Origin of the sequence: Carboxydothermus pertinax, from assembly GCF_001950255.1 — a bacterium.
GTDB lineage: Bacteria > Bacillota > Z-2901 > Carboxydothermales > Carboxydothermaceae > Carboxydothermus > Carboxydothermus pertinax.
In genome coordinates this window covers 1-44,931 of record NZ_BDJK01000017.1, presented here as the reverse complement: position 1 = coordinate 44,931, position 44,931 = coordinate 1, and the positions used below count along the sequence as shown (strand labels likewise).

Genomic DNA, 44,931 nt, shown 5'->3' with positions numbered 1-44,931 from the left:
AACCGGTAAGACCGTATCTCCCAGCTTATATATAGCGGTAGGGATATCGGGAGCCATTCAGCACTTAGCCGGGATGGGCAGCTCCAAGGTCATAGTAGCCATCAACAAAGACCCGGAAGCCAATATCTTTAAAGTTGCCGACTACGGCATTGTCGGGGATTTATTTGAAATAGTTCCCCTTTTAACCGAAGAATTTAAAAAGCTTTTAAAATCCTAAAGGAAGGCATTAAGCCTTCCTTCTCTAATAAATTTTATTAGAAGAATTTTCAAACAATGGGGAGGGATTAGGGTGAACGGAGTTCCACAACGGGAGCTTTACTGGAATATCAACCATACCGCTAAATTTCTAATGTATCCGTTGTTTTTAATAGCTCTAGCAATTTTTGCCTATGGAATGTATCAGCGTTATCAATACTGGAAAATAGGGCAAAAAACCAGTGTTAAGTGGGACTTTGCTAGATTTTTAAAAGAGACCTTTTTGCAGAGAAGAATCTTAAACGAACTGTATCCCGGATTAATGCATTTTGGCATCTTCTGGGGATTTACCGTTTTGTTTATAACTACCTTAATTGTAGCAGTACAAGCGGACTTTGGGATTAAAGTATTTACCGGCAACGTTTATTTACTTTTTAGCTTTTTAGCCGATGTCGGAGGAGTAGCAGCAATCATTGGTATTTTAATGGCAATTATTCGCCGCTATATTATAAAGCCAGATCGTCTCGATAACAAAACTGATGACCTGGTTTCTTTACTTTTAATTTTAACGATTTTGGTTACCGGTTATTTTATTGAAGGAATTCGGATAGCCGTTGCCGGGGACAACTGGGCGGCCTACTCACCTTTTGGAAATCTTTTAGCCCAACTGTTAGCCGGAGCCAATGAGGGAACTTTAAGGCTTTGGCATGCTATTTTATGGTGGGGGCACATGCTTTTAGCCTTTGGCTTTATAGCTTATATACCTTATTCCAAACTAATTCACCTCTTTACCGCTCCCATCAACCAGGCTTTGGCGGATCCCCAGAGTGCCAAAACCTTCCCCTTAATTGATTTGGAAGCTGAAGATATAGAATCTTTTGGCGTTGCAACGGTAGAAGAGTTTACCCAAAAACAGCTTTTGGATTTGGATAGCTGCACCCGCTGCGGGCGGTGTCAGGACAACTGTCCCGCTTACCTTACGAAAAAACCCTTATCGCCCAAGAAAATGACCCAGGACTTAAAGGAAGCCTTAAACGAAAAAGCACCGGTAATAATTGCCAAAGCCAAAGCCGAACTTGCCCGGAAAGGACTGGGGGAAGAAGCAGCAGCCAGTGAAGTGGAAGGGGCGGTAACCCGGGCGTTAATTGGGGAAATAATTGCAGAAGACACCATCTGGTCGTGTACCACCTGCCGGGCGTGTCAGGAAGTATGTCCGGTATATGTAGAACACATACCTAAAACAATAGAGCTAAGAAGAAATTTAGTCTTAATGGAAAGCTCCTTCCCGCAGGAAGTACAGCTTACCTTTAGGAATATGGAGAATAACGGCAACCCCTGGGGAGTTGGCTGGGCCAATAGAGCGGACTGGGCGGAAGGTTTAGATGTGCCAATCCTGGGAGAGATGGAAAACCCCGAAGAAATAGAATATCTCTACTGGGTTGGCTGTGCCGGTTCCTTTGATGAAAGAAACAAAAAAGTATCCCGGGCTTTAGTTAAAATTTTAAAGGCTGCGGGAGTAAAGTTTGCAATATTAGGAACCGAAGAAAAATGCTGTGGGGATTCGGCCCGCCGGATAGGTAACGAATATTTATACCAAATGCTTGCTCAGGAAAACATTGAAACGATGAATAACTACAAAGTAAAGAAAATTATCACTGCTTGTCCACACTGTTTTAACACACTGAAAAATGATTACCCGCAATTAGGGGGTAATTATGAAGTTATCCATCACAGTGAATTAATAGCTAAATTATTGGCAGAAAATAAGATAAAGCTAAATAGCAAGGATAACCGTCGTTTCACCTATCACGACTCCTGCTATCTAGGTCGCTATAACCGGGTATTTAATGAGCCCAGGGAAGTATTAAGAAATGTAGGAATCCAATTAACGGAAATGCATAGGAATAAAGAAACCAGTTTTTGCTGCGGCGCCGGTGGGGGGCGGATGTGGATGGAAGAAACCTTAGGAGAACGGATTAATGTGGAACGTACCCGCCAGGCATTAGCCACCAATCCGGAAGGGATTGCGGTTAACTGCCCCTATTGCCTTACCATGCTTGAAGATGGGATAAAGGCATTTGATAAGACCGAGGAAGTTAAAGTTTACGATATTGCAGAGTTAGTGGCTGAGAAGCTTTAAAGAGGTGAAAGTAATGGCCCGGATTTCAACATTAACTTTACCAACACCGTATCTGGTTGGGGACGTTAACATTTATTTAGTGGAAGATAAAAAACTTACATTAATTGATACTGGGGCGCCAACAGAAGAGTCTCTCGCGGCTTTAGAAGCAGGTTTAAAGAAATACGGGTATGAAATCCGGGACGTGTCGGAAATTATTGTTACTCATTTTCACCCGGACCACTTTGGTTTAGCTCAGTACCTTGCTCACAAAGCTAATATTCCCATTCGCATACACCCTTTAGAGTTATATTCTTTAAATGAAGAACAAGAGAATGTAATGAGTATCGTTTCTAAATGGGGATTACCGAAAGAACTATTCGATGCAGTTGTCAAGCATAATTATACAATAGCGAAAAAGTTTTCTAAACAAGAAGTCCGGTTTATACCGCTCCATACCAAGGAAATTATCAAAACCGGGGATTTTGAATTTAAAGTTATTCATACCCCGGGACATTCCTTAGGGCATGTTGCTCTCTATGAGTTAAAAAATAAGTATTTTATTAGCGGAGATTTTATCTTAAAAAATATTTTTCCTAATCCCCTTATAGCTCAAGTGGAGGGGCAGAGAATTCCTACTTTGCCCCTATTCTTAAAAAGTTTAAATAATGTGTTTGAGCTTGCGGTGGAAATGGTTTTTCCGGCACACCAGGATAAGTTTTCCGAGTTATCAGAGGTAATTATCTCAATAAAAAACCATTATTTTCAAAAAACCCTTGAAGTTTACGAAGCAGTAAAAAAGCTAAAAAAAGCAAACTTATATGAAATTTCCCAGAATATCTATCCCGAGGAAATAAAAGAGCAAACGTTTTTGGTTTTAAGTAAAGTTTTAGGATGCCTGGATTTGTTGCAATCGGTTGAACTTGTTCGTGAAAATCATGGATTATACGAGATTGCGGCTAAGGACCTGTCTGGTGGGAAAAAACTATTAAATGAAAGGTACTTTCATCTTTACAAACCGGGTGAAGAAATTTAAAATAAGGAGTAGGAAATGGAGGTGTGGCCAATGAATATTACCAAGGAAATGACTATCACCGAGGTAGTAACCAAGTACCCGAAAACAATACCGGTTTTTTACAAGCATGGGATGGGATGCCTTGGGTGTGCAGCTGCCCAATTTGAAAATATTGAGCAAGGAGCCCGGGCTCATGGTATTAATATTGACGAATTAATTGCTGATCTAAATAAAGTGGCTTCAGAACAAGCATAAAAAATCGCTCGTGTGAGCGATTTTTTTTTAAATTAATCTCCATTTTTTTTATGCCAGCGGTAAAAGAAATAGGCAATTAAGGTGATTATACCTGCTAGAAGAATTTGTGACTTTAAATCGTTCAAGTGACCCAGACCATGACCCAGGACGGAATAGATAACAATTTCCGGAAGTTTACCTAAGGTTGTTGCAACGAAATAGGGAATAAATCGCATATTGCTAAGTCCTGCTAGGTAACTTACTATGCTTGATGGTAAAACTGGAATTAGACGGGCAAAAAATACTACCTTTGGGCCTTCCTTATGGCTAAAAGAATGCACTTTGTCAAGATGCTCTGGTTTCAAATAGCGACTTATGAAATTTCTTCCTAAAAGTCTGGCTAATAGAAAGGCAATAGTAGCTCCTAAAACGCTTCCAGCCAATGAAAGGAAAATTCCGCGAATGACTCCAAAAATAAAGCCGTTGGCGACAACCAAAATAAAGAGTGGGACAGGGGTAAATAAGGTTTGAATTACAAGAAGAAAAAGGCTTATTACTGTTGTTAATACACCAAAGGATCGTAAATACCGAGCAAGTTCGGCAGGAGAGGAAAAACGGTTAAAAAAATGGCTAAAATTTAACATGAAGAAGACAAAAATGAACAATACAACTGCTAAAACAACTGTCACTTTAAGTAGTGAATTTCTTTGCATAGATATCTTCCCCATTAAAAAATTTCAAATAAAATTTTATCAAAGAGTTGTTTAAAAGAAAAGATTAAGGAGGGATTGGGGTGAAACATACCCTATCAGTGCTGGTATTAAATAAGCCGGGAGTTTTAGCAAGGATTTCAGGGTTATTAAGTCGGCGGATGTTTAACATTGAAAGTATTACCGCCGGTTATTCCGAAGAACCTAATATTACCAGGATTACAATTGTTGTTCAGGGGGATGACCTTGTTTTAGAACAGGTAATCAATCAGTTGTCAAAATTAATTGATGTAATAAAAATTAAAGAATTACCAATGGAAGAAACCATTGCCCGGGAGTTAGCTTTAATTAAAGTACGAGCCCTCCCGGAAAAGCGGGCAGACATTGTTAATATTGTCAGTATTTTTCGAGCTAACATTGTTGATGTTAACCGGGAAACTATGGTAATTGAACTTACCGGCGATGAAGATAAAATAAATGCCTTATGTGAAGTTTTAACTGACCATGGGATTGTCGAAATTGTCAGAACTGGTAAAGTTGCTTTAAATCGTGGTCCACGGTCTGCTAAAGAGTTATAAAGCTTAATTTTGCATATAACCTCCGGAAGTGGTTAAGCTATTTTCGGAGGTGATTTTATGAAAAAAGCTCTTTATATTTTAATGCTTTTTATCTTAATATTTACAGTTATTGCCTGTACAGCTGCAAGAAAACCTGTACCTAAAACTGTTCCCCCAGGTGGTACCCCTACTACTCTCCCTACTAATCCTACGGAACTCAGAAAGATAGCAGATAAAATAGCACGGGAGGCCGCTAAAACCGAAAAGGTTACCAAAGCCACAGCGGTTATTTCTGGTAGTACTGCATATGTAGGACTGGACCTGAAGGCTGGGGTAGAAAAAAAGGAAACGGATAAGATTAAGGAAGAGGCAGCCAATCGAGTTAAATCTGCTGAGCCGAGGCTGAAAACGGTTTTTGTAACGACTGATGCAGATACTGTAACACGAATACGTCATGTAGCCGAAGGGGTAGCTAAAGGTAGGCCACTGTCATCCTTTATCCGGGAGCTGGATGAAATTCGCCGGCGAATGACTCCTAAAACCAAGTAATCCGGGTTGCTGCCCGGATTTTTCTTTTATTTTCCAGGGAATTTATGATAAAATCGAAAAAGGTGGGCTATGAAAGGGGGGAAAGAACGTTACATGTATCTGGAAATTATAAAAGTGGCATTACCGGCAGTACTTGAAATGGTTCTTCATATGGCTGTTGGTATTGTAGATACGGCAATGGTAGGAAGGCTTGGGGCAGTTGCGGTTTCAGGAGTTGGGCTTGGCTCACAAATTATTTTCAGCATTTATTTTATTTTTGCTGCTATTGGTACCGGCGGTGGAGCTTTAGCAGCCCAGGCCTTAGGGGCGAAGAAAGAGGAAGAAGTAAAAAGATACTTTACCTATTCTTTGCTTTTAGCTTTTTTAGCAGGACTATTATTAATATTTTTACCTTTAATGGTGCAATTGTTTTTACCCTTATTAAAAATTGAACCGGAAGTTTCTGAATTAATGGTTAGCTATTTAAATACTATTGGTAAATTTGCTGTGCTTTCTCTTTTGCTTTTTGTAGGCAATGGGTTGTTAAGAGCTCTGGGTCAGACTAATATTCCCCTCTTAACGGCAGTGGTTATCAACAGCCTGAATATCTTTTTAGATTACGTCTTGATTTTCGGTAAGCTTGGCTTTCCGCGACTGGGGGTAGTAGGTGCCGCATTAGCGTCGGGGATTTCTATTTCCCTGGGGTCAATTGTGACCCTTTTTTATATTGCTTTTTTTGAAAAGAAAATAAGTTTTAGAAAACTCGGAATGGGCTCTCTTTATATCAAAAAAATTATCAAGATAAGTTTACCTGCTGCTTTGGAAGAAGGGAGTTTTTCGCTGGGAAGGGTTATGATAAGTTTTATCTTGGTAAAACTTGGGGCAATAAGTTTTGCAGCCAACGAAATTGCTATTAATATTGAGTCATTGGCCTTTATGCCCGGATATGGTTTAGCCATTGCTGCCTATTCCTTTGCAGGTAGGTTTTACGGTGAAGGTGACTATAAAAAAGCAAAAAATTACATAGGGAAAACCTTAAATTTGACCGTTTTTGGGATGGGGATAATGGGAATAATTTTCTTTCTTATTCCCACTAAGCTAGGTTTAATTTTTACCAAAGACCTGCAAGTTTTAGAAAAAATAAATGGGTGTTTAAAAATTGGGGCCTTAGAACAAATTCCTACTGGGGTTGAAATGGTTTTAGGGTCGGTATACCGGGGAGTCGGGAATACAAAAATTCCGTTTTATTTAACAACAGCGGGGATGTGGCTATTTAGGCTGCCGCTTTATTGGTATTTATTTATTTTAAATAAGTACGATGTGTATTATGCCTGGATTGTGAGTACAATGCAATGGAGCTTTTTAATGATGATTTACCTTTATCTTTATAAAATGGGTCACTGGTGGCCTGCTACTGAATGGCAGCGGGACCCAGAGTAAGAAGTTTTGAGACTGTAGTAAAGGTATAACCCTGGCGTTTTAATTCTTTGATGATTTTTGGCAGTACTTGACCCGTTTGCTTGCAGGTATCGCTGGCATGCATTAATATTATGGCCCCTGGGTGAATTCTAGCTAAGACTCGGTTATAGATGGTTTCTTTTCCGGGATTTTTCCAATCCAGAGAATCAACGCTCCATTGAATAGCGGTATAGCCTATTTCTCTTAAAGTTTTTATTACTTTTTTGTCGTAATCGCCGTTGGGTAAACGTATCAGTGACGTCGTAACGTTGCTTACAGCTTTTATTGAATTTTCTGCTAAATTGACTTCCTTTTTAATTTCCTCGGGGGAAAGACTGGTATAATTTATATGGCGATGACCGTGGCTTCCAATTTCATGGCCGTCCTTAACAATTTCCTGGACTATCTCGGGATGTTGTTTAGCCCAGGGGCCAGAGAGGAAAAAAGTAGCTTTTATATCTTCTTCTTTTAAAGTTTTAAGAATAGGTTTATAGGTATTCGTACCCCAGCTTAAATCAAAGGTTAATGCTACTACTTTTTTATTAGTTTCAACTTTATAAACCGGGTAAAAGTCAATAATTTGAGGTTTTACTACCGGTTCAGTTAAGTAGTGATAAAAAACTAAGCCAATTAATGCTGCTAAAAAAAGTATTAAGATATATTGCCAAAGTTTTTTGTAATTAAAAAATAAAACTTTCATAGTAGCTCTCCTTTCATTGAGTTTGATATAACTTATGTTTTAAAAGTTGAAAATATGATTAAATTTCCTACTTGACTTTAGAATGAAAATCAGTAATAATATAAGAGCAGGCGGGCGGGTAGTTCAGTGGGAGAACGTCTGCTTGACGCGCAGAAGGTCACAGGTTCGATCCCTGTCCCGCCCACCAGAGAAATCAAGGCCTCCGGGGTTTTCTCCGGAGGCTTAAATGTTATTTTGGTACCCAATTGGTGCCCAAAGTTTAAAACTTGGTCTAATTTTTCTACTGCACGTTTTTTTAATCGTTCTGTAACATGAGTCTAAATATCTGCTGTTATACCAATACGCGCATGACCAAGTAACTCTTGAACTACTTTTAAATCTTCACCGAGTTCTAATAAGCGAGTAGCAAAAGTATGACGGAGCGCATGAAGGTTAATATCAATTCCTGCTTCTTTGCGCAGTTTCCTGAACGTTCGCTCGAAGTTGTCAGGATACATATAGGTGCCATTTTTACTTGGGAAAACGGGTCCGTCAGGCCTGTAAAGCCCTTCTGCTTTTAATCTTTCCTGGTGCCCTTCCAGCATCTTTAAAACTAATTTTGGGATTGGTATTGTACGATTGCCTTTTTCCGTTTTAGGCGGTTGAACCACTATCCCATGTCCACGAACATAAACTACATTTCTTTTTACATGCAAAATTCCTTCTTCTAAATCAATATCCTCCCAGTGAAGTCCCAGGAGTTCACCTCGTCGCAGTCCGGTCCCTAAAGCCAGTATAAAAGCTGTGCCTAACTGGTGCCCTGCTAATGCCCGGAGAAAGGCGTCTTGTTCTTCTAAAGTGAGTGCCCGGACCTCTTTTTTTTTTCTGCATCCGCGGGAGTTCTGTCGCTTCAGCAACATTATCTTGAATAAGACGGCTTTTTTTAGCTTGTTTAAGAGCTCCATATAAAAGCTGATGGACCAGGTGAACTAACCTTGTAGATTTATTATTACCGCGAATAGAGTTATATAAACGCTGGAGATGGTGTGGCTGGAGTTTTTGCAGTGAAATATGGCCAATGGCAGGGATGATATATGCGTTTGTGGCCCAGGTGTAAAGGTCGTATCCTTTATAAAATTTTTCATGAGTAAAATCATAATCGTTTTTATTAACTATTAAGGTCCTAAAAAACATTATATTTTTTGAATTATATTCGAAATTTAAGTCAACTAATTTTTCGTATGCTTTGAAGTACTTACTATTTGCTGATGGGGGGACTTTAGTCCATTTCATGTGCCCCATAGGATTTTTTAAACCTAAAACATTTTGGCAAAACTTTTCGAAATCGTTTACAAAATTCCATCCTTTTTCTTTTAATATCCATATTCCACCAACTAATATATATTCAGAATTAGTTTGTCTACTTTCGTTGCAATAAATTTTGTAAATCGTAGCTTATCGCTCCTTCTTTTATATTCTTTTGGTTTTTATTTGAAGTAAAGAGTAAGTTGATTAAAATGCTCCACGTCTACTAATAAGGCATAATTATTAATTATTTCTTCTATCCATAGAAAGCTTTACTAACTTATCCCTATCTATTAGCTCAACATTATTAGCCTTTGCAAGATTTATCGCATTTTCAGTGAAGTAATTATTGGTGCAAACTGCAGCTTTGTGGCAACCATAAAATTTTACTGCTGAAATAGCCTCCTGAACGGCTTTTATTCCTACTTTGTTTTTATGTCTTTTAGCTTGGACCGCAATTTTTATATTCTCCTTTTCAATAATTAGGTCTGCTCCGTAATCAGCGGTTTTACGTGTTCGTTCGACCTTATAGCCATATTCTTTAAATAATAGTTCAAGCCAGTGTTCAAACTGCTCGCCAGTCATTTTATCAACATCTTTTATTCCAGATTTTTTATAAATACTATCTATAACGCCACTTATAAAAAACTTTACAGTAAAGAAAAATACTGTGGCTATTGCTTCTACAATTAGAACAGTAATAATATCAAACCCATAATTTGCTTTTGGAAAAGGTAAATAGATAATAAAAGTTAGAAAAAACATTCCAAGAAAAAAGCCACATAAGCCCCCTACAATATTTTCAATATATTCCATTAAGCTTAACGTGGACATTTATTACCTCCTACTTAGCATATTTATTTCTGCAATTCATCTATTTTTTTCTTTAATTTTTCTTGTTGCATATTAAGGCCAACTAAATAGGAGTAAAAGAAAATAGATGCAAATCCATCTTCCAACCCCCAACCCAAGCCAGCCGCATAGTTTATTTTGGCGGATTACAAACACTACACTCATAATTGGCTCTTAATATTATGCGGACATTTTTTTCTATATTTGGTATCGGGGGTAAGAGAATAATCGAGTCAGCTGTTACACCTGGTTCTATTTCGGAAGGAGCAAGTGGATAGCTTTTATATTCATCATAGTATTTGTCTATGTAATCGGAGATAAAAGAGAAATCATTTTCATATTGTCTGCCATTACTAATTACTTTCACTAAGGATTCAGCGGGGCTAATTCTTTCAGGACTATTATTTGTATAAGTTACATATATTTTTAAAGCCTTACTATCTTGCTCAACTTTTGTAATTGTTACTTTTACATCTTTAATAACCCATTCACTTCCGGCTCTAATTGGGCAAATCTAACTCTAATATCATAAGCGGCTAAAATATCCTGAAAAAGGTCGGGATTATTCATTAAAAGGTGGAACAATTCGCTTTCGTTGAGTTTAGGAGATTCTTTCATGTTTGCCCCCTGAAATGTCAGTTATTTGGGGATTTTGTCGAAAGGTCTCTAAAACACAAAGACCCGCTATCTTTTGTCGAGATAGCAGGTCTTTTGCTTTATTTATGGTTTAACACGCTTGAGGTTGAATATATCGGCATCGTGAGTGGCAATTTTAAATAAGACGTAATCCAACTTTTCTGTGTGTTCTTTCAAGGTTTGCTTTACTTCTTTCATATCGCTTTTTAGTTCGTCTACATCTTTTCTAAGCCCTTCCACTGCGGCGTTGGGGTTACCAACTATGCGGATTAATTCGGTGAGCATATTTGTAATTTGGTCTAAGCGGGCTTCAATCTTGGCGTTGTCCATATAATCACCCCCTACCAATCGTTGCTTTCCTCTTCCTCAATGGCCTTAATAACGCGGATAACTCTCCGGATGGCCCGAGGAGATAAGTCCTTGGTGGAGCGGAAGAGCAGCTTTAAATCTTCCCGCTCTTTCATTTCCTGCCAGAAGGCGAGGAGTTCTTCGTCTTCGGAATCGTCCCGGAGTGCCGCTTCTATTTGGTGGTGTTCTTTCTGGAAGGGGATAGGGTCCGGTATATTTGTCCTTCCGAGTAGGTAGTCAACGTTTACCTCGAAGAAATTGGCAAGTTTCAGGAGAGTTTCGTAGTCGGGTTCACGTTTGCCTGTTTCGTAGAGTGATAGTGCTGAACGGGATATATTCAAAAAGTCAGCGAGCTCTTTTTGAGTTAATCCGCGACTTTGTCTAAGTTCTACTAACCGTTCTGCCAATGTCATATATATCACCTACCAGAATACTACTCTACAATATGTAACATTTCAATAAATGCAACAAAATGTAGCAAAAAATTTAAAAGGTATTTTACTCTTCTCAATGTAGTATTTATAATAAAATCAAACGAGCTTCAAATCGAAGCAAAGGGGATGGTTATATGAGAGATAGATTAGCAGAGGCCAGAAAAAACAAAGGGTTTACTCAAAAACAAGTAAGCGAATTGGTAAGTATTTCGAGAAGCCTTTACAGCTTTATTGAAAAAGGTATACGATATCCAACTTTTGGCTTGACTAAAAAGATTGCGGAAGTTTTAGATGAGAATGTAGAAGAACTTTTTTACCTACTAAAGCTTCAAAGTGAAGCCAAACACCCCTCAGACCAAAGCGGGGTAAGGAGGTGAGTGGTGATTAAGCTAAAAGTGTTAATTTTTAGCTTAACTCGTTTTCTGCCTCGTTTTTTGCAAGACATAATAAATTCTCGGAATTATTGTATTGTTTGCGGTGAGAAGGGAGCAATACTGCTGTTGGACGATAGAACTTGGATTTGCGAAGATTGTGCACAATACATGAGCGAGTTGGGGAACGTGTGAGCGGTAGCTGCCTTGGAAGAACAGAGGAATTAAGAAAACTGCATGAAATCAAAAGTAGCTTTTTCAAAGCCATTTTTAAAATCCATTTAGGCCTCTTTGTGGCCCGCCTCTACCAAAAATGAATATGGTGACGTTGCTGCTTTCGACATAAAGAAGGAAAAACCTGCAAAAACAGGGTTAAGGAATTAGGTCACACCACTGGCGGGAATCGGGGCGGGACCGGGAAGTAAGGTGAATAGGAGATGGAACCCCAGCGATTGGCTTATACCGTCGAAGAGGTTGCGAAGATGTTAGACGTTTCGCTTTCTATAGTTTACCGGGCAGTTGAAAACGGAACGCTACCTTATAAAAGATTGGCCGGGGGCTATGGCAAAGGACGAATCATAATCCCAGCAGAAGCCCTGGAAAAGTGGCTGAAACGGCCGGATATGCCCAGGGCAGAAAAAGTAAGGCGATAGATCGAAAAAGCTGTAGCGTTAGTCAAAAGCAGATTATGAAGCTGGGCGAACAATCCACCGGATGACATAGTATGCAATAAGGTTGACGCGCAGAAGGTCACAGGTTCGATCCCTGTCCCGCCCACCAGATTATAAAGTTTGAAGACCGGCAATAGCCGGTTTTTTTGTTTTTTTCTGGTAAATTCGCCACCATTTCTAGTGTATACACTAGTTTGCGTACTCATATAATACCATTAGAAGAGGTGATTGATATGTCCGAAATTATTGTTGGAACCAGTCGTTATGGACGAGAAATTGAAACTTTGTTTAATTTGCAGTTGGCCGAGGAAATAGAAAACGGTCTGCTGGTAATGGACAAATTTCAAGCCGGGAATTTTCAATTCCTGGCTTTAAATATTATTAAGATAAATTCATTATCTTTTACAAAGGAAAGTTTCTTAAAAAAAGTAAGTAAGGTTTTAACTAAAGTTTATGTGGATTTTTGGGAAAAAGATATTTTGGTTGAGGTATTAAGGTATGAATACCCCTACTTTGACAGTAATGAGATAGAAAATATAAAAAACAAAGCATTAAAGTTTTTGAATATTGATAGAGAAAAGGAAATAAGGCAAAAAGTTGATGATTTTTTACATGAAAGTCAGGTCATAAATCTTGATGGTTTTATATTGTTTCGTTTACAAAGAGAGGTTAACGAAATTTACGACAGTATTGACCGGGCTGTGGAGGAACAAATTTTAGAAAAAGAATATCAGGAATTTATTAAAATAGTAAAATATTTCCTTGAGCTCCAGCCGGTCAAAAGGAAAATTGTTCAAGTTTTTTGGTTAAATGAATACTTGGTAATTCTTGACGACCAACTAAAAAAAGTAGAAGATGAATTTGTGGAATATTTATTAACCCAGCGTAATAAAATTTTTCCAGAGGATTTATTAATAAGCGCATTAATATCTTTAGCTCCAGAAAAGATTATTATACACTGGCATGACGTATCGTTAAATTTTAATCTTAAGCCAATTAAGGATATTTTTGCCGAAAGGTTAGAGATCTGTGAAAGATGTGAAGCTTTTAGATGCTAAAGGGGTAAGAAAAATATTGACTTAAATTAACAGGTAGGGTAAACTTTTAACCAATAAAATATTTTAAAAAATATTTTAAAGACGAGATGAGTTGAGAGAGAAGAGCTGAGCTGAGGGCAGGTTAGAGGAGATTTAGGTGATAAACCAGCACTCAGTTTAGTGCTGGTTTTTTGTTTACTCAGGTATTTTTAAGTGTGAAATGGGTTTTAAGGAGGGGTCAGGTTGAATATATGGGATGACCTGATTAGAAGTAACAGGTTTTTAGTTTTTGCCGGGCCTTGTGCGGTGGAAAATTTAGAGCAAATAATGCTGGCAGCAAAGGTTGCTAAAGCCCTGGGGGCTGTTGGCTTAAGGGGAGGAGCTTTTAAGCCAAGAACCCGTCCGGAAAGTTTCCAGGGGCTTGGGGAAGAAGCCTTAAAGTATCTTGCTTTAGCCAAAGCCGAAACAGGGCTTTTAGTGGTAACGGAAGTTCTTGATGAGGATTCCCTTAATAAGGCTTTACCGGTGGCTGATATCTTACAGGTAGGTAGCCGCAATATGCAAAACTTTGCTTTATTAAAACTTTTAGCAAAAGTTGATAAACCGGTACTTCTAAAAAGAGGATTGGCTGCAACCATTGAAGAATGGCTGGGGGCGGTTGCTTATCTGGAAGCAGGTGGGAACAGACAGATAATTCTTTGCGAACGGGGTATAAGAACTTTTGAAACGATGACGCGAAATACACTCGATATCAGTGCTATCCCACTTTTAAAGAAGCTTACCCCATATCCGGTAATAGCAGATCCCAGCCATGCTGTCGGCCGTCGCGATATTATCCCATCTTTAGCTAAAGCGGCTGTTGCAGCAGGAGCGGATGGACTCCTTATAGAGATTCATCCTAGGCCTGAGACGGCATTAAGTGATGGAAAGCAGTCTTTAAATTTTGAAGAATTTGAGCAATTGATGCTGGAATTAAAACCTTGGGTACAAGTAACCGGGAAAAAACTGTAGGAGTAATGGTAGTAGGATAGTCGAGGAAAAGAGAGGAGGAAAGACGAGGTGAGCAAAGTTTTTTCTGAGTTAGCTTTTACCCCTAATTGGGAAGAGTATTGCGCTTATGCCAAACAATATCAAGTAGTGCCGGTAATGGTAGAGCTTTTAGCCGATACCTTTACTCCAATTACCTTATATCAACATTTAGCTTTAGATAGGGGGATTTCCTTTTTGCTTGAAAGCGCTGCTGGAAATGGAAAAATGGCCCGTTTTTCGTTTATTGGCTTTGAACCGTTAAAAGTGGTAGCCGGTCGGGAGTTGGAGGTTATCTCAATGCTGCTCTCAGAATTAAAAGGTCCACCAGTTTTAGATTTACCTTTTTACGGTGGGGCAGTGGGTTATTTTAATTATGATTTGATATATAAGTTGGAGAATCTACGAAGTCGCCGTCATGCTCGAAAGGACGATGTGCTTTTTCGCTTAATGGTTCCCGAAAAAGTTTTGATTTTTGACCATCGATATCACACCCTAAAAGTGGTGATAAACACTCTTCCCCAAAAAGTAGGTGAAAAAACAGCTTATGCGCGAGCAAAGGATTTAATAAAAGAGATTATCAGTAAGCTAAACCAATTAAAAACTTCTGAAACGTTGAATATGGCAGTTAAACCGGAAAAAAGCGTTTGTGAGGCGACTATAAGCAAGAGGGATTTTTGCTCTATGGTGGAAAGGGCCAAGGAGTATATTAAAACCGGGGATATTTTTCAGGTAGTTCTTTCCCAGCGCTTTTCTTTTCCCTGTCGGGAGAAACCTTTTAATATTTACCGGCGTTTGAGGCGGGTTAACCCTTCTCCTTACATGTTCTATTTAGATTTTGAGGAGCTAAAACTTATCGGGGCTTCACCGGAAATGCTGGTACGCCTGCAGGGGGGGAAGGTAGAGACCAGGCCAATTGCTGGGACCAGACCCAGGACAGGTCGGCCGGAGGAGGATTTACGTCTTTCCCGGGAGCTTTTGGCTGATGAGAAAGAACGGGCGGAACATTTAATGCTGGTGGATTTAGGACGAAATGACCTGGGGAGAGTGTGTCGACCTGGAAGCGTAAAGGTAACTGAGTTTTTTAAGGTGGAGGATTTTTCCCATGTGATGCACATTGTTTCTACCGTGCAAGGGGAGGTGGAAGCAAAGTTCAGTCCTATTGACGTCTTAAAAGCGGTTTTTCCCGCCGGTACCGTTTCTGGGGCGCCCAAAATAAGGGCTATGGAGATTATCGATGAGTTGGAACCAGAACCCCGCGGGCCATATGCGGGGGCGGTGGGGTATATAAGCTGTACCGGGGAAATGGACACTTGCATTACCATCCGTACCCTTTGGGTGAAAGATGAAATGGTTTATTTTCAAGCTGGTGCGGGAATTGTTTGGGATTCGGATCCGGCCAGGGAATACCAGGAAACAATAAATAAGATTCGAGCCATGGTCCAGGCAGTAACAGGAGAGGCAGAATTTGTCAGCAACCGAGGAGGGGAGAAGGATGATTTTGCTGATTGATAATTATGATTCTTTTACGTACAACCTTGTCCAGTATTTGGGTGAGCTGGGGCGCCAAGTGGAAGTCCGGCGTAATGATAGCCTAACCCTCTCGGAGATTAGGGAAATGAATCCTACCCATATAATTATTTCCCCTGGCCCTTGTACTCCCAACGAAGCGGGAATTTCTTTAGAGGTGGTAGGCCTATTTGCCGGGAAAAAACCTATTTTAGGGGTTTGTTTGGGGCACCAGGTGATAGGTCAGGCGTTTGGTGGAGAGGTGGTGCGGGGCAAAATTCCAGTGCACGGTAAGACCTCCCTAATATACCATGACGGCCAGGGAGTATATAAGGGACTACCCAGTCCTTTTCGGGCTACCCGTTATCACTCGTTAGTAGTAAAAAAAGATAGTTTACCCAAAGAACTTTTAATTACTGCTACTACTGAGGATGGAACAATTATGGGTATCCGCCACCGTTATTGGCCGGTGGAAGGAGTACAGTTTCACCCGGAATCGATAATGACCGAGTATGGTAAAGAGCTTTTGCGTAATTTCCTGGCGTATTAAGCCAAGGTAAGAAAAGAGGAGGCGAGTTTAGATGAGGGAAGTTTTGGAAAAAGTGACCATGGGGGAGAACTTAAATTTTGCTGAAGCGCGTGAGGCTATGGAAGCTATCATGGAAGGAAAGTGGACTGAGTCTCAGATAGGAGCTTTTTTGGTGGCTTTAAAAATGAAAGGGGAAACGGAGGAGGAGATTGCCGCTTTTGCACTTGCGATGCGAGAAAAAGCAAGCCGCGTACTTACTCGTACCGAAGGGCTAGTGGATACCTGCGGAACCGGTGGAGATGGCCAGCACACTTTTAATATTTCTACCGCTGCAGCTTTTGTCATTGCTGGCGCCGGAATTCCTGTAGCAAAACATGGAAATCGGAGTGTTTCTAGCCGTAGTGGTAGTGCCGATGTCTTAGAAGCTCTTGGGGTGAACATTGATTTGGATGCTAAAGGTGCGGCGCGCTGTGTGGATGAAGTAGGAATTGGATTTCTCTTTGCTCCAAACTTGCATCCAGCTATGCGTCATGTGGCTAAACCCCGGCGGGAGATAGGTATTCGTACGGTCTTTAATATTTTGGGACCTCTGGCAAACCCAGCTTATGCTCGTGGCCAGGTATTGGGGGTTTTTAGTCCCGAGCTCCAGGAAATTTTAGCAAGGGTTTTAAATCGATTGGGCGTGGAACGGGCTTTTGTGGTTTACGGTTCCGGAGGATTGGATGAGGTATCTCTTACCGGCCCGACAAGGGTTTTCGAGTTAAATCGGGGCGAAATAAAAAGTTACACTTTTGACCCGCTATCTTATGGCTTTTCTTACTGTAGCCTAAGGGATTTGCAAGGGGGAGATGCTTTCGAAAATGCCCGGTTATTGCAGGAGGTTTTAAGGGGGAAACCTGGACCATTACGGGAGGTAGTTCTCTTAAATGCTGCTTTTGGTATTATGGCCGGGGGTGTAAACGATTTTCGGGAAGCACTTTTAATGGCCCGGGAAAGTATTGATCAAGGGTTGGCAGCAGAGAAGTTGGAAAAATTGCGCCGTCTAAGTCATGAAATCAAGGAGGCAGGGTGATGTTCCTCGAAAAAATTGTCAATGTCCGTCGGGAAAAGGTTATAAAAGCCCAAAAGAAAATTCCTTTTGGGGAAATGCGGAAGATGGCGGAAGAACAGGTTAGCCACCGTTTACCCCTTTCCCTTAGTCAAGCTTTACTTACAGAAAAAGCAAAAAGGAAGGTGGGGATTATTGCGGAGATAAAAAAAGCGTCTCCTTCTAAAGGTTTGCTCCGCGAACAGTTTGATCCGGTGGCGATAGCCCGAGGATATGCAAAAAGCGGGGCGGTGGCTATTTCGGTTTTAACGGAGGAGGATTATTTTTTGGGCTCACCGGATCATCTTCGAGCGGTAAGGACGGTGGTCTCCCTCCCGCTTCTTCGCAAAGATTTTATAATAGACCCTTATCAAATTTATGAAGCTAAGGTATTGGGAGCAGATGCTGTTCTTCTGATAGCTGCTCTTTTGGAAAAAGAGGAAATAAAAGAAATGATAAATATAACCGAGAGCCTAGGACTGGAGGCGCTGGTTGAAGCCCATAATTTGACGGAGGCCGAGAAAGCTTTAGCGGCAGGGGCACGGCTTATTGGAATAAATAACCGTGACTTACGCACCTTTGTTACTGATATTAATGTATCGTTAGAACTTGCTTCCTTTTTAAAAGAGGCGGGGGTGGTGATGGTGAGTGAAAGTGGCATTAAAAACAAGGAGGAAATAAAAGCTTTAATGGTAGCTGGTTATCACGGGGTATTAATTGGCGAGACCTTAGTAAAGGCTTCCGATCCCGGGCAAGCATTAGAGGTGTTGCTGGCATGAGGGTACGGGTGAAGATTTGTGGGATTAGGGATAAAAAAACAGCTCTTGAAGTTTCCCGGGCTGGAGCGGATGCTGTAGGTTTTGTCTTTGCTCATAGCAAGCGTCAGGTTGAGCCCGATGTGGCCAGGGAAATAAAAGCTGTTCTTCCCCCTTTTGTCTCGGCAGTGGGAGTAGTGGCCGATATGGATGTCGAAGAGGTAGCCCAAATCGCAGCGTACTGCAATTTAGATGTAATCCAGCTTCACGGAGCGGAAAGTCCTGAATATTGTGCTAAACTTGCGCAAAAAATCCCCGCCAAGATTATAAAAAGTATACCTGTACCGGTGGATGGTGATGCGGTAGAACTGCAAGATAGGATAGCAACTTACGAGGCGTATGTTCAGGCTTTTCTTTTTGATACGGCTTTTGGTGGTGTGTTTGGCGGAAGCGGCCGGACCTTTAACTGGCGGCTACTGAAAGAGCTCAAAATAAAAAAGCCTTGGCTTTTAGCCGGTGGTCTTAATCCGGATAATGTTGGAGAAGCTTTGCGGATTGTTAAGCCTTACGGTGTGGATGTTTCCAGCGGTGTGGAAACGGCGCCGGGAATCAAAGATTACGCCCGGATTGAAGCATTTATCCAGTCAGTCAGGAGGTGGGAGAATGAAGTTAATTAGTTATAAGCTGCCAGATCCCAGGGGGTATTTTGGACCCTACGGTGGACAATTTGTCCCTGAAACGTTAATGATAGCGTTAGAAGAACTAACAGCTTTCTACGGGGAAGCTAAAAAAGACCCCTCTTTCCATGCGGAATTGAATTATTACCTGCAACAGTATGCCGGCCGCCCTACACCCCTCTATTATGCGGAGGGTTTGACCCGTTATGCCGGTGGGGCTAAAATTTATCTGAAACGGGAGGATCTAACCCATACCGGGGCCCACAAGATTAACAATACTATCGGTCAGGTCCTTCTTGCCAGGCGCATGGGCAAAAGAAAGGTGGTGGCGGAAACAGGTGCCGGGCAGCATGGGGTGGCCACGGCTACGGCGGCGGCTAGATTTGGGATGGAGTGTACTGTTTTTATGGGGGAAGAAGATGTCCGCCGGCAGGAATTAAATGTGTACCGCATGCGCCTTCTAGGTGCACAAGTGGAAAGTGTAACTTCGGGTAGCCGTACTCTTAAAGATGCTATGAATGAGGCCATTCGCTACTGGGTTACTCATGTCCGGGATACTTACTATGTCCTTGGTTCTGTAGGTGGTCCCCATCCCTATCCGACCATTGTTCGGGATTTTCAAAAGGTGATCGGGGAGGAAACCAAAGCACAAATCTTAGCTCAGGAAGGAAAACTCCCTGACTTAATTGTAGCGTGTGTTGGTGGGGGAAGTAATGCCATAGGAATGTTTTATCCTTTTCTCGAAGATGATGTGCGGTTAATCGGGGTAGAGGCAGCAGGATTAGGGCTGGAAAGCGGTCGGCATGCTGCTACTTTAAGCCGGGGAAAGGTGGGAGTTTTACACGGAGCTAAGTCTTATGTTTTACAGGATGATCGAGGCCAGATTGTAGAGGCTCACTCCATTTCGGCAGGTTTGGACTACCCCGGGGTAGGACCGGAACATGCTTATCTTAAAGATATTGGCAGGGTGGAATATACAGCAGTAACTGACGAAGAAGCTTTAGATGCTTTTAAGCTTTTGGCGTATACGGAAGGTATCCTGCCAGCTCTAGAAAGCGCCCATGCTGTGGCCAAAGGAGTAAAGCTAGCCCGGGAGATGCGGCCGGATGAAATCGTAGTCATTAACCTTTCCGGCCGGGGCGACAAAGATGTCTACACCGTTGCCCGGGAATTGGGGGTGACGCTGGGTGAGTAGGATTGGTCCAATGTTTTCAGAAAAGCGCATTCGGGGAGAGAAGGCACTTATTACTTATACTATGGGAGGAGATCCAGACCTTTCTCTTTCTCTTGAAATTATCAAAACCCTGGCGGCGTCCGGAGCTGACCTTATTGAAGTTGGTTTACCCTTTTCGGATCCTTTAGCCGATGGGCCGGTGATTCAAAAGGCCGGGCAACGGGCTCTGGCCGCCGATAGCGGTCCGGAGGAAGTACTGGCACTGATAGCTGCTGCCCGCAAGGATCTATCTTTGCCGCTGGTCATTATGTCCTACCTCAATCCAATTTTCCAAATAGGGATAGACGAGTTTTTGCGGCGGGCAGCAGGGGCTGGAGCTGACGGCCTTATAATTCCCGACCTTCCGGCAGAAGAAGGGGAAGAAATAAGGGCGGCGGCTGCGGGATACGGCCTTGACTTAATTCCTTTGGTGGCTCCCACCACCGGGCAAAAGCGGCTTGAAAAGATTGTGAGTCAAGCTTCAGGATTTATTTATTGTGTGTCCGTAACAGGGGTTACTGGGGCCCGGGATAACCTTCCGGTAGAGGTTATTCCTCTTCTTGAGCGGGTGCAAGCGGCAACCAAGTTGCCGGTGTGTTTGGGGTTCGGCATCTCGACACCGGAGCAGGCAATGCTGGCGGCTCCCCATTGTGACGGGATTATAGTGGGTAGTGCCTTAGTTGCTTTAGTGGAAGAATACACCCGGAACAAAATAAACAAACAGGAGATGTTAAAGTTGATGGCGGAAAGGGTTGCAGCTTTGAAGCTGGCCTTAAGAGAAAGTTAAATCAGAAGTAAACAAAAAGAAACAAAAAATAAGTTATTAAAGACCAAACGGCATCAAAAGCTAATAAGTAAAGGAAAGTTAAGCCATAAAGGTAGTACTGCAAAAGCAGTATCCTTAATGGCTTTTTATTTTTAATTCCAAGGACCTTTTGTCCGGAATGAGAAGGGATGCTGCCATAGGGATAAAAAAAAGTGCCTTACTGCCAAAAGGGCAAAGAGAATATTAAAATGGGGGTTTGAAGGCCACGAAGGTCTTTTGTCTTGCTGGAGCAAGGAAGAGATTATCGTCCTCACACCCTTTTTTATTGCTTTTACAAGAATAATTTGCTATATTTTAAATAATTGAGGAGGTATAAGAGAATTATCGTGAAATTATCGGAGATCATCCTTCCACCTTTAATCGGCGGTTTTATTGGTTGGCTTACAAATTACTTAGCTATTGTAATGCTTTTTCGACCATATCAGCCAGTTAAAATAGGTTTACTGACTTTTCAAGGAGTAATCCCCAAACGCCACCGGGAAATTGCTAAGGCATTGGGTGAATTGGTAGAAAAGCAACTGTTGTCCCAAAAAGATGTTATAAGCCTTTTAACTTCTGAAGAAAATAAACAATTATTTGCCGAAAAAATTTTATTGGCGATAAAAGAAAAGTTAAGCACCCTTTTTCCTGTATTGCCGGATTATCTACGGCAAATTGTAATTAAAACGCTTTTAAACTACTTAAAAAATGAACTGCCTTCGGTAGTAAATAAAATAACTTTATCTTTAGAAACGGATTTGCAAAATAAGGTTAAAATTGGGAAACTAGTGGAAGAAAAAGTTTTGCAGTTTGATTTAAAGACCTTAGAAAAAATATTAACTTCTTTAATGAAAACGGAACTTTCGTATATCGAAATTTTTGGTGGCGTTATCGGAGTGGTTATTGGAGTCATGCAGGTAATGTTGAATATTTTTGTTAATAGATAGGAGGAAAAAGGTATGTTAGAATTACGTTTTCCCAATAATGAGGTTAGAGAGTTTCCTTTCGGTACTACGGCCCTTGAAGTTGCAAAAGCTCTAAGTCCAAGACTTGCTAAAGAAGCTCTTTGTGCATCAATAAACGGAAAGTTAATAGATTTAAACCAAAAGGTAACTGAAAACGGGGATTTTCGTCTATATACTTTTGAAGATGAAGAAGGAAAAGATGTTTTCCGCCATAGTTCCGCTCACCTTATGGCGCAAGCGGTGAAAAGGCTTTTTCCTAATACCAAACTTGCGATTGGTCCTGCTATTAAGGATGGATTTTATTACGATTTTGACCCGGAGGAAAGCTTTTCTACGGAAGATTTAGTAAAAATTGAAGCTGAAATGGAAAAGATCGTAAAAGAAGACTTGCCCATAGAGCGCTTTGTTCTATCCCGGGATGAAGCCCTAAAGTATTTTGAAGAGAAAGGCGAAATTTATAAAGTTGAGTTAATTAAAGATTTACCGGAAAGCGTGGAAATATCTTTTTATCGGCAGGGGGAGTTTGTTGACCTCTGTGCCGGGCCGCATGTGCCTTCAACCGGATATCTTAAAGCCTTTAAGCTTTTAAGCATAGCCGGAGCTTACTGGCGGGGTAATGAAAAAAATAAAATGCTGCAGCGGATCTACGGTGTTTCGTTCCCAAAAAAAAGCATGCTTACTGACTACTTAAACTTCTTAGAAGAGGCGAAAAGACGGGATCACCGGAAAATTGGGCAAGAATTAGATCTGTTTAGCCTTCAGGAAGAAGGCCCTGGCTTTCCCTTTTTCCACCCCAAGGGGATGGTTATCCGAAACGAACTGGAAAATTTCTGGCGGGAAAAACATCGCCTTGCCGGTTACCAGGAAATAAAAACTCCAATAATCTTAAACCGGGAATTGTGGGAAAGAAGTGGTCACTGGGCTCATTATAAAGAAAACATGTATTTTACTAAAATAGATGATCAGGATTATGCTATAAAGCCCATGAACTGTCCGGGAAGTATTTTAGTATATAAGACTAAGCTTCATAGTTACCGGGAATTTCCCATTCGCCTTGCAGAACTGGGATTGGTTCATCGGCATGAGTTGTCGGGAGTTCTTCATGGCTTAATGCGGGTTCGCTGCTTTACCCAGGATGATGCTCACATCTTTATGCTGCCCGAGCAAGTAAAAGATGAGATTATCGGGGTTATTAACTTAATAGATGAGTTTTACCGTCTGTTTGGGTTTGAGTATCACGTAGAACTCAGCACCCGTCCGGAAAATTCCATGGGTAGCGACGAATTATGGGAATTAGCTACTAATTCATTAAAAGAGGCTTTAGAAGTCAAAGGGTTACCCTATAAAATCAATGAAGGGGACGGAGCGTTTTACGGTCCGAAAATAGATTTTCACTTAAAAGACTGTATTGGACGCACTTGGCAGTGCGGAACTATCCAGCTTGATTTCCAGATGCCAGAAAAGTTCGACTTGACCTATATTGGAGAAGATGGACAGAAGCATCGTCCGGTAATGATTCACCGGGTGGTGTTTGGTAGTATTGAAAGATTTATCGGTATCTTAATTGAACATTATGCCGGTGCCTTTCCTACCTGGTTGGCACCGGTACAGGTGAGAGTAATCACTGTTGCTGAACGGCATCAGGCTTATGCCCGGGATATATACCAAAAACTTTTTGCCCAAGGGGTAAGGGTTGAGTTAGATGACAGAAATGAAACTATTGGTTATAAAATTCGGGAAGGGCAAATGCACAAAATACCGTATCTTTTAATTGTGGGTGATAAAGAAATCGAGCAAGGATTAGTGGCGGTCAGGAAAAGAGGTGTTGGCGATCTTGGCCAAAAGCCCTTTGCTGAATTTGTTGAGGAGCTTCTGGAGGAGATCAGGATAAAAAGATAGTTGACAGTAAAAATTAACCGTGTTATCATTTCAGAGGAAAGAAAACAAAGTAGAAGCCACCTGCTTCTCACCTGAAAGCCGTTTAAGGCTTTGGGTTAATAATGAAAAGCAAGGCTTTTGGTGCTTTTCAAATTATTTTATGGAATAAAGCGGGTGGAAACCCGCTTTTTATTTTGAAAATATATTTGGAGGTGGACAGTTATTACCAAAGATTTACGGATTAACGAAGAAATCAGGGCCAAAGAAGTGCGGGTAGTAAAGGAAGATGGCACTCAACTTGGTATAATGCCGTTAAAAGAAGCCCTGAAACTTGCCGAAGAAATGGAGCTTGACTTAGTGGAAATTGCACCTACTGCAAAGCCGCCGGTTTGCAAAATTATGGATTACGGCAAGTATCGCTATCAACAAAGTAAAAAAGAAAAGGAAGCAAAAAAGAAACAAAAAATTATTAACGTAAAAGAAATTAAGATACGCCCGTCAATTGAAGAGCATGATTTTAAAGTAAAATTAAAAAACGTTCTCCGCTTTTTAGAAGACGGAGATAAAGTAAAAGTTACCGTTATGTTTCGCGGACGGGAGTTAGCGCATCCGGAAATTGCTTATGAACTTCTAAACAAATTGTCCCAAGAGGTTGGCAGTATTGCGGTGGTTGAACGCCCTGCCAAGCTTGAGGGTAGAAATATGATTATGATTTTAGCACCAAAGTCATAAGGAGGAGGAAACACCATGCCCAAAATTAAAACCAAAAAAGCAGCAGCCAAGCGGTTTAAGAAAACTGGCTCTGGCAAAGTTAAGCGCTTTCATGCTTTTCATAGTCACCTGTTAGGTCACAAAGAGGCTAAAAGAAAGAGAAGACTTAGAAAGTCAGCCCTGGTAAGTAAAGGGGACATGAAAATTATTAAAAAGATTTTACCGTATTAAAGATACTTCGTATTAAGCATAAGGAGGTTTTATTATGCCAAGAGCAAAAAGTAGCGTAGTTTCAAGAAAGCGTCATAAAAAAATATTAAAGTTAGCAAAAGGATATTTTGGTTCTAAAAGTAAGCTTTTTCGGGTTGCTAAACAGCAGGTAATGAAATCTTTAATGTATGCTTATCGGGATAGAAAGGCCAGAAAAAGGGAATTTAGAAAGCTTTGGATTACAAGGATTAATGCAGCAGCCAGAATGCATGGACTTTCTTACAGCCGGATGATGAATGGCTTAAAGAAAGCCGGGGTAGAAATAAATAGGAAAATGCTTGCTGATTTAGCAGTAAATGATAAAAATGCCTTTGCCGAGCTTGTAGAAATTGCAAAGAAGAATTTGAATTAAGATTGATTTCTAAGTGAGGGTTTTGATGACGGTGTTTGTACTAAAATCAAAAAAGGAAAAAAATATTTTACGACGATTAACTCCTGCGCAAATCCTGGTTTTGGGATTTGCAGGAGTTATTCTTTTAGGTACAGTTTTATTAATGTTGCCAATTTCTTCTAAAGATGGAACGGTAACTTCTTTTCTAGATGCTTTATTTACTGCAACTTCGGCGGTATGTGTTACGGGTTTGGTAGTGCTGGATACTGGGACTTATTGGTCGCTTTTTGGGCAAGTTGTCATTATGCTCTTAATTCAAGTGGGCGGCCTTGGATTTATGACTATAGCTACGCTTTTTGCTATTATTTTAGGCCGCAGGATTAATTTACGAGAACGAATTGTTATTCAAGAAGCCTTAAATCAGGCAAGTTTAGAAGGGATAATTAAGTTAACAAAACAAGTTATTGTATTTACTTTTGGTATTGAAGGAGTATTCGCTGTTATCTTAGGCTTGAGATTTTCACAGGATTATGGATTTCTTACCGGTATGTGGTTTGGTGTATTCCATGCAATTTCGGCATTTAATAATGCGGGTTTTGATTTAATAGGAAATTTTAAAAGCTTAACTCCTTATGTGGGAGATATTCTAATAAATCTTTCTATTGCCTTTTTGATCATTGCTGGTGGTATTGGATTTTATGTTATTTCAGAACTTTCTAATTATAGAAAAAAAGGAAGATTATCCATCCATACCAAAATAACCTTAACTACTACCGGAATATTATTATTAGTTGGGACGGTTGTAATTTTTATAATGGAATATGGTAATGGTAAAACTTTAGGAGCGCTACCTTTAGGACATAAACTCTTAGCGTCTTTTTTTCAAGCGGTTACTCCTAGAACTGCAGGTTTTAATACCTTAGACATTGCTTCCCTTCATCCTGCCACCCAGTTTTTCATCATTATTTTAATGTTTATAGGGGCATCTCCAGGCTCTACTGGAGGTGGTGTTAAAACCACAACCTTTGCTGTTCTGACTTTGGCCGTGGTAAATATCATTCTCGGGCGTGACGAGATATTAGTTTATAACCGTCGTTTACCCCGAGAACAAATTTTTAAAGCTATTGCTATTGTTATGATTTCGTTGGCTTTAATCAACATTGTTACTTTTATACTTACTTTTACCGAAGGACACAATATCTTAATGAATATGTTTGAAACTGTTTCAGCTTTTGGTACTGTAGGGCTATCGATGGGACTGACGCCTGAACTATCAAAATTTGGTAGGGTTTTAATAATCTTAATGATGTTTTTTGGACGTTTGGGTCCTCTTACCATTACTTTTGCTTTAGCCCAGCGGCGGAAAAAAGCTTTATTTACTTTACCGGAAGAAAAGGTTATGGTTGGATAGGAGATGAATCTTTATGGAGTCGAAACAATTTGGGGTTATTGGCCTTGGACGCTTTGGCTCTAGCGTTGCTAAAACCTTAAGTGAATTGGGCTACGAAGTGTTAGCTGTGGATAGCAGTGAAGAACGGGTGGAAGAAATAAAAGATTATGTAACCCATGCGGTCTGTGCTGATGCCACCGATGAGCATACCTTAAAGGCTGTAGGTATTAGAAACTGTGATGAAGTGGTTGTGGCTATTGGGCAGGAAATGCAAAATAGTATCTTAATAACTTTAATGTTAAAAGAGATGGGGATTAAAAAAGTCTGGGCCAAAGCTCAAAACGATTTGCATGGTAAAATTTTATCTAAAGTGGGAGCTGACCATGTTATCTATCCTGAGAAAGAGATGGGGATTAAAGTTGCCAATAAGATGGTGGCTAACAACATTTTAGAATTTATTGAACTATCCGAGGAGTATTCTATCCTGGAAATTTCAATTCCGCCTCGCTATTTAGGAAAAACTATTAAAGAAATTGATGTTCGGGCCAAATACGGCTTTACCATTTTAGCCATTAAACGGGGAAATCAGTTGTTAATATCTCCCTCTTCCGATGAGCAATTTCAGACTGGTGATATCTTAGTTTTAATTGGACGGAATGAAAACTTTAAAAAGCTGGAGCGGGATATAGGTGATTAAGAAAATAACCAGCAAAGAAAATCCTTTCTACAAGCAATTAAGAAAATTGTATCATGAAGGAGCTTATCGGCGTAAAACAGGTTTATTGGTGGTTGAAGGGGAAAAACTTGTTTTTGAAATAATTAATGGTGACTGGACAGTGGAGCAGTTAGTAGTAAGTGAGAGTTACTGGAAGAAAAATGTTATTTTTAAGAAATATAAGAAGTATAATAATATAATTATTTTACCTGACAGTTTATTTAATGGAGTTTCAGATTTAATAACCCCAGAGGGAATTATTGCTGTGGTTGAAGCAAAATCTTTAACATTTCCGTGGGAACAGGATGGCGCCTTTTTAATTCTTGATGGCTTACAGGACCCTGGGAATGCAGGAAATTTGCTCCGGGCAGCTCTGGGATTCGGGCTAAAGGGGGCAATTTTACTTCCACCGGCGGTTGATGTCTATAATCCAAAAGTAATAAGGGCATCAGCTGGTGCATCGCTAAAGCTTCCAGTTTTACGAATGGAGGCTAACAAGTTAATAGAGATTTTTCATAAAACTAAGTTCCCCCTATTATTAGCGGAAGCGGAAGGGGGAATGGAAGTCTTTAATTACAAGTTTCCAACAAAATTTTTCTTAGCCATCGGTAGCGAAGGGCGAGGTATTAGTGCTACTCTTGAGGGTTTACCTCATCAAAAGATTTTTATTCCCATGCCAGGGGCAATTGAATCTCTAAATGCTGCTTTAGCTGGCGGAATTATTATGTATGAATGGGCAAAAAATAGAGTTAACTTGTAGTATTTTTTGAATTGTGCTATAATTAAGCAAGAAAATACAAGGGGTGGGTGGCATGGGGGAGTATTTGGCAAAATTTTGGTGGAGTGTTTTTGAGGCTACCGGTTCCTTGACAGCGTATCTTATTTATAAAAAGTTAATCAGGCATTAAAGGCGATGACCGGGAGAAGTAGGCTAGGTCTTTGCCATCCAGGGAGAAAGGGCCATAAGACTGGAAGCCCTTTTATGGCAGAGCAGTTGAAGTTCGCCCGTGAGCTTTCCGCTGAAAAGGTAAGTAGGCGGTAACGGATTCTTCCGTTAAAAAGAACGAAAGGTGTTTGCCTTTCGACTGAGGGAGCTTTATGCTAATTAGGGTGGTACCGCGGAAACGATAGCTTTCGTCCCTAAAAAGGGCGGAAGCTTTTAATTTTATCTGGGAGGGATGAATTTTGAATACCGAGGAGCTTTGGCAATCTTATTTATATGAGGTTAATAAAGTCTCCAATTTAACTGAATTACAGACGGTAAAGGTTAAATTTTTGGGTAAAAAAGGAGAAGTTACCCTTGCGCTTAAAAGTTTAAAAGATTTACCACCGGATATTCGTCCGGAAGTGGGACAAAAAATAAATGCTGTAAAAAAATTAATAGAGGAAGATTTGGAGAAAAAAGAACAGGAGCTGGCCCAAAAAGCTTTGGCAAAAAAACTTGAACAGGAAGCGATTGATGTTACCTTACCGGGTTTTCCTTTACCTTTAGGCAAACTTCATCCGTTAACTGTCGTCCAACACCGGGTCGTGGAAATTTTTACTTCGATGGGCTTTGCGGTTGCTACCGGACCGGAAATTGAAAAAGATTATTATAATTTTGAAGCATTAAATTTACCCAAGGAGCATCCCGCCCGGGATATGCAAGATTCTTTTTATATAACGGAAGAAGTACTCTTAAGAACTCATACCTCTCCAGTACAGGTACGGGTTATGGAGAAATTTGCGCCAAAATTGCCAATTAGGATAATTTCACCTGGGAAAGTATATCGCCGGGATGATGATGCCACCCATTCGCCCATGTTTGCCCAGTGTGAAGGACTTGCGGTGGACAGAAATATTCGTTTTTCCGATTTAAAGGGAGTTCTTTTAACTTTCATTAAAGAATTATTTGGGCCTAAAACAAAAATGCGCCTAAGGCCAAGTTATTTTCCCTTTACGGAGCCTAGCGCTGAGGTGGATATATCATGTGTAATGTGTGGTGGCGTCGGGTGTAAGGTTTGCAAAGGTTCTGGCTGGCTGGAAATTTTAGGCTCAGGGATGGTTCACCCCAGAGTTTTGGAAATGGCCGGGTATGATAGTAGCCAGGTTACAGGATTTGCTTTTGGTATGGGTTTAGAGCGGATTGCTATGCTTTTGTATGGAATTGATGATTTAAGGCTCTTTTATGACAACGACCTTCGTTTCTTGCAATTGTTTTAAGGGAGGTGGGCTCGGTGAATATATCGTTTAACTGGATTCAAGAATTTTGTGAAGTACCCTTTACAGCCCAAGAGCTTGGAGATAAATTAACTTCGGTAGGGGTAGCAGTTGAAAAAGTAACTTATTTAGGAAAGCTTGAGAAAATTGTAGTAGGAGAAATTCTTGAAGTAAAAGCTATTCCTGAAACGGAACTTTATAAAGTAAAGGTTTCAACTGGAACTGGTATTTATGAAGTTATTACGGGGGCAAAAAATGCTTTTATTGGGGAGAAGTATCCTTTTGCCCTACCCGGGGCCGTATTGCCAAATGGAATAAAAATTGAAGAGCGCAAAATTCGGGGATTTATTTCCCAGGGAATGCTGCTTTCGGCAGAAGAGTTGGGGCTTTTAGAAAGAAAAGGGGTCGAGTCGGGTTTAATGATTTTACCACGGGAAGTACCGGTGGGTGAGAATATCGCAAAAGTTTTGGATCTTGATGATTATCTGCTGGAACTCGATTTAACCCCCAACCGGGGGGATTGTCTATCGGTATTGGGGGTTGCCCGGGAAGTAGCTGCTTTAACTGGACATAGGTTAAAATTGCTTGAGCCAGAGTTACCTTTGTCCGAAAGTGAATGTCCGGTGAAGATTACGATTGCCAATCCAGAATTATGTCATCGCTATATGGGGATTGTTCTTACTAATGTTAAAGTGGGGCCTTCCCCCCTTTGGCTTGAACAAAAGCTTAGAAAATCAGGGATTCGTCCTATTAATAATATTGTGGATGTTACCAATTACATATTACTGGAGTATGGACAGCCTTTGCATGCTTTTGACCTTGAAAAGCTAAGTGGGCCTGAAATAATTGTACGAAACGCAAAACCCGGAGAAAAAATAACTACTTTAGATGGTGTAAGTCGCGAATTATTGCCGGATATGCTGGTTATTGCTGACCGGGAGAAGCCAGTTGCTATAGCGGGAATAATGGGCGGACAAAATACAGAAGTGGATTTGGAAACAAAGGCCATTTTAATAGAGTCTGCCTGGTTTAACCCTGTATCAGTCAGGAAAACAGCGAGAAAACTAGGATTACGGACCGATGCTTCCCAGCGATTTGAGAAAAATGTTGATATTGAAGGAGTTAAGCGGGCTTTAGTTAAAGCGGCGCAAATGATTTGCGAGTTGACAGGAGGAACTATTCAAGGAAAGTTCGAAGATGTTTACCCGAAAAAATTTGAGCCTAAGGTTATTGCAGTTAATCTTGAAAAAGTGGAAAAGTTTCTGGGTATATCATTAAACCTTGTAAAAGCTGAAGAAATATTAGAGTCGTTAGGCTTCAAAGTTATCCCGGGTAATAATAAGCTGTTGGTTGAAGTACCAAGCTATCGCCCTGATATAGCATTAGAAGCTGATATTTATGAAGAATTTGCCCGTTATCTTGGGTATAATAATTTTCCTGATACTTTGCCGGTAGGCCTTACCACTAGTGGATACTCCCCGGAATATAACCTTGAATATAAGGTAAAAAATCTTTTAGCAGCCCTTGGACTGCAGGAAGTGATTACTTATAGTTTTATTAATCCAGAGTCTTATAAAAAGCTTGGGCTTTCAGTGGATGAGGTACTGGAAAAAAGTGTAGTTCTCTTAAATCCTCTAAGTATTGAACAGTCGGTAATGCGAAAAACTTTGCTTCCAGGCCTATTGGATGTTGCTAAAAGGAATGAGAACCGGCAGCAAGAAAATTTAATGCTTTTTGAAATTGGTAATGTCTTTGAAAAAAGTAGTGAGGAGTTACCGCTGGAAACCAAATTTATTGGTGGAATCGCTCTTGGGAATAAACCTGGAAATTGGTTTGGAAAACCTCAAAAGTATGATTTTTATTATGTAAAAGGGTTATTAGAAAGCTTTTTTACAGCTTTAGGGATAAAACTTTATAGCTTTTTACCGGCAAAAGACTTACCTTTTCTCCATCCAGGAAAGGCTGCCCGGATTTATATAGAGAGCATTGAGGTGGGTTTTATTGGTGAACTTCATCCTCTTGTCCAAAGAGAATTTGAATTTAAAAACTCGCCTATTGTTTTTGAGCTAAATTATGATGTGCTAAAAACTGTTGTAAAACAAGATAAAAAATTTACACCCCTTTCGCCTTATCCTGAAGTTAAGAGGGATATTGCTCTGGTGGTTGAACGGGATATTCCGGCAGGGGTTTTACTGGAGGTTATTGAAGGTTTAGCCATTCCTACTTTAAAAGAGATCGATATCTTCGATGTTTATGAAGGGGAGAAGTTAGGGTCAGGTAAAAAGAGTATTGCTTTTTCTTTAACCTTTAGTTCAATGGAAAAGACTTTGAGTGATGAAGAAATTAATAATACAATAGCTTATATTGTTAATGCTTTACAAGAGAAAACCGGTGCCGTTTTAAGAACTTTTTAACAATATCCCCCCTAAATGGGGGGTATTTTTAAAGGATTTTTCTAAAAAGCGAGGTGATAAATTGAATCGAATTGAGGTGGAAATAGACGGGGAAAAATACTATTTAAAAGGCAGTTTACCGGAAGGGGAAGTTTTAGAACTTGCTCGCAGTTTAGATGAAAAACTAAAAGAAATAAAGGAGAAATATCCAAAACTACCCTGGCATTGGTATTACGTGTTACTTAGTTTAAATTTAGCAAAAGAACTTAAGGACTTAAAGCAAAAGTATGACTTAGTTGCTGCTGCCCTTAATGAAGAAAGTGGGGACAGGGAATGATTAATTTAAAACTTAGTAAAATCTTTGAAGACTTTGCGGTTATGCTTGAATATAAAGAAGAGAATATTTTTAAAATCAATGCTTACCGTCAGGCGGCTCGGGTCTTGAAAAAGACCAACGATTTGGATAAATATGTAATGGAAGACCGTCTGGGGGAACTGCCGGGAATTGGGAAAAATTTAAGAGAAAAGATCTTAGAATATTATCGGACCGGAAAAATTGCTGAATATGAAAATTTAAAAAAAGAAATTCCTTTAATCATTTTTGATTTGTTAAAGATACCGGGAATAGGGGTAAAAACGGCAAGACTTATTTATAGGAGTTTTAATCCCAATACCTTAGATGAGGTTGAAAGCCTGGCTAAAGCCCACAAATTAAAAGAAGTTGCTGGAATTGGTAGTAAAACGGAGCAGCAAATCTTGGTAGGGATAGCATCAATTCGGGAATGGCAAGAAAAAATTCCAGTAAGCCTTTATAGCCGCAATGTAAATGAGATCCTCGAAATAATCAAAAGCATACCGGGAGTGGAGAAAGTAAGTGTAACTGGTCGTTTAAGGTTAAAAGAAGAAATAATTCCCTATTATCACTTTTTGATAGTTTTTAATAAATCCCCAGACGAATTTGTAAAGATTATGGAAAATCTCGGGTACACCCTGTTGAGTCAAGAAGAAGGATTTCTCTTTTTAGCTCCTGAAGGATTTAAGCTTAAAATAGAGTTTTGTGCAAAAAATAATTGGGGAAATAAATTGTTTAGTACTACTGGTCCTGAAACTTTTCTCAGTGTCTTTGGGGTTTTAGACGATAATTTTGCGGAAGAAGAAATGATTTTTAGTACTAAAGGTTTACCTTTCATAGAACCGGAATTGAGGACAGCGGACGGGCTTTTTGAATTTCTACAGGAAAAAGAACTTCGGGATTTACTTACCCTTTCGGACATCAAGGGGGATTTGCATATTCATTCCCGGCATAGCGATGGGGTATGTACCATAAAAGAATTAGCTATTACGGCTCAAAATAACGGCTATGAATATCTTGCTATTACTGATCATTCCCAAAGTCTTACCGTCGCCAAAGGACTTGATGAAGCAAGACTTTTAACCCAAATCGAGGAAATAGAGAAGTTAAACCAGGAATTATCGGGAATTACTATCTTAAAAGGAATTGAAGTTGATATCTTAAAGGATGGTTCATTAGACTTGCCGGATAAGCTGTTGGCCCAGCTGGACATTGTGGTTGCTTCGGTTCATACGGGTTTTAAACTTCCTGGAGAAGAACAAACCGTAAGAATTATAGAGGCTATTAAAAACGAACATGTGGATATTATTGGTCATCCTACCGGTAGATTATTGGGACGTCGAGAACAATATGACGTAAATGTCGATGAAATCATTTATCAAGCAGCTAAGTACCATACCGCTCTAGAAATAAATAGTTCCCCGGAACGGTTAGATTTAAAAGATGAATATGTAGCCCGCGCTCGTAAGGAAGGGGTTCTAATTTCTATTAACACTGATGCCCACGATATTCATCGATTAACTAATGATTTACAATTTGGAGTTATGGTGGCGCGCAAAGCCCTTTTAACCAAAAACGAGGTCTTAAATGCGAAAGACTTAAAGTCACTCAAAAAATTCTTAAGAAAATAAAGGATAATATTGCCAAAATTATTTAAGTTTTTTATTATAATAGAGGTGCTTATGATTTTACCAAGAGAATTTTACGCAGGTAATGTTTTAGAGGTTGCTAAAAACTTACTTAATTGCTATCTTGTTCGGGAATATAGCGGTAAATTGCTAATAGGTAAAATTGTGGAAACGGAAGCTTACCACCAGGACGATCCGGCTTGTCATGCTTATAGGAAAAAAACGCCTAGAAATGAAACTATGTTTGGTCCACCTGGACATGCTTATGTTTATTTTACCTATGGGATGCATTACTGTTTTAATGTGGTAACGGGTGATGTTGGCCGAGCGGAAGCGGTTTTAATTCGTGCTTTAGAACCAATAAGTGGGATTGAGGTAATAAAAGCATTACGCGGTAATAAACCGGAGAGGGAACTATTACGCGGCCCGGCAAAATTAACCCAGGGGATGGCGATTGATTTAAAGTTAAACGGCCATGACTTGACTCTTGGTAAGGCGTTGTACATTACGGAAGGTGAACCTTTGTCCCCAGAGGAAATTGTTACCACTACGAGAATTGGTATAAATGCGGGTAAGGAGCTACCTTATCGGTTTTATATAAGGGGCAATAAATTTGTTTCAAAAAAATAAAAAGGAGTGGGAAGATGAAACTGAAAGAAATTTACGAATTGGCGGTGGAAATGGGGATAGAAAGCGACCCCCGGGGTAAGGAACAAGTTTTAAAAGCATTAGAAAAAGAAAAAAAGCGATATGAAAAACTTTCGGAAAAGGAAAAAGAGGAGTATGATTTAGAAAAACTGACCAATCCCTACAGTGATACCCGGGTATATTTGGGGGATTTTGAACAAGAAGTAAATACGGTGTTGGTAGGTATTGATATGGAAATTGGTGAAGTTTTACTGGCCGATCGTCTTACCGAGAAAGGAACCAAAATTGATTTAATAATTACCCATCATCCGGAAGGCCAGGGTATTGCCAAGCTTTATGAAGTTATGCATTTGCAAGAAGATATCTTACACCAGCTTGGGGTGCCTATAAATGTTGCCGAGGGGATAATGGCTCCAAGAATCGGGGAGGTAAAACGCGGTTTAATGCCTTTAAACCACAACCGGGCAATTGATGCCGCAAGGCTTTTAGGTTATGCCTTTATGAGTGTCCATACCCCTGCGGATAATTTGGTTACTACTTATTTAACCAATTATTTTGCTGAGAAAAATCCCGAAACCGTTGGCGAAATTGTTGACTTTTTAAAGGAGTTACCTGAATATAAAGAAGCTACCAAAATTGGGGCAGGGCCTACCATAGTAGTGGGAGCACCGGAAAGAAGATGCGGTAAAATCTTCGTTGATATGACCGGAGGCACCAGCGGCTCCGATGAAATGTTTTCAAAGCTTTCTACTACTGAAGTAGGTACTATTGTTACAATGCATTTATCGGAGAAACATAAAAAAGAGGCCGAAAAGCATAATATAAATGTAGTTATCGCCGGTCACATGGCTAGTGATTCCTTGGGGATGAACCTATGGCTGGATAGACTTGAGGGAAAAGGGGTTAAGGTTGTTGCAACCTCTGGTTTAATTAGAGTTAAAAGATAAAAGCGTGGTATTAACCACGCTCTTTTACCTATTTAGGGGGTAAAAAAATGTTTAAAAAGCCAGAACTTTTAGCACCAGTTGGAGCTTATGAAAATTTAGTAGCTGCAGTGCAAAATGGGGCCGATGCAGTATATTTTGGTGGTAAATTCTTTAATGCCCGACATTTTTCTGAAAATTTTACTGATGAAGAAATAGTAAAAGCTATCAATTACTGTCATTTACGGGGAGTAAAAGCTTACATAACCTTAAATACATTAGTAACCGATAGCGAGCTAAAGGAAGTATTTAGGTTTTTACAAAATATTTATAAAGAAGGGGCAGATGCTGTTATTGTCCAAGATTTGGGATTGGCTAAAGTCATTAGAGAATACTTTCCAGACCTCAATATCCATGCCAGTACCCAAATGACACTTCATAACAGTAAAGCCATATCGTTAATTAAAGAACTGGGAATTAAAAGGGTTGTCCTAGCGAGAGAATTGTCTTTAGTGGAAATAAGAGAAATAAAAAAGAAAACTGGCGTTGAGTTAGAACATTTTATCCATGGTGCTTTGTGCATTTCTTACTCGGGGCAGTGTTTAATGAGCAGTATTATTGGACAGCGAAGTGGCAATAGGGGGAAATGTGCTCAACCCTGTCGTTTGCCCTATAAATTAATTAAAGATGAAAAAGAAATCGGTGAAAATTTAGGGGAGTATCTTTTAAGTACCAGAGATATCAATTTAAGTGCTTATTTGCCCGATTTAATAAAGGCAGGAGTTGATTCGTTTAAAATTGAAGGGCGTATGAAACGACCTGAATATGTGGCAACGGTAGTTAAAGTTTACCGAGAATTGATAGATTTTTATTTTAATGACCCGCAAAATTTCCATGTTAGTGAAGAACAGGATAGAAAGCTACGTGAAATTTTTAATAGGAATTTTTCGACCTCTTACCTGTTAGGAAAACCGGGGCAGGAATTAATGAGTTATAATCGCCCCAATAATCGGGGGGTTTTTGTCGGTAGAGTTTTAAGGTATGATGAACGTAAAAATATGGTTCGCGTAAAGTTAGAAGACCGCTTAGAAGAAGGGGACGGGGTAGAAATTTGGGTTAAAAAAGGTGGACGATTAGGAGTAGAAGTTGGGAGCCTTTATCGGGGTAAGGAAAAAGTAGAAAGGGCAGAAAAAGGTGACATTGTTGAGTTTTACTTTCCAGAGCGGGTATCTGGGCAGGACCGGGTTTTTAAAACATCAAGTCGTAAATTGCTGGAGGAGGCAAGGGAAAGCTTTGTCCGGGAGCGGGAAATAAAAAAATTCCAATTAAAGGCTGATGTGATTGCCCGCCGGGGAGAGCCGTTACGGTTAATTATTACGGACGGTTTTGGCCACCGGGTTGAGGTGGAATCGGAATATGTTATAGAAACTGCTTGCAAACGACCGGCAAGCTTGGAATTTTTGCAAGAACAGCTAAATCGCCTTGGGAATACTCCTTTTTTTATCGATGAAATAGTTGCTGAAGGATTAGAAGAGGGGGTTATGATTCCCGCAAGTGAACTAAATAAACTGCGCCGCGAAGCCATTGAAAAGCTAGCGGATAAGATTATTAAAGAATATAAAAGAAAGCCAATTCGCGAAAAGCTTATCCTTCCGGAAAGTAGAAAGCAAAAACAAAACTTTTTTAAACTTGCGGTTAAAGTAGGAAGTACTGAAGCAGCCATAAGCGCTTTACGAGCTGGGGCAGATATTGTTTATTTAGCAGGCGAAAGGTTTTTTAAGAAACCTTATAAGTACGATGAAATATTTTTAGCGCAAAAAGGTACTCAAGAGATATGGCTTCATACCCCAAGGATTACTAAGGACCACGAATTAGAATTGTTTTTGCAAGAAATTTCTAAGGGGTACAACTTTTCAGGGATTCTGGCGGGGAATCCTGGCATTATATCTTATGCTAAAAACTTGGGATTTAATCTTGCTGCGGATTATTCTTTTAATGTTTTTAATTCCCTGAGTGAAGAGGTTTTGTACGATTGGTCTTTGAAACGAGCAACGATATCCCTAGAACTTTCCTTTAAAATGCTTAAGGAAACGGCAAGATTTGCAGAAATGGCTAAAGAAGCTGTAGTTTTTGGGGATGTACCTTTAATGGTAAGTGAATACTGTGTCATTGGAGCTGTTGCGGGAGGCATGACTCGGGAAAAAAACTGTGGCAGGGTATGTTATTTTGGGGATTATTACTTAAAAGATCGATTAGGCGTCAGGTTCCCTGTAAAAACTGACCAATTTTGCCGAATGCATATTTTTAATAATAAAAAACTAAACATTTTAAAAAATCTCTCGGAGTTTACTGAGCTTTTGGGAATTGAGTATCTACGACTTGAGCTTCCTTTTGAGGAGCCGGATAGGGTATCTAAAGTGGTGAATATTTGGCGAGAGGAAATTACGCGTTTAAATCAATTAGGAGAATGGTATGAACCGGAGATAAAAAGCATGGAATCTTTACAAAGTCTTTATCCTGAAGGCTTTACCACTGGGCATTATTTTCGAGGAGCGGAATAAAAAATGAATCAAAAAACGTTAATAAGACTTGAGTTTCCGGAAATTATCCAGAAGTTATATCAAAAAGCAACTTCCTATCCAGGAAAGCAGCTGACATTAAAGCTTCAACCGCTATCTAGTCCGGAAATTATCGAGGAAAAACTCTTGGAAGTTGAAGACGGGCTTTTATTCTTACGATTTAAAACGGTGGATTTAAGTTTACTTTCGGATTTATCCGATGCTTTTCTTAAACTTACAAAAAATAGCATGCTGGACGGGCGGGAAATTTATCGCGTAGGCCAGTTAATGAAACTTTCCAGAGATACGCTACAGGAAATCCAAAGAGGTGACTACCCAAGACTAAAGAAAATTGCTAATGGGTTATATTTTGATGAAGCCATTATTAAAGATATTGAAAGAAGCTTTTGGCCGGAAGGTACGGTAAAAGATGAGGCCTCCGAGGAATTAAAAAGAGTTCGGGGTCAAATTGCCCGTTTAAAAGAAAAAATGCGAGAAGCGGTGGAAAAATATCTTAGAGATCCTGAACTTGTAAAATTCTTGCAAGAGCCTCTTATTTCCGTACGAGGAGATAGGTTTGTCTTACCGGTGAAAGCTTCATTTAAAAATCAGGTACCGGGAATTATCCATGACCGTTCCAATACGGGACAAACATTATTTGTTGAACCTTACAGTGCCGTTGAAGCTGGGAATGAATTAAAGGCGTTAGAACTTTTGGAAAGAGAAATCATTGAAAAGATTTTAAGAGATTTTACTAATCGATTAGTTATAAGACAACAGGAGCTAAAGCTAACTTATGAGCTTTTAGGAGAAATAGATTTAATTTTAGCAAAGGCACATCTTGCCCTGGAGATGGACGCCTATAAACCAAAAATCACTACTAGTGGAATTTTATCCTATAAGCGCGCCCGACATCCGCTTTTAGGAAAAAAAGCAGTACCTTTTGACTTAACCTTAGGAAAGGACTTTGATTTACTTATTATTACAGGCCCTAATACCGGAGGAAAGACTGTTACCTTAAAGACCATTGGCCTTTTAGCTGTAATGGCGAGAGCGGGGTTGTTTATCCCAGCTTCTCCTGATACGGAAATAGGTCTTTTTGGTGAGGTTTTTGTTGATATTGGAGATGAACAAAGCATAATTCAATCTTTAAGTACCTTTTCTTCTCATTTACTTAATTTAAAATTTATATTAGAAAATGCTCGTGAAGGAGATTTAGTATTGTTGGACGAGCTAGGGACCGGAACTGATCCCCGTGAAGGGGCAGCATTAGCCAAAGCAATCCTTGAAGAACTCCGGCAAGAAAAGGTCAAAGTTGTTGCCACTACCCATACCAGTGAACTTGCTGACTACGCCCTGCAAACGGAAAGAGTGGAAAATGCTTCGGTAGAATTTAACCCAGAAAGTTTAAAACCTACCTATCGCCTCAATCTTGGGAAACCGGGACGCAGTAACGCTTTATTTATTGCTCAAGGTTTGGGAATAAAAAGGGAAATAATAGATAGAGCAAAAAGTTTCTTAAAAGAGGAAGAAGTTAAACTCGATCAACTAATTCTTGAATTGGAGCAGGAGAAAAAGCAGTTAGAAAAGACCCAAAAAGAAATTGAAGAATTAAAATTAATTCTCAAGGAGAAAGAAGCTAAACTTAACTTTGAATTAGAAAATCTTGAGAAAACCAAAGAAGAAATAATAACGAAATATCGGGATAAATATCGGCAAAAGCTTTTGGAGGTCGAGCGGGAAGGACGATTACTGCTAAAGGAAATTAAAGAAAGGATTAAAGAGAGTGAAGCCAAACTTCTCCCAAAAGTCCTAGAAGATGCCCGCTTAAAAACCAAGAAATTTTCCGAAAGATTTGAGATGCCCATTGAACCACTTAAACCCTATCGCCCTCAAGTAGGAGAGATTGTGGAATTAATTGATATTGGCCAAAGGGCGGAAGTTTTAGAGGTAGGGGAAATGAACGCTGTGGTACGGGCAGGAATAATGAAGCTAAATGTAAGCTTTGACAAAATAAAACCGGCAAAGAAACAGGAAAAAGAAAAAATTAACAGTCAAATTCAGGTTGGTAGCCTTCGGCTTAACAAAGCCACTCTTGAGTTGACCAAAAAGCAAAACTTTAACGCAGAGCTCGATATTCGAGGAATGAATACTTTAGAAGCCGAGCCAGTAGTTGAAAAATATCTGGATGATGCTTATTTAGCGGGAGTAGAAAAGGTCAGAATTATCCATGGCAAAGGCACTGGAGCCTTAAAAAAATTCCTCTGGGAATATTTAAGAGAAGTTCCCTTTGTTAAAAAATATAATTTTGCCCCGCAAAATCAAGGGGGAGATGGGGCAACGGAAATATATTTAAAGTAAACCCCTCCTAATTGTTAGGAGGGGTTATTTGATTTTCATTACCTTGAGGGGCATTATCATTACCTTGAGGGGCAGGCTTTATTTGGTGTTCGGGAATATCACAATAAACTTTTGGAACCTTATCTTTGGGAAACTTTTTAATAGTAACATATTGAGGTGGACAACCACCAGTTTCACCAGCTTTTGGAATTAGCGCTAGGAAATCCTGGCCATTGTGGGCCGGGTCAGTGCAGACAGGGACTTCTACTTCCTGAACCGGGGATTGGGTATTAGGCCCGTGAATATTACATTTTTCTCTGGGTAACCTTAAGGAATAATCTAAAACGTAATTAGGTACTTGATAAGGTAAAGCAATTAAACTTACCGTTAGCTTATTGGGACAATATTCAGTTGCCAGCAAATGGGAGTCAGCACAAATTTCTACTTTTACATGGACATTACAAATTTTTGTCGGTACTGTTCCTTTGGCAAAATAATCGTAAACCAACTGGTCTTGAGGGCAGTTGTCACCGGGTAACTGACCGGATTTACCACAGACAGTTGCTTTTATAACGCCGCTTGGTTTTTCAAAATCCGACTTAGGTACATTCTTTAGGGCTTCGGTCATGATTGCTTTAAAAATTCTAGCAGGATAAATACCCCCAAATCCCCGGGGAATAGGTTGGGGTCGGTCATGGCCTACCCAGACTGCAGTAACTAAATCGGGAGTATAGCCAACAAACCAGAGGTCTTTTCCTTCATCGGTAGTACCGGTTTTACCGGCAACCGGTCGATCTAAGCGAGCAGCTGAACCTGTACCACCGGGCTTAAATATCACATCTTCAAGCATTGACGTAATGAGGAATGCAGTTTCCGGTTTCATAGCTACCCGCTTTTTAGGTTCATTTTTAAATAAAACCTCTCCGGAAGCGGACTCAACCTTAATTATGGCTGTAGGTTCTACGTAAATTCCCTTATTGGCAAAGGCTCCGTAAGCCGCCGCCATTTGCAGGGGGGTAACTCCATCGGTAAGGCCTCCTAGAGCAATACCAAGGTTTGATTCAAGTTTAGGATTTAAATCAATTCCCAGCTTTTTGGCAAATTTAAAGGCATCGGCAAAACCAACTTTGTCAAGGAGCTGAACAGCAACAGTATTAACTGACCTGGTGAGAGCTGCTCTTAAGGTAATTAACCCCCGATACTTGCCATCAGAATTAGAAAAGGAGTGATTCCCATATTTTATTGGTCGGTCGTCAATTACCGAAGCTGGAGACATTCCCTTTTCAATTGCAGGTCCATAGGCAATAATTGGCTTAAAAGCTGAGCCTGGTTGTCTTTTAGTACGGGTGGCTCTATTCCACTGGCGGAGCTGGTTATGTTCGCGCCCACCCACAATTGCCTTGATTTCGCCGGTTTTAGGATCGAGAACTACTGCTGCGCCCTGGGGCTGTAAAATTCCATTTTTATCTCGCTTGGATTTCGGAAAGTTTTTAGGGTCTTTTAGAGCTTTTTCGGAAGCTTCCTGGATTTTGGGATCTAAGGTGGTATAAACCCTAAGCCCGCCCCGAAAAACCCGGTCACTTCCAAACTTTTCTGTTAGTTGCTCAATTACATATTCCACAAAATAAGGATATTTATATTTATTGTTATTACTATCAGATAAAAGGTTGGGATTTAGAATTAAAGGTTCTTTTTTAGCTTTTTCTGCTTGTTCTTCAGTTATGAATCCGGCTCGGAGCATTTTATTTAAGACTATATTACGTCGGTTTAAGGCTAGCTCTTTATTATTTAAAGGAGAATAGCGGCTTGGCGCTGGTAGTAACCCAGCTAAAAGAGCTGATTCGCTTAAGGTTAATTCATTTAAATCCTTGCCGAAATAAGTTTGAGCAGCAGCCTTTATTCCATAGGCTCCTTCGCCAAAATAACTCCGGTTCAAATACATTTCTAAAATTTCATCTTTTGTAAAAGCTCTTTCAAGCTGAATAGCTAAATATGCTTCTTGAATTTTTCTTTTAAGGGTTTTTTCAGGAGTTAGAAAAGTAAGTTTAACCACCTGCTGGGTGATTGTGCTTGCTCCTTCTTTAGGTGCTCCGTATTTTAAATCTTCAAGGGCTGCTCTTAAAATAGCTTTCAGGTCAATTCCGTGATGTTGGTAAAAACGGGTGTCTTCAGCGCCAATAACTGCTTTTTTAACAATATCAGGAACCTCTTCGATTTTTACGGGAATTCGGTTTTCACTGCCGTGGACTTCGGCAATTATATTATTATTTTTATCATAAATTAAGGTTGTTCCGGAAAGTTCTAACATTTTGGGTGAGAAAGTTGGGACATCTTTTAGGCAATAATAAATATATCCTCCAACGCCAATTGATGTAAAAAAAGCTAAAAGGAGAAATACCAATAAGGATATGAGAACCCACTTTGGCATCCGCTTGCGTTTTTTTCGCACCTTCTTACCTCCTTTTACTTAAAAAACATTATAGCATATCTTACTATTTATGTACTGAAAAAGTTTTGCCTTGACGTAAAATTATGGAATAATACATAATAAATATTAAGTTTATTAGTGATAATTTTTTATGATGGAAAGGGAGATGCCAGTGGATGAATTAAAGCGGCAACTTGAAATAATTAAAAGGGGAGTTGTGGAAATCGTTCCCGAAGAGGAACTAATAGAAAAGCTAAAAAGATCTTTAAAAGAAGGTAAACCTTTAAGGGTTAAGCTTGGCCTTGATCCTACTGCACCGGATATCCATCTAGGACATACTGTGGTTTTACAAAAATTAAAGCAATTCCAATCCTTAGGACATGAGGTAATAATTATTATTGGTGACTTTACAGCGCAAATTGGTGACCCAACTGGGAAAAAAGAGACTAGAAAACAGTTAACGTGGGAAGAAGTTTTGCAAAATGCTAAGACCTATCAGGAACAGATTTTTAAAATTCTGGATCCCGATAAAACAAAAATGGTTTTTAACAGTGAATGGCTGGCAAAACTTAATTTTGCGGATGTAATAAAACTTGCATCGAAATACACTGTTGCCCGGATGCTGGAAAGAGATGATTTTGCTAAAAGATTTAAAGATGGACAGCCAATTAGTATTCATGAGTTTTTTTACCCCTTAATGCAAGGGTATGATTCGGTTGCCTTAAAGGCAGATATTGAATTGGGAGGAACTGACCAGAAGTTTAATCTTTTAATGGGACGGACATTGCAAAAAGAATACGGTCAAGAACCGCAAATTGCTATCATGATGCCAATCTTAGAAGGAACCGATGGCGTGCAAAAGATGAGCAAAAGTCTTGGGAACTACGTTGGAATTAATGAATCACCCCAAGAAATGTTTGGGAAAATAATGTCTATTCCTGATAGTCTTATTTTGCGTTACTTGGAATTATTAACATCTGTTCCTATGGAAAAAATTAATGAAATGAAAACGCAAATGGAACTAGGGCTATTAAATCCGCGGGATGCAAAAGTTTTTTTAGCAAAAGAGATTATTACTCAATATCATTCAAAAGAAGCTGCGGATGAGGCGGAAAAAGAGTTTATAAAGATATTTAGGGAGAAAGACCTGCCCGACGAAATTCCCGAGTATAAGGTACCCAGGGAATTACTAGAGGGAAAGGGAGTGCTTTTACCTAAAGTTTTATTTAACGCAGGAGTGGTAAAAAGTATAAGCGAAGCAAAAAGGTTAATTTCCCAAGGAGCAGTTTTAGTAAACCAGGAGAAAATAAACGACATTAATTTTTATTTAGATAAAAAAACAGCAGCGTATACGGTAAAAGTTGGCAAACGGCGGTTTTTAAAAATAATTTTAGAAGAGTAACAGTTTAACGGCGACCATCATAACCTATCTTAGAATCCAGGGTGGTGGTCGCCGTGTATTTAGCCCCTTATCAAATACAGCGTTTAAAGTCCTTCTTTATTTTAATGGTCATTTTATTACTTATATTCACTTTAGTGGTGGAACATTACTTAGGCAGTTTATTTTTAAATTTAGCAAAAATCCGAATAAATCAATTGCTTACCGAAAAATTTACTTACATTGTTCTTCAGGAAGTCGCTAAAGCAGATTTTCAATATGAAAAATTAATTCATATTGAAAAAGATGAAAAAGGAAAGATTACGCTGGTTCAGGCAAATACAATAATTTTTAATAAATTTGCGGCCACTGTTGGTAATAAACTTCAAAAGGAAATCAATTCACTGGCAGCCCAAAGAGTTGAAATTCCGCTGGGACAGATGTTTGGAATAAGAGTTTTAGCTGCTGTCGGACCAAAGATTAAAATTCGTTTTATACCTATGGGATTTGTGGAAGTAAAATGTAGCGATTCTTTTCAATCGGGAGGCTTAAACCAAACACGGCACCAGCTTTATATAACCTTGAATGCCAGTTATAAAGTGGCAATACCGCTAGTAAGTGCCCCAGAAAAACTTTCATATAAGCTTCCAGTAATCGAAACAGTTATAGTAGGGGAAGTACCACAGATAATGTTGCCTTCATTACAAAAATAAAAATGCTGGTACGGAATGTGCCGGCGTTTTTTTATGGGTCGTACGTTTTTACCAGAAATTAGCCCTTGAAGAAAGGGAAAAGGATTTGGTATATTAATAAAGCGTCCCGTAGGCGGCGGAAACAACTGGAAGCAAAAAAGGTCAAAAAACCGCTTGACAAGGGAGCACGAGATGTGATAAATTAAGAATCGTCGCTGACGGCGAATGCCGTCGAAAGTAAGCGGTACCTTGGCAAAGAAATAACGGCAAGCGGACCGTACTCGAGAAGGGGTACGGAAGCAAAAAATAAGGAGAAGCTTGGATTAACCTTTCATAGGACCGAGCCTACGGAAGTAGGTTTAGATAACGGGGTTCCCAAAAA

At 39.8% G+C, this 44,931-nt stretch carries 45 protein-coding genes, 1 tRNA gene and 2 other annotated features; of the genes, 37 read left to right on the top strand and 9 right to left on the bottom strand.

Translation table 11 applies throughout. From position 1 onward, the window contains the following. From cpu_RS06095 to cpu_RS06080, 4 genes are all read left to right on the top strand, one after another. A partial coding sequence (locus cpu_RS06095; protein WP_143299300.1) for an electron transfer flavoprotein subunit alpha/FixB family protein occupies nucleotides 1-217 on the top strand: 217 nt, incomplete at its 5' end. A gap of 72 nt (nucleotides 218-289) precedes the next feature. Further along, the gene (locus cpu_RS06090) at nucleotides 290-2,335 is read left to right on the top strand and encodes a heterodisulfide reductase-related iron-sulfur binding cluster (RefSeq protein WP_077177197.1); all 2,046 of its coding nucleotides are present in this window, start codon (nucleotides 290-292) and stop codon (nucleotides 2,333-2,335) included. A 13-nt stretch (nucleotides 2,336-2,348) separates the two neighbouring features. After that, entirely contained in the window at nucleotides 2,349-3,350 is a 1,002-nt protein-coding gene (locus cpu_RS06085) for an MBL fold metallo-hydrolase (RefSeq protein WP_075859151.1), read from the top strand. Nucleotides 3,351-3,380: 30 nt separating this feature from the next. Then, a complete protein-coding gene (locus tag cpu_RS06080) occupies nucleotides 3,381-3,584 on the top strand; it encodes a DUF1858 domain-containing protein (RefSeq protein WP_075859150.1) in 204 nt (67 codons plus the stop codon). A gap of 32 nt (nucleotides 3,585-3,616) precedes the next feature. Here the strand turns inward: cpu_RS06080 and cpu_RS06075 are convergent, their stop codons facing one another. After that, complete coding sequence (locus tag cpu_RS06075; protein ID WP_075859149.1) at nucleotides 3,617-4,276, bottom strand: TVP38/TMEM64 family protein; 660 nt, start codon at nucleotides 4,274-4,276, stop codon at nucleotides 3,617-3,619. A gap of 80 nt (nucleotides 4,277-4,356) precedes the next feature. Between cpu_RS06075 and ilvN the strand changes: the two genes are divergently transcribed. From ilvN to cpu_RS06060, 3 genes are all read left to right on the top strand, one after another. Then, entirely contained in the window at nucleotides 4,357-4,851 is a 495-nt protein-coding gene (gene ilvN, locus cpu_RS06070) for an acetolactate synthase small subunit (protein WP_075859148.1), read from the top strand. Between the two features lie 57 nt (nucleotides 4,852-4,908). After that, a complete protein-coding gene (locus cpu_RS06065; protein ID WP_075859147.1) occupies nucleotides 4,909-5,379 on the top strand; it encodes a YhcN/YlaJ family sporulation lipoprotein in 471 nt (156 codons plus the stop codon). 69 nt (nucleotides 5,380-5,448) lie between these two features. Next, nucleotides 5,449-6,798 (top strand): MATE family efflux transporter, encoded by a 1,350-nt coding sequence (locus cpu_RS06060; RefSeq protein ID WP_075859146.1) that lies wholly within the window; start codon nucleotides 5,449-5,451, stop codon nucleotides 6,796-6,798. On the opposite strand, the gene pdaB is transcribed toward cpu_RS06060, so the two are convergent. Next, on the bottom strand, nucleotides 6,770-7,516 hold the full coding sequence (gene pdaB / locus cpu_RS06055; RefSeq protein ID WP_075859145.1) for a polysaccharide deacetylase family sporulation protein PdaB: 747 nt from the start codon (nucleotides 7,514-7,516) through the stop codon (nucleotides 6,770-6,772). The genes cpu_RS06060 and pdaB overlap by 29 nt on opposite strands. A gap of 112 nt (nucleotides 7,517-7,628) precedes the next feature. Between pdaB and cpu_RS06050 the strand changes: the two genes are divergently transcribed. After that, nucleotides 7,629-7,703 (top strand) — tRNA-Val (locus tag cpu_RS06050). Nucleotides 7,704-7,833: 130 nt separating this feature from the next. Here cpu_RS06050 and cpu_RS06045 read toward each other — a convergent pair. The 6 genes from cpu_RS06045 to cpu_RS06030 all read right to left on the bottom strand — a co-directional run bounded on the left by cpu_RS06045 (nucleotide 7,834) and on the right by cpu_RS06030 (nucleotide 11,049). Next, nucleotides 7,834-8,460, bottom strand: coding sequence for a tyrosine-type recombinase/integrase (locus cpu_RS06045; protein WP_075859144.1), 627 nt, complete (start codon nucleotides 8,458-8,460; stop codon nucleotides 7,834-7,836). A 583-nt stretch (nucleotides 8,461-9,043) separates the two neighbouring features. Further along, nucleotides 9,044-9,634 carry a restriction endonuclease gene (locus cpu_RS06040; RefSeq protein ID WP_075859143.1) on the bottom strand — a complete coding sequence of 197 codons (591 nt, stop codon included), beginning with the start codon at nucleotides 9,632-9,634 and terminating at the stop codon, nucleotides 9,044-9,046. A gap of 151 nt (nucleotides 9,635-9,785) precedes the next feature. Beyond that, complete coding sequence (locus cpu_RS14225; protein ID WP_369688856.1) at nucleotides 9,786-10,112, bottom strand: hypothetical protein; 327 nt, start codon at nucleotides 10,110-10,112, stop codon at nucleotides 9,786-9,788. Nucleotides 10,113-10,120: 8 nt separating this feature from the next. Further along, on the bottom strand, nucleotides 10,121-10,270 hold the full coding sequence (locus tag cpu_RS13620) for a hypothetical protein (RefSeq protein ID WP_159433977.1): 150 nt from the start codon (nucleotides 10,268-10,270) through the stop codon (nucleotides 10,121-10,123). A gap of 102 nt (nucleotides 10,271-10,372) precedes the next feature. Then, entirely contained in the window at nucleotides 10,373-10,618 is a 246-nt protein-coding gene (locus tag cpu_RS06035; RefSeq protein ID WP_075859142.1) for a hypothetical protein, read from the bottom strand. An 11-nt stretch (nucleotides 10,619-10,629) separates the two neighbouring features. Beyond that, entirely contained in the window at nucleotides 10,630-11,049 is a 420-nt protein-coding gene (locus cpu_RS06030) for a helix-turn-helix domain-containing protein (protein WP_075859141.1), read from the bottom strand. Nucleotides 11,050-11,204: 155 nt separating this feature from the next. On the opposite strand from cpu_RS06030, the gene cpu_RS06025 reads away from it, so the two are divergent. From cpu_RS06025 to cpu_RS05890, 27 genes are all read left to right on the top strand, one after another. After that, entirely contained in the window at nucleotides 11,205-11,447 is a 243-nt protein-coding gene (locus tag cpu_RS06025; RefSeq protein WP_075859140.1) for a helix-turn-helix transcriptional regulator, read from the top strand. A gap of 431 nt (nucleotides 11,448-11,878) precedes the next feature. Beyond that, nucleotides 11,879-12,094, top strand: a complete 216-nt coding sequence (locus cpu_RS06015) for a helix-turn-helix domain-containing protein (RefSeq protein WP_075859138.1) — start codon at nucleotides 11,879-11,881, stop codon at nucleotides 12,092-12,094. A 251-nt stretch (nucleotides 12,095-12,345) separates the two neighbouring features. Beyond that, nucleotides 12,346-13,170 carry a sporulation protein YtxC gene (ytxC, locus tag cpu_RS06010; protein ID WP_075859137.1) on the top strand — a complete coding sequence of 275 codons (825 nt, stop codon included), beginning with the start codon at nucleotides 12,346-12,348 and terminating at the stop codon, nucleotides 13,168-13,170. A 222-nt stretch (nucleotides 13,171-13,392) separates the two neighbouring features. Then, on the top strand, nucleotides 13,393-14,160 hold the full coding sequence (aroF, locus tag cpu_RS06005; protein ID WP_075859136.1) for a 3-deoxy-7-phosphoheptulonate synthase: 768 nt from the start codon (nucleotides 13,393-13,395) through the stop codon (nucleotides 14,158-14,160). Between the two features lie 48 nt (nucleotides 14,161-14,208). Then, nucleotides 14,209-15,687, top strand: a complete 1,479-nt coding sequence (gene trpE, locus cpu_RS06000; RefSeq protein WP_075859135.1) for an anthranilate synthase component I — start codon at nucleotides 14,209-14,211, stop codon at nucleotides 15,685-15,687. Then, on the top strand, nucleotides 15,671-16,234 hold the full coding sequence (locus tag cpu_RS05995; protein WP_075859134.1) for an anthranilate synthase component II: 564 nt from the start codon (nucleotides 15,671-15,673) through the stop codon (nucleotides 16,232-16,234). Before trpE ends, cpu_RS05995 begins: the two co-directional genes overlap by 17 nt. 31 nt (nucleotides 16,235-16,265) lie before the next feature. Continuing rightward, a complete protein-coding gene (gene trpD / locus cpu_RS05990; RefSeq protein WP_075859133.1) occupies nucleotides 16,266-17,285 on the top strand; it encodes an anthranilate phosphoribosyltransferase in 1,020 nt (339 codons plus the stop codon). Beyond that, the gene (gene trpC / locus cpu_RS05985) at nucleotides 17,285-18,079 is read left to right on the top strand and encodes an indole-3-glycerol phosphate synthase TrpC (RefSeq protein ID WP_075859132.1); all 795 of its coding nucleotides are present in this window, start codon (nucleotides 17,285-17,287) and stop codon (nucleotides 18,077-18,079) included. The genes trpD and trpC overlap by 1 nt, the downstream gene beginning before the upstream one ends. After that, nucleotides 18,076-18,732 carry a phosphoribosylanthranilate isomerase gene (locus cpu_RS05980; protein ID WP_075859131.1) on the top strand — a complete coding sequence of 219 codons (657 nt, stop codon included), beginning with the start codon at nucleotides 18,076-18,078 and terminating at the stop codon, nucleotides 18,730-18,732. The genes trpC and cpu_RS05980 overlap by 4 nt, the downstream gene beginning before the upstream one ends. Then, complete coding sequence (gene trpB / locus cpu_RS05975) at nucleotides 18,719-19,927, top strand: tryptophan synthase subunit beta (protein WP_075859130.1); 1,209 nt, start codon at nucleotides 18,719-18,721, stop codon at nucleotides 19,925-19,927. The genes cpu_RS05980 and trpB overlap by 14 nt, the downstream gene beginning before the upstream one ends. Further along, the gene (trpA, locus tag cpu_RS05970; RefSeq protein ID WP_077177196.1) at nucleotides 19,920-20,732 is read left to right on the top strand and encodes a tryptophan synthase subunit alpha; all 813 of its coding nucleotides are present in this window, start codon (nucleotides 19,920-19,922) and stop codon (nucleotides 20,730-20,732) included. The genes trpB and trpA overlap by 8 nt, the downstream gene beginning before the upstream one ends. Nucleotides 20,733-21,097: 365 nt before the next feature. Then, nucleotides 21,098-21,697, top strand: coding sequence for a DUF445 domain-containing protein (locus cpu_RS05965; protein ID WP_075859129.1), 600 nt, complete (start codon nucleotides 21,098-21,100; stop codon nucleotides 21,695-21,697). Between the two features lie 12 nt (nucleotides 21,698-21,709). After that, nucleotides 21,710-23,614 carry a threonine--tRNA ligase gene (gene thrS, locus cpu_RS05960; RefSeq protein WP_075859128.1) on the top strand — a complete coding sequence of 635 codons (1,905 nt, stop codon included), beginning with the start codon at nucleotides 21,710-21,712 and terminating at the stop codon, nucleotides 23,612-23,614. Between the two features lie 41 nt (nucleotides 23,615-23,655). Further along, nucleotides 23,656-23,793, top strand: a sequence feature (ribosomal protein L20 leader region). 22 nt (nucleotides 23,794-23,815) lie between these two features. Continuing rightward, nucleotides 23,816-24,325, top strand: a complete 510-nt coding sequence (gene infC, locus cpu_RS05955) for a translation initiation factor IF-3 (RefSeq protein WP_200800651.1) — start codon at nucleotides 23,816-23,818, stop codon at nucleotides 24,323-24,325. Between the two features lie 15 nt (nucleotides 24,326-24,340). Next, nucleotides 24,341-24,535, top strand: a complete 195-nt coding sequence (rpmI, locus tag cpu_RS05950; RefSeq protein WP_075859126.1) for a 50S ribosomal protein L35 — start codon at nucleotides 24,341-24,343, stop codon at nucleotides 24,533-24,535. A gap of 34 nt (nucleotides 24,536-24,569) precedes the next feature. Then, complete coding sequence (rplT, locus tag cpu_RS05945; protein ID WP_075859125.1) at nucleotides 24,570-24,926, top strand: 50S ribosomal protein L20; 357 nt, start codon at nucleotides 24,570-24,572, stop codon at nucleotides 24,924-24,926. A 25-nt stretch (nucleotides 24,927-24,951) separates the two neighbouring features. Beyond that, nucleotides 24,952-26,316 carry a TrkH family potassium uptake protein gene (locus cpu_RS05940; protein WP_075859124.1) on the top strand — a complete coding sequence of 455 codons (1,365 nt, stop codon included), beginning with the start codon at nucleotides 24,952-24,954 and terminating at the stop codon, nucleotides 26,314-26,316. Between the two features lie 13 nt (nucleotides 26,317-26,329). Continuing rightward, entirely contained in the window at nucleotides 26,330-26,992 is a 663-nt protein-coding gene (locus cpu_RS05935) for a potassium channel family protein (RefSeq protein WP_075859123.1), read from the top strand. Then, nucleotides 26,985-27,770 carry a TrmH family RNA methyltransferase gene (locus cpu_RS05930; protein WP_075859122.1) on the top strand — a complete coding sequence of 262 codons (786 nt, stop codon included), beginning with the start codon at nucleotides 26,985-26,987 and terminating at the stop codon, nucleotides 27,768-27,770. Before cpu_RS05935 ends, cpu_RS05930 begins: the two co-directional genes overlap by 8 nt. Before the next feature lie 144 nt (nucleotides 27,771-27,914). Further along, nucleotides 27,915-28,155, top strand: a binding site (T-box leader). A 40-nt stretch (nucleotides 28,156-28,195) separates the two neighbouring features. Beyond that, the gene (gene pheS, locus cpu_RS05925; RefSeq protein ID WP_234970200.1) at nucleotides 28,196-29,212 is read left to right on the top strand and encodes a phenylalanine--tRNA ligase subunit alpha; all 1,017 of its coding nucleotides are present in this window, start codon (nucleotides 28,196-28,198) and stop codon (nucleotides 29,210-29,212) included. 14 nt (nucleotides 29,213-29,226) lie between these two features. Next, nucleotides 29,227-31,623: a phenylalanine--tRNA ligase subunit beta gene (gene pheT / locus cpu_RS05920; RefSeq protein WP_075859120.1), complete on the top strand. Its 2,397-nt coding sequence runs from the start codon at nucleotides 29,227-29,229 to the stop codon at nucleotides 31,621-31,623. A 61-nt stretch (nucleotides 31,624-31,684) separates the two neighbouring features. Then, complete coding sequence (locus cpu_RS05915; RefSeq protein ID WP_159433976.1) at nucleotides 31,685-31,939, top strand: cell division protein ZapA; 255 nt, start codon at nucleotides 31,685-31,687, stop codon at nucleotides 31,937-31,939. Beyond that, the gene (locus tag cpu_RS05910) at nucleotides 31,936-33,585 is read left to right on the top strand and encodes a PHP domain-containing protein (protein WP_075859118.1); all 1,650 of its coding nucleotides are present in this window, start codon (nucleotides 31,936-31,938) and stop codon (nucleotides 33,583-33,585) included. Before cpu_RS05915 ends, cpu_RS05910 begins: the two co-directional genes overlap by 4 nt. Before the next feature lie 51 nt (nucleotides 33,586-33,636). Continuing rightward, nucleotides 33,637-34,212, top strand: a complete 576-nt coding sequence (locus cpu_RS05905) for a DNA-3-methyladenine glycosylase (RefSeq protein ID WP_075859117.1) — start codon at nucleotides 33,637-33,639, stop codon at nucleotides 34,210-34,212. A gap of 14 nt (nucleotides 34,213-34,226) precedes the next feature. After that, entirely contained in the window at nucleotides 34,227-35,177 is a 951-nt protein-coding gene (locus cpu_RS05900; protein WP_075859116.1) for a Nif3-like dinuclear metal center hexameric protein, read from the top strand. Between the two features lie 47 nt (nucleotides 35,178-35,224). After that, nucleotides 35,225-37,714, top strand: coding sequence for a U32 family peptidase (locus cpu_RS05895; protein WP_075859115.1), 2,490 nt, complete (start codon nucleotides 35,225-35,227; stop codon nucleotides 37,712-37,714). 3 nt (nucleotides 37,715-37,717) lie between these two features. After that, a complete protein-coding gene (locus cpu_RS05890; RefSeq protein WP_075859114.1) occupies nucleotides 37,718-40,072 on the top strand; it encodes an endonuclease MutS2 in 2,355 nt (784 codons plus the stop codon). A 7-nt stretch (nucleotides 40,073-40,079) separates the two neighbouring features. On the opposite strand, the gene cpu_RS05885 is transcribed toward cpu_RS05890, so the two are convergent. Continuing rightward, nucleotides 40,080-42,500 (bottom strand): transglycosylase domain-containing protein, encoded by a 2,421-nt coding sequence (locus cpu_RS05885; RefSeq protein ID WP_234970199.1) that lies wholly within the window; start codon nucleotides 42,498-42,500, stop codon nucleotides 40,080-40,082. Between the two features lie 145 nt (nucleotides 42,501-42,645). On the opposite strand from cpu_RS05885, the gene tyrS reads away from it, so the two are divergent. Continuing rightward, nucleotides 42,646-43,881 carry a tyrosine--tRNA ligase gene (gene tyrS / locus cpu_RS05880; protein WP_200800650.1) on the top strand — a complete coding sequence of 412 codons (1,236 nt, stop codon included), beginning with the start codon at nucleotides 42,646-42,648 and terminating at the stop codon, nucleotides 43,879-43,881. A 53-nt stretch (nucleotides 43,882-43,934) separates the two neighbouring features. After that, complete coding sequence (gene yunB / locus cpu_RS05875) at nucleotides 43,935-44,570, top strand: sporulation protein YunB (protein ID WP_075859112.1); 636 nt, start codon at nucleotides 43,935-43,937, stop codon at nucleotides 44,568-44,570. The last annotated feature ends 361 nt before the right edge of the window (nucleotides 44,571-44,931 follow it).

Excerpts from the sequence above, each read along its gene's own strand:
- cpu_RS06085 (WP_075859151.1), top strand. The coding sequence starts at position 2,349 with ATGGCCCGGATTTCAACATTAACTTTACCAACACCGTATCTGGTTGGG.
- cpu_RS06080 (WP_075859150.1), top strand. The coding sequence starts at position 3,381 with ATGAATATTACCAAGGAAATGACTATCACCGAGGTAGTAACCAAGTAC.
- cpu_RS06075 (WP_075859149.1), bottom strand. The coding sequence starts at position 4,276 with ATGCAAAGAAATTCACTACTTAAAGTGACAGTTGTTTTAGCAGTTGTA.
- cpu_RS06065 (WP_075859147.1), top strand. The coding sequence starts at position 4,909 with ATGAAAAAAGCTCTTTATATTTTAATGCTTTTTATCTTAATATTTACA.
- cpu_RS06060 (WP_075859146.1), top strand. The coding sequence starts at position 5,449 with ATGAAAGGGGGGAAAGAACGTTACATGTATCTGGAAATTATAAAAGTG.
- pdaB (WP_075859145.1), bottom strand. The coding sequence starts at position 7,516 with ATGAAAGTTTTATTTTTTAATTACAAAAAACTTTGGCAATATATCTTA.
- cpu_RS06045 (WP_075859144.1), bottom strand. The coding sequence starts at position 8,460 with ATGGAGCTCTTAAACAAGCTAAAAAAAGCCGTCTTATTCAAGATAATG.
- cpu_RS06040 (WP_075859143.1), bottom strand. The coding sequence starts at position 9,634 with ATGTCCACGTTAAGCTTAATGGAATATATTGAAAATATTGTAGGGGGC.
- cpu_RS13620 (WP_159433977.1), bottom strand. The coding sequence starts at position 10,270 with ATGAAAGAATCTCCTAAACTCAACGAAAGCGAATTGTTCCACCTTTTA.
- cpu_RS06035 (WP_075859142.1), bottom strand. The coding sequence starts at position 10,618 with ATGGACAACGCCAAGATTGAAGCCCGCTTAGACCAAATTACAAATATG.
- cpu_RS06030 (WP_075859141.1), bottom strand. The coding sequence starts at position 11,049 with ATGACATTGGCAGAACGGTTAGTAGAACTTAGACAAAGTCGCGGATTA.
- cpu_RS06025 (WP_075859140.1), top strand. The coding sequence starts at position 11,205 with ATGAGAGATAGATTAGCAGAGGCCAGAAAAAACAAAGGGTTTACTCAA.
- cpu_RS06015 (WP_075859138.1), top strand. The coding sequence starts at position 11,879 with ATGGAACCCCAGCGATTGGCTTATACCGTCGAAGAGGTTGCGAAGATG.
- ytxC (WP_075859137.1), top strand. The coding sequence starts at position 12,346 with ATGTCCGAAATTATTGTTGGAACCAGTCGTTATGGACGAGAAATTGAA.
- cpu_RS05995 (WP_075859134.1), top strand. The coding sequence starts at position 15,671 with ATGATTTTGCTGATTGATAATTATGATTCTTTTACGTACAACCTTGTC.
- trpD (WP_075859133.1), top strand. The coding sequence starts at position 16,266 with ATGAGGGAAGTTTTGGAAAAAGTGACCATGGGGGAGAACTTAAATTTT.
- trpC (WP_075859132.1), top strand. The coding sequence starts at position 17,285 with ATGTTCCTCGAAAAAATTGTCAATGTCCGTCGGGAAAAGGTTATAAAA.
- cpu_RS05980 (WP_075859131.1), top strand. The coding sequence starts at position 18,076 with ATGAGGGTACGGGTGAAGATTTGTGGGATTAGGGATAAAAAAACAGCT.
- trpB (WP_075859130.1), top strand. The coding sequence starts at position 18,719 with ATGAAGTTAATTAGTTATAAGCTGCCAGATCCCAGGGGGTATTTTGGA.
- thrS (WP_075859128.1), top strand. The coding sequence starts at position 21,710 with ATGTTAGAATTACGTTTTCCCAATAATGAGGTTAGAGAGTTTCCTTTC.
- rpmI (WP_075859126.1), top strand. The coding sequence starts at position 24,341 with ATGCCCAAAATTAAAACCAAAAAAGCAGCAGCCAAGCGGTTTAAGAAA.
- rplT (WP_075859125.1), top strand. The coding sequence starts at position 24,570 with ATGCCAAGAGCAAAAAGTAGCGTAGTTTCAAGAAAGCGTCATAAAAAA.
- cpu_RS05940 (WP_075859124.1), top strand. The coding sequence starts at position 24,952 with ATGACGGTGTTTGTACTAAAATCAAAAAAGGAAAAAAATATTTTACGA.
- cpu_RS05935 (WP_075859123.1), top strand. The coding sequence starts at position 26,330 with ATGGAGTCGAAACAATTTGGGGTTATTGGCCTTGGACGCTTTGGCTCT.
- cpu_RS05910 (WP_075859118.1), top strand. The coding sequence starts at position 31,936 with ATGATTAATTTAAAACTTAGTAAAATCTTTGAAGACTTTGCGGTTATG.
- cpu_RS05905 (WP_075859117.1), top strand. The coding sequence starts at position 33,637 with ATGATTTTACCAAGAGAATTTTACGCAGGTAATGTTTTAGAGGTTGCT.
- cpu_RS05900 (WP_075859116.1), top strand. The coding sequence starts at position 34,227 with ATGAAACTGAAAGAAATTTACGAATTGGCGGTGGAAATGGGGATAGAA.
- cpu_RS05895 (WP_075859115.1), top strand. The coding sequence starts at position 35,225 with ATGTTTAAAAAGCCAGAACTTTTAGCACCAGTTGGAGCTTATGAAAAT.
- cpu_RS05890 (WP_075859114.1), top strand. The coding sequence starts at position 37,718 with ATGAATCAAAAAACGTTAATAAGACTTGAGTTTCCGGAAATTATCCAG.
- tyrS (WP_200800650.1), top strand. The coding sequence starts at position 42,646 with ATGCCAGTGGATGAATTAAAGCGGCAACTTGAAATAATTAAAAGGGGA.